The organism is Hydrogenobaculum sp. Y04AAS1 (assembly GCF_000020785.1).
GTDB lineage: Bacteria > Aquificota > Aquificia > Aquificales > Aquificaceae > Hydrogenobaculum.
In genome coordinates this window covers 280,962-337,337 of the sequence record NC_011126.1, presented here as the reverse complement: position 1 = coordinate 337,337, position 56,376 = coordinate 280,962, and the positions used below count along the sequence as shown (strand labels likewise).

Sequence of the window (56,376 nt, the reverse complement as noted above, 5' to 3'; positions counted from 1 at the left end):
TATTTATAATAGGTTCCGATAACTTTGTAAGGCCTCTTCTTATGAAAAAAGCCATACACATACCTTATATACTGCTATCTTTGTCTGTCTTAGGCGGGTTGTTTAGTATGGGATTCTTGGGTATGTTTTTAGGTCCTATTGTATTTACAACCCTTATTACAGCCTTTAACATATATAAAGAAAAATTTTCCTAAAACGGTATATAAACCGTTATGATGGTACCTTTGTTTTCCTTAGATTCAATATGCAATTTACCTTTTAATATACCAATTGACTTTGATACTATAAAAAGCCCAAGACCAAAACCGGGTTTATCTATGTTGGCTCTTTCAAACTCTTTAGTAATTGTAGAGAGTTTTTCTTTTGGTATGCCAACACCGGTGTCTTCTACCTTAATAATTATATTTTTATTATCAGACACGACCGCTATTTTTATATAACCTTCATTTGTATATTTTACAGCATTTTCCAATAAATTAGATACAATAGCTTCATAAAGCTCCCAAGAAGATGTAATCTCTATAGGCTCTATGTTAAGCTCTATCTTCAAGCCTTTTTCCTCTATAATAGGCTCAAGTTCTTTTAGCGCTTTCATTACAACATCTTCCAACATAAATGTTTGTTTATTTAACATAGAATACTCGTCTGCTTTTGCTATGAAAACTACTTTATTTAACAGATTATTTAGCTGTTTTAGAGCTCTTGAGATTCTTTCTATATAAGCTTTATCAGGATTAATTTCTAACAAAGAAAGGTTTGTAGATATTATAGCTAGGGGTGTTTTTACTTCATGGGAAAAGTTAAGCGCCATAGTATATATTCTTTCCATGAAACTTATGAAGCTATTTGTTATAGCTTTTGCTATAAAAAATCCTGTAAAAGCTATTATTACAGAAAGTATTACCAATGCCAATATAAAACTGCTCAACAGTTTTTTCTTAATAGATTCAAATTTTGTCATGTTTCTTGCTACTATCACAGTAAAATGATTAGGTAGCAAAGCCCTTATATACATAATCCTTTTACCGTTTATATAACCAAGATGAAAACCAGATTTAAATTTTGAAAACCTAAAACTAGGAAAATTCTTTGATACGCTTATTATATTACCGCTTTTATCTAACACTGCTATTGATTCATCGCTGAAAGTAAGCCATCTCGTGTTCTCAGTAATATTCTGAGCGCTTATATATCGCAATTCTTGTCTCAAATCCGAAGCTACAAAGTTATCTACCAATATACTAAAAGCTAAATACGACGATATAGAAAATATAAAAACTATAGCAAAAATAACCAGACTATATACTACGGTGAGATAGGCAAGGGTATTTTCTTTTTTCTCTTCTAATCCCAATCTGTTTCTTCTATTTTACCGGAGCTATCTTTGGGTTCTATAGAATATCCTATGCCATAGACTGTCCTTATCTGACATCCGGAGCCATCTATAAGCCTTCTGATTGTTCTAATATGAGACCTCAAAGAAAAAGAAGATGGCTCTTCGTCTATTCCCCACGCATAACTAAGAAGCTGTTCTACTGTTACAACTCTTCCAACGTTAGAAATAAGCTTTTCTAATATCAAAAATTGTTTTTTAGTAGCTGGTATCACCTTACCATCTATTTGAATTGTAAAATTAGAAGTATCAAGCACAAGTTTATTGCATATTAACTCAGCGCTACCGGTTTGTCTGGTTCTTCTTACAATGGCTTCTATCCTTGCAAGAAGCTCTTTCATATCAAAAGGCTTTGTAAGATAATCATCGGCTCCTATGTTGAAAGCGGTTAATTTATCGTTTATACCGTCTTTTGCGGTAAGTATCAAAAACGGTGTTTTTAAATTTTCTTCTCTAGCATTTTTTAAAAGCTCAATACCATTTTTAGGACCAAGCATCAAATCCAGTATTACTATATCATAAGACTTGTCTTTTGTAGCATATTTGGCATCTTCAAAGTTTGATACAAAATCCGCAAGCCATCCTTTGCTTCTTATAATATCTTTTATAGAAAGTGCTAAGTCTATATTGTCTTCTACTATAAGAACCTTCATGCCTTTACGTTTAATTTTTCTCCTGTGTTTGGCGGATTGTTGTTTGTATTTGAAACTTCGCCCAATAGCTGTTGCACTACGTTGGATTGATTGTCCAGCATGGATTTTAAGCCCCATATTTGTTGCTTGTTTACATCTTTAGCTTGCTGCATATCAGTTGCTATGTTTGCTATATCCATGTAACTCATATATAAATCCTCCTATAAAGTAATATAAAATGTATCGGTTAAAAAATCAAGTATTTTAGCCTTTACTTTTTAAAAGTTTTTTTATATAAGACGTCATATACGTTGGGTTTTGGTCTTTGTCAAAGAATATTGTTTTTAGGCTTTTATTATAAATTACATATATGTTGTCAGTATGATCTATCAGATAACCCTGTGTTTTTGAAGGCACTATTTTGTAAACCACACCATAGCTATCGGCTACTTTTTTTATATAACCTGGATCTCCGGATAAACCGCTAAAATTTTTGTTAAAGAACTTAGCATATTCATCAGCAATGTTTGGAGTATCTCTTTTGGGGTCTAAAGTTATAAAAACAACTTTTACATATTTTTTATCATCACCAAGCATATTGTACATAGAAGATAGCCTGTGCAACACCGTAGGGCACACATCAGGACAATGGGTATAGCCAAAGTAAATTAAAATTACCTTATAACGATTTTCATAATCTTTCAACGATATTTCTTTATTACCAGAAAAAAGCTTAAAATCAAAAGGTTTCGCGTTTATGCTTGGGTTTACTGGCTTTTCACAAGAAAATAGCAAAATACTAGATATAACAACAAAAATTAACGTTAATTTTCTCACAAAAAATATTATAGCATATAAAGTTAGTTTATTTCTCTATTTATACCTTTTATATATATTTGTTCCAATATCCTTTTTACAATAGGAGCAGCCGTGAGATTTCCTTCAATACCATGCTCTACTATAACACCCACCACATACTTAGGATCTCTATACGGTGCAAAACCCACAAACCAGGCATCCGGTTGATATTTCCATGGGCTGTTTGGTCCTACGTGTTTTCCAAAGACCACCTGAGCTGTACCAGTTTTACCTGCTATATCTACAATAGTAGAAAATGCATTTGTACCAGTACCCTTTACAACCACTTCCCTTAAACCTTTTTTAACTACCGAATAGTCTTCTAAAGGAGCTCTTACGTATTTGTAAACCTTACGGTGATTCTCAAATACAATCTTTCCATCTGGAGTTTTGATATCTTTTAGCAAGGTGGGTTGATATATCACGCCGTTGTTTGCTATACCCTCCATCATAGTAACTTGCTGAAGAAGAGTCACCAATACATAACCTTGACCTATACTCATGTTAACCGTATCGCCTTCATACCAAGGCTGATGAAATTTCTTTAGTTTCCAGCTTTTAGTAGGTAAAAACCCAGGAGAGTTGTAAAGTTCAAAAGGTATACTAGAGCCATATCCAAAGTCTTTTTCTATTTGGTATATCTTCCTTTGACCGAGCTTCATACCAAGTTGATAAAAGAACGTATCACAAGAGTTTTGTATAGCTTGAACTATTGTCTGATACCCTGTATCGTATCTAAGCCAATTGTAAAAAATGTGATTACCTACTTTAATGTACCCAGAGCAATCAAGGGTGGAAGATGGAGTTATAACACCGTATTTTAAGGCGGCTATTGCAATAGGCACCTTAAAAACAGAACCGGGTGGATATATGGCCTCAGTGGCTCTATTTAAAAAGGGCCTCAGAGAATTGTTTATAATCTTATTCCAGTCTTTATATACATCGTTTGGATTGTATTCAGGAAAACTATCCAATGCTAATATTTCACCGCTATGAGCATTCATAACTATAACTGCACCCACTTTCTGACCAGAGTTTAAAAACACATTATGCACTATATCTTGAATCTGAGAGTTTATAGTAAGTACCACTGTATCACCCTGTACGGGTAATTCTTTATCAATAGTGTATAGCTCTTTTCCTAAAGCATTCACCATTATTTTTTTATAACCGAGCTCACCTATAAGATATTTGTTGAATCGTTTTTCAATACCAGCTTTCCCTACAAGGCTTTGAGGACCTATCTGATATTCTTTTAGATCTTTCTGAGATGGCAAACCTACATAACCTAATATATGAGCGTATTCATCTCCATAAGGGTATATCCTTTTTGGTACTATGCCAACAAAAATACCTGGAAATTTATAAGAATTTGCATAAAATGTTTCCAGCTGTTGAGTGCTTAGGTTATCCATAATTTTTATAGGTGTTATAGAATTTTTATTTACTTTGATAATATTAGTTATATCTATACCAAACATGTTTTTAAATCTTTCTATCTCTTTCGATAAATCTTTATTTTCAGATATTTCTTGAGGATCTATATAAAAATCGTAGGTGGGAACGTCATAGGCAAGCTTTGTGCCATCTGAACTTTCTATAGCACCTCTTGGAGGATAAAGTATTTGAAGCCTGGTATAATTTCGTTTAGACTCTTTGTAATACTTATCTCCTTTTATTATCTGTAAATAAAATAATCTAGCACCTATTGCAATATAAGCTAATAATATTAAAAGCGCAAAAACAATGTAATTTTTCTTCATACATTTTTATAAAACCTATCTAACACAAAAAATATTATACAATCTATAAAAATTGACATGAAAAAACTTAAAAATCCAAAATCAATATAATGGTACTTCATATAAACAATACCAACGTTTGTTAGCTTTACAAGTAGATCAAAAATAAAAAACATGGGTAATTTTAAAAAACCGGTTTCTAAAGTATAGCTAAGCAAAAGTCTTATTATTACACTATAAAACGTATAACTAAAGGTAAAAACTCCCAACGTATTTACGCTAAGATCCATTAAAATACCCATTAAAAATGACCAAAGCGGAATATACCCATTTTCTAAATTTAAGAATATCAAAGATAAAAATGCTTCTGGAAATGGATACAAGCCATTTCCTTCTAAAAAGAAGAATTCCAATATAAAAAGCACAAAAAACCAAACAATAAAACGCTTACCAATCATCTATTAATTACCACCACAAAATCGTATATGTTAGGATTGGCCATAGGTTTTAATTTGACGTTTAAAAAAAATAAATTTTTTGATCTACTAACCTCTAAAACTTTGCCCACCAATAAATACGGTATGTCTTGGTTTTTCAAGCTTCTAAAATAAATTAAATCTCCTATCTTTATATCGTCGTTAGAAGTAGCGTTTATTATGCTACCATCAGGGTAACCGCCCTTATAAATATAAGTATCGCCAGTCCTATAATTGTACACTATTGTATTAAACATTTTGTTATAAACCGTCATAACATAAGCCACATCTTTATAAACTTTATAAACTACGCCAACAAAATATCCATTGGATGATACTAAGCTTCCTTCTTTTATTTTACCGTTGTTTTGTATTTCTAAGAAACTTTTCTTTCCAGACATATCATAACCAACAACTCTTGAAATATATACATTTGGGTTTGATTGTTTGTTTATGAAAACCAAACTATTTGATATGTAATATAACTGCCTAGCTTCATTTTGGCATTTCTGAAGCTCGTAGCTAAAGGTTTTATAATAATTTAGCTCTTTCGTTAGGATAGCATTTTCTTTTTTAACATCAACTAAATCAACATATAATTTCAACATATTGCTAATAAAAGCGTAAGATGAGAGTCTATAGTTGGTTATATAGTTAAAAGGATCATACTTGACCAAATAAGCCGTATTTGGAATAAAAATAAAAATGAAAGATAAAAAAAGCAAAAATATATATAAAAAGCCAAGCCTCATATAAAGGATACTTTCTTTAAAAGGTCTATATCGTCCACAACTTTACCAACACCTCTTGCCACAGCTCTCAAAGGATCTTCACAGTAGTATGTTTTTATACCAAGGTCTTGAGTTAATTTATGATGCAAATTTTTAAGCAAAGATCCTCCGCCCGCTAGCACAATGCCTCTTTCTACTATATCGGCAGCCAATTCCGGCGGAGTTTTTTCTAAAGTGGTTTTAATAGCACTCACTATGGCATTTAACGTATCTTCCAAAGCTTCGTAGATTTGTGCAGAATCAACAACTATAGACCTTGGAAGCCCAGTGGCATCTCTTCCTCTTACCTCCATCTCTCTTTTTTCTGTCGGCATTGTAGCAGAGCCAAGATCTAATTTTATTTTCTCAGCGGTTTGCTCGCCTATAAGCATACTAAACTTTCTTTTTATATATTCAATGATAGCTTCATTCATCTCGTCGCCAGCTATTTTAAGAGAATGGGATATAACGATACCTGACAAAGATATAACAGCCACATCCGTGGTTCCTCCACCTATATCCACTACCATATTACCTATAGGCTCAGAAATTGGCAAATCTGCCCCTATAGCAGCCGCCATCGGCTCTGCTATGAGATATACTTCCCTCGCCCCAGCGGACTTTGCAGCATCTATTACAGCTCGCTCTTCTACTGGTGTAACACCAGAAGGTACACCTACTACAACTCGAGGCTTGGGTTTTAATATACCCTTACCCAAAGTTTTCTTGATAAAATGAGATATCATAACCTGGGTGATTTCAAAATCTGTAATAACGCCATCTTTTAAAGGTCTCACAGCTTTTATATAATCAGGAGTTTTTCCAAGCATTTCCTTGGCTTCCGCCCCCACTGCCAAGACCTTATGCTTTCTTGAATCTATAGCTACTATAGAAGGCTCTTCCAATACAATGCCTCGTCCTGGAACAAATACCAAACTGTTAGCCGTACCCAAATCAATACCTATTGCACTATTCATGAATCCAAACATACTAATATTTTAACCTATTTTGCATGAATTTTTTTACTAAGCTCATAAAGGTTATCTGCTAAATGTATATATTGTTGATGGTTTTCTAAATTTTGTATCAAATCCTCTGGTAAAAACTCATATCCGTGGTAAGCACCCAACAAAGCTCCTGTAATAAAACCTATAGCGTCTGTATCACCGCCAAACTCCCAATAGGAGTTTATAGCACTAACAAAAGCATCAAACGGATAGTCAATGCCTTCCGTTAGAAAGTAATACAAAGACAACCCTAAGCTTTCCAATACAAAATTACCATTACCTATGTTTACAATGGCTTTTTCTTTAGAATATCCTTCTTCTAAAGCATCTATCAAAATATCTAACATTTTTTTTGTATAAAAGCTTTTAACACAAGATTTTAACTCTTTTAAAAGCTCTATTCTATTTTCTAAAGTCTCCAAAGATTCATCGTTTTTTATGGATTTTACCAAAAAGCGATTAAACAAAATAGCACCATCTAAAGCCTCATCGCTTCTATGAGTAAGCATTGTAACCAACTTAGCCGCTTCATCGGATAGGGCTTCATTTTCAAAGTGAAGCATAGAAGTGGCTATAACCCTAAGTATTCCTTCTACAGAAGAAAATCGCAAGCCTTCTATTATGTTATTTGACAAATTGTATATGGCTTTTAGTATAAATGGATCTGGATATCTGTGCGTTGTCTCATCAAAAGCCCAAGCTTTAAGCTTATCAAAATAGTTATAAATATCAAGCTTGTTAGATTCCAATATAGATTCTATCAAAAGCCTTGACACATTAGTTTCATCTGAAGGTTCATTTGGCTTTTGGAAAAACGCCGGAGAGCTAGGATGTGGTTCTACGAAGTTTGTTATAGGTAAATCCTTATAAAACTCTTCTACCTGATAAATATCTAAATCCTCAAAAGATTTTCCTATAGCGTCTCCTATCGCAGACCCAAGAACAATACCCCTAAACTTTTCTTTCATAAAAGCCCTTTTGTAGAAAGGATGCCTTTATCTTGTTTTGCTACAGCTTGTCTTACACTAAAAGCTAAAGACTTTATACTACACTCTGCTATATGGTGAAGTATGTGCCCATCAAGAATTTTTATATGCACAGTAGCTTTTGACTCCAATGCAAACCCTTTTATAAACTCCCATATTAGCTCAAAGTCAAACTCTGTAATCTTACCTCTTAAATCTTTTCTATCGTAGAAAAAGAGTCCTCTACCTGAAAAATCAAGAGAACATAGCACCAAAGCTTCGTCCATAGGTAAAATTGCAAATCCATATCTATTTATACCAGATTTATCTCCTAAGGCTTTAGATATAGCTTGTCCTAGTACTATACCTACATCTTCCACAAGATGATGGTAAGATACATCGATATCGCCTTCGGCTTTTAACTTTATGTCTATAAAGCTATGCTTCGAAAAACTCTCCATCATATGATTTAAAAAACCTACAGGTGTCTCTATTTGATAAACACCAGAACCATCTAGGTCAATCTCCATATCTATAGCCGTTTCTTTTGTCTGTCTAAAAATATGTGCCTTTCTCATATACACTCTCCCTTTATGTAATCTTTTAAAACCTTTGGTATTCTAATTTTGTGATCTTTCGTTTGATAATTTTCCATAATAGCCACCAACGTCCTACCTACCGCCAAAGAAGAACCGTTTAGAGTGTGAACAAACCTATTTTTGCCAGTTTTATCTTTAAACCTCATGTTTGCCCTCCTTGCTTGAAAATCTTCACAGTTAGAACAAGAAGATATTTCTCTATACTTATTTTGAGAAGGTATCCATACCTCTATATCGTAAGTTTTAGAAGCTGAAAAACCTATATCACCAGAACAAAGAGCCACTACTCTGTAGGGAAGTTCTAAAAGTTGTAAAATCTCCTCTGCATTTGACAAAAGCCTTTCTAGCTCGTCGTAAGAACTATCTGGATGAACTATTTTTACAAGCTCTACTTTATCAAACTGGTGTTGTCTAATAAGCCCTTTCACATCTTTTCCATGAGAACCCGCCTCTCTCCTATAACAAGGAGTATAAGCTGTAAGGTTAATGGGCAAATCATCTTCTTTTAATATGGTGTCTTTAAATACGTTTACAAGAGGTACTTCAGCAGTAGGTATAAGATAAAGATCATCATCTTTTACATAGTAAAGCTCTTCTTGAAATTTTGGAAGCTGCCCAGTGCCCACTAACGTTTGAGGTTTTACAAGATGAGGCACTATCATTTCCTGATAGCCATTCTTCGCATTTATCTCAAGCATAAAGTTTATAAGAGCCCTTTCTAGCTTTGCCAAAGGACCTTTCAATATGCTAAACCTACTACCAGATATAGCGGTAGCTTGGTCAAAATCTATAAAACCTCTCAAAACACCAAGATCAGCATGGTCTTTTATTCCAAAATCAAACTTTGGTATTTCACCCCATCTTTTAATCTCTACGTTATCGTTTTCATCCTTACCGTAAGGAACACTTTCGTGTAATAAATTTGGTACTCTAAGAAGAAGGTCTTCTGTATATTTTTCTATGCGGGCTAACTCTTCCTCTAACTTTGATATTTCTTCTTTAATTAACCTTATCTCTTCTTCAAGGGATTCCGTGTTTAGTCCTTGTTTTTTTAAACTACCTATCTCCTTGCTTTTAGCGTTTCTGAGAGCCCTCAAATCCTCAATTCTTTTTATCTTATGCCTTCTTTCTTCGTCTAGTTTTAGTATGTCATCTATCCTGTCTTTCAAAAACATATCTCTTTTGGCTAAGTTTTCTTTTACATACTCTGGATTTTTTCTTATAAGCTCTATACTAATCATAATGATACCACCTTATATATCTTGTCGTCTTTTAAATCGATAACTTTTTCCTCAGGCACGCCTATACCAGCAGGTACTTTTATACGCTGTATTAGGCTTTTAATATCAAATTTTATATGAGAGCCGTTAAAAGTGGATATCAACACATCAAAATTATCGTCATCGTTGTAAAATATCAAATCGCAAGCGTTTAAAAACTTTTGCTTTAATACGTTTATACCTTGAGATGTTCTAGATTTTTTTGGAATATCCTCTAGCTTTATCTTTTTAGCGTATCCTTCTTCTGTTATCAAAAGCCCAAAAATCTTGTCATCTAAAGCTCTCACCGAGATAGCCTCATCATTTTCATTAAGCTTTATACATTGAATGGCTTTTGAGCTAGATGTGGTTGCTCCTACATCCTGGGTTTGAATTCTATTTATATAACCTTTCTTGGTTAAAATAAGTATTTCGCTCTCATCTTGAGAACCGCTTATATAAACCACCTCTTCACCTTCTGAGAGCTTCAATATTTGAAAGCCTTGGGTTTTGTATTCAAACTCCACAAGAGGTATCTTCTTTATAGAGCCTTTATTTGTCAAGATAAGAAGTCTTGAGTTGTATTGCTCTCTCACAAAGGCACCTACAACGTGCTCGTCGGTATCCTTCATATGAATGGAGCTTCCAGACAAAGCTTCTGACCCAGCAGTCCAATAAACTCTTCCTTTATTTGATACTATGAAAAGGCCTTCTGTAAACTTCAAACTTGCCACATTAACAATAGGAGATTTTTCCTCTTCTAAAAGCTCTATAGGTTTTACAAATCCATTTCTCGTGACAAAAACATCCACATAGGTATCTTCTTTTATCATACCTTCGATGAAAGTTCTTCTTGGGTCTTTGAAACGATCTGCAAGTTCTTTTGTCTCTTTTATAAAGATGTTTATCCTTTCTTGTTTGTTTTCCAATATATTTTTATAAGTCTTGATATTTTCTATAAGCTCATCGTGTTCTTTTTGAAGCTTAGAAGTTTCTAAGGATGTAAGTCTTTGTAATCTTAAATCAAGTATTGCTTGAGCTTGCTTTTCAGTTAGATTCCAGCCACTCATGAGCTTTTCTTTAGCCTCTTGGGTGTCTTGTGAAGCTCTAATGGTTTCTATAATTTTGTCTATATCTTTTATACAAATCAAAAGTCCTTCTACTATATGAAGTCTTTCTTCGGCTTTTCTTAAGAAAAACTCAGTCCTTCTATAGATCACATTTAGCCTATGTTTGAAAAATTCCAGCAAAATATCTTTTAGATTTAAAAGCTTTGGTTCAAGTCCCACCAAAGCCACCATATTTATAGGAAAGTTTTTTCTAAGGGATGTATTTTTGTAAAGTTTTTTTAATACAGCCTCTCCTTTAGCATCTCTCTTTAGTTCTATTACTATTCTTATACCTTCTTTGTCAGATTCGTCTCTTAAGTCAGAAATCTCTTTTAGCTTACCAGACCTTGCTAGTTCTGCTATCTTTTTTATAAGCTCTGCTTTGTTGACCATGTAAGGGATTTCTGTTATTATTATTTGTTCTCTTCCAGAGCTTGTTTTTTCTACTCTTGCCTTTGCTTGAACAGTAACTTGTCCTCTTCCGGTTTTGTAAACCTCTGGCGATACTTCCCCCACTATTATACCGCCTGTGGGAAAATCTGGTCCTTTTATATATTGCATAAGCTCTTCTACAGTTATATCTTGGTTTTGAGCCAAAGCCACCAACGCATCGCAAACTTCTTTTAGATTGTGAGGGGGGATAGAAGTAGCAAGCCCTACCGCTATGCCTGTAGTACCGTTGCAAAGAAGGTTTGGCATCTTTGCCGGAAGAACCTGAGGCTCCATGACACTCTCATCAAAATTTGGTACAAAATCTACAGTATCGTTTTCTATATCTTCCAATAAGCTAAGGGTTATCTTAGATAGCTTTGCCTCTGTATATCTCATTGCAGCAGGAGGGTCTCCATCTATAGAACCAAAATTTCCCTGTCCTATTACAAGAGGATATCTAAGGTTGAAATCCTGAGCCATTCTTACAAGAGCATCGTATATAGCTTGATCTCCATGGGGATGATATCTTCCCATAGTATCCCCTACGATACGGGCACATTTTTTAAAGGGTTTATCTGGGGTTAGGTCCATTTCATACATTGCATACAGTATTCTTCTTTGAACCGGCTTAAGGCCATCTCTAACGTCTGGTATAGCCCTACCAACTATAACAGACATCGCATAGTCAAGATAAGATTGTCTTGCCTCTTCTTCTATAGGGATTTCCAATATTTCCATAATTAAAATTTTATCATACTAAAAGCATAAAACCAATTAAACTTTAATAAAGCTTTATGCTATAATGTAATGGCTATGGAATTTGAGCCAGTTATAGGGTTGGAAGTGCATGTGCATATGGACACAAAAACAAAGATGTTTTGCTCTTGCAAGATTGAATACGACGCTCCTCCCAATACAAACGTATGCCCAGTGTGCATGGCATTACCAGGAAGCCTTCCGGTTATAAACAAAAAAGCAGTAGAATATGGTATCAGGACATCCTTAGCGTTAAACTGCAATATAAACCTAACATCCATAATGGCAAGAAAACACTATTTTTATCCAGACTTACCAAAAGGATACCAGATATCTCAATACGAAAAACCTTTAGCCGAACATGGTTTTGTGCTTTTAGAAAACAAAAAAGTAAGGATAAGAAGACTACACTTAGAAGAAGATGCCGGCAAAAATAACCACTTTGAGAATAGCTCTTTGGTGGACTTAAACAGAGCTGGTACACCTCTTATGGAAATAGTCACAGAACCAGATATAAACTCCGCAGAAGAAGCAAAAGAGTTTTTAGAAAAACTAAGAGCTATAGTAAGATATGCTGGTGTTTCAAAAGCAGATATGGAAAAAGGCCAGTTAAGATGCGATGTAAACGTATCTCTAAGACCAAAAGGCTCTCAAGAGCTTGGCACGAGGGTAGAGGTAAAAAACGTAAACTCTTTTAAATTTGTACAAAAAGCTATAGAGTATGAGATAGAGCGCCAAAAAGCTATATTGCTTGAAGGAAAAGCTGTAGAACAAGAAACAAGGGGCTTTGATCCTCAAAGCGGTAAGACCTTTGTAATGAGAACCAAAGAAGAAGCAGAAGATTACAGATATTTTAAAGATCCAGACTTGCTTCCTCTTGTCATAACTAAAGAGCTTTTGAAGAGCATAAAAGACAATATGCCAGAGCTACCAGATGAGCGCATAGAAAGGTTGATGGAAAATTACGGTCTTAGTAGATATGAAGCGTCTGTGCTTACAAACCTAAAAGAGTTAGGAGATTTTTTCCAAGAAGCCACAAAGTATACTAAAGAGTATAAGGCTCTTAGCAATTGGCTTTTGAACGATGTACTTGGATTCATGAACGAAAATCAGATAGAAGAAATACCCATAACACCACAACATTTGGCAAAACTATTGGAACTTATCAAACAAGACGTCATATCCACAAAAATAGCAAAAGAAGTTATAAAAGAGATGCTAACAAGTAAAAAAGACCCAGATGTTATTATAGAAGAAAAGGGCTTAAAGCAAATATCAAACGAAGATGAGATAAAAGCGGTGGTAATAAGCGTATTAGAAAAATTCCCACAAGAAAGAGAAAGGTTAAAAAACGGCGAAGAAAAACTAATTGGATTTTTAGTAGGGGAGGTTATGAAGATTACCAAGGGTAAGGCTAACCCGAAACTTGTAAACAAGCTTATAAGAGAGTGTTTATGAGAATAGCCATAGGCTCAGATCATGCTGGGTTTGACTTAAAAGAAGCCTTAAAAGAACACATAATATCAAAAGGCCATGAGCTAATAGATTGCGGTACACATTCCAAAGAATCCACAGATTATCCTCTTTATGCCAAAGAAGTGGCTCTTCATATTAAAAACCAAAAAGCCGACAGAGGCATACTAATATGTGGAAGTGGGCTTGGTATGTCTATCAGTGCCAACAAGATAAAGGGCATAAGAGCTGCTCTTTGCCTAAACGAATATATGGCAAGGATGAGCGTAAAAGATAACAACGCAAACGTCCTATGTTTAGGCGGTAGAGTAATAGGGGTTGAGTTGGCAAAATCTATAGTGGATGCTTGGTTTGATGCCCACTTTGAAGGCGGAAGACACGAAAGAAGATTAAGGATTATATCATCTTTTGAAGAAGAAGGTATATAAGTGAAAAAAATAACCATCACCGGAGGGGCTGGTTATATAGGCTCTCATATGCTAAAAGAAGCTCTAAAAAGAGGGTACGATGTTCTTGTGATAGACAACCTATCTACGGGTCATAGGGAATTTGTAAAAGGTGGAAAGTTTTTACAAGCCGATATGCAAAGCAAAGAGACATTAGAAGCACTTTTAGAGTTTAAACCAGATGCGATAATACATTTTGCAGCCTATATAGCTGTGGAAGAGTCTGTGCAAGAACCTATAAAATATTATGAAAACAATTTTTGCAAAAGTTTAAAGCTTTTAGAATACACTTTAAAAGCAGGTATAAAAAACTTTATATTCTCATCAACTGCAGCAGTTTATGGTATAAAATCAGATAAACCTGTAAAAGAAACAGATTCAATAGAACCAATAACCCCCTATGGTCAAGCCAAGGCGAATTTTGAAAAAGTCTTGGAAGATGTATCAAGAGTGAGCGATCTAAAGTATGTGGCTATTAGGTATTTTAACGTAGCTGGGGCAGATCCAGAAGGAGAGCTTGGGCAAATCTCCAAAAAACCAACACATCTTATATTAAGGGCTTTAAAAGCTGCAAAAGGTGAGATAAAAGATTTTGGTATATACGGCACAGATTACAACACAAAAGACGGTACTTGCATAAGAGATTATATCCATGTATCAGATCTTGTGGATGCTCATTTTGAGGCTATGAGATATCTCGAAGAAGGTGGCAAATCCGATGTATTTAACTGTGGCTACGGAAGAGGTTTGAGTGTAAAAGAGGTAGTGGATATAGTAAAAGAGGTAACAGGTGTTGATTTTCCAGTATACAATTACGATAGAAGACCGGGAGATCCACCTGTTCTTATTGCAAACGTTGATAAGATAAAAAATACCTTTGGTTGGAAACCAAAATACGACGATCCTTACTTTATAGTAAAAACCGCTTGGGAATGGGAGAAAAAACAACGTTAATTTTAAGCTTTTCTTATATGATCTAAGGTATTTATTAAAAGTCCCAACAAAATAAAAGAAGACCCAACTATTTCGTAAAAATCCATACGCTCTTTTAGAATAATCATAGAACTAATCATACCTATTACAGGTGTCGTAAGCATAGTAAGCCCCATAAAACCAGAAGGGAGCCTTTTTATCGCATAACTCCATATAACCCAAGCTAAAGCGTTTGCTAAAACCGCATTATAAAATATAGCAAACAAAAGAAAATAAGAAAACTTCATATAAAATCTCTCAAACATTAAAGCACATATCAAAATACCTATACTTCCTATAAGCATCTGCCATGCGTTTAACGAAACTATATCGGCATTTAAGTTGTGATGTCTTTTTTGCCAAATTACCGCAAAAGCCCAAGAGATACCGCTTAAAACAGCAAGAGCATCACCTAAAAACCCCTTGTTGCCTAACATGTTCCAAGGTTCTAACACCAAAAAAAGCCCTAAAAAAGCTACAATATTGCTAATTATTTCCTTTCTATCCGGTGTTTCTTTTAAAATCTTCCAAGAAAACAACACTAACCAAAAAGGCATAGAGTAAACCAAAATAGCGGTTTTACCAGCTTTAGCAAATTTAAGAGCCAAGATGGTAAAGCCTACAAAACCTGTAGTTTGCAAAAGCCCTAGTATGCTCACATATTTAAAATGCGTTATTTTTAGGCTTTTCTTATTAAAAGCCAAGATACCAAAAAGCAAAAAAGCACCAAATATAGTTCTAAAAAAGGCAAAGTAAAGCTCTGGCATATAACTTATGGCCTGCTTCATCAAAACCCAGTTGTAACCCCATATAAAAGATAACACTATCAACAAAAAGAAAGCTTTTTTATCTATAGATCTATGCATAAGATTTTTATTTTAGCATATAATATTAGTTATAAATGAGAAGCATAGAAGAAATTAAAAAGCACTATAGCTGGGATGAAGAAGATGAAAAACACCTTAAAGAAATGAAAGACATAGCGATTAAACATAAGTATGACTTCGTAAATAAGCTTTATGAATATTTTAATATATTTGAAGATAAAGATAGGTACTTAAAAGATGAAAAAATAAAAGAAAGACACAAAGCCCACTTACAAGCTTGGTTTTTGGAGCTTTTTGAGGGAAACGTTGATCATCTTTATATTTCAAAAGTTCAGCGTATAGGCATGAGACATGTTCAAATAGGTTTACCACCCCATTATCTAAACTCTTCAATGAATTTTGTTAGAGAGTTTATAGAAACACTAGTCATAGAAAAGACCGCCGATGCAAACGAAAAGATAAAGATTTTAAAGTCTATAGATAAAATCCTCGATATAAACCTCGATATTATCACAGAAGCTTATAGAGAAGAGGAGTTTAAAACTTATTTAGGCACTTCTAAAATCCAAAAAATATTTATAGAAGCCATTCAAGGAGTTTCAAGATCAATCGATCTTTTTATCGTTACTATAATGAGCTTTTTGGCTATAGTGGGTGGTGGATGGATACTGTACGAATTGGTAAACTTGGTACTTGGTAGAGTGTCCCCAGAGTCTACAGCCCTTGAGATACTTGGTTCTACGCTTATTTTGTACGCGATATCAGAGCTTTTAAACGAAGAATTAAAGCATTTAAAAGGAGCTCCGCTGTCTCTTAAAGTGTTTGCAGGTATAGCTTTAGCTGCAATTATAAGAAAAATACTTATAATATCTTTGTATCCAAAGAAAAGTATTGAGCTTCTAATACTTGGTATACTGATGCTTTTCATAGGTATAGTTTATTTTATAATAAACAAGGTGGAGAAAAAGTAAACATGGTAGAATTTATAAACGCTTTAGGAGAGGCTTTTTATATTTTCCTAACGGCGCTTTTGCACATTTTTAAAGATAGGCCAAAAATAAGGCACTTTGTAGATAGAGTAATTTACATAGGAGCAGATACTGTGCCGGTAGTGGTTACCACATCGCTATTTACAGGAGGAGTGTTGGCACTACAAACTTATTCTACACTTCATAAGTTTAACTCCGAATACCTCATTGGGGCACTCGTAGCTCTTTCTATGGGTAGAGAGCTTGGACCTGTATTAACCTCTCTTATGGTAGTGGCAAGAGTAGGCTCAGCCATCACAGCTTCTATAGGCACTATGAAAGTTACCGAACAAATAGACGCTCTTGAAACACTGGCTATAAACCCTTACGCTTATATTACAAGCCCAATACTTTTTGCTTGCATGGTTGATTTACCACTTCTCACAATCTTATCAGACATCTCTGGCATAATTGGTGGGTACCTCGTAAGTACCATAATATTCCATGTAAACGGGCATATGTACTGGGATAAAACAAAGGAAATTGTAGATTTTTACGATATATACGGGGGATTGTATAAAGCTTTCGTATATGGTATAGTAATTGCCACAGTTAGCAACTATTTTGGTTTCAAGACAAGCGGTGGGAACCAAGGTGTTGGTAGAGCTACTACATCCTCAGTTGTAATCTCTTCTATGTTAATTCTTATACTTGATTACTTTTTAACTGCTATCATATATACATGAGGTATTTTAGGATATTTTTAACGTTTTTGATTTTCAGTACTGTGGTATTGGCCGATGACACCACAAGCAATGTATCAAACGCTAACCTTACCGTATGGCACGGACTATATATTTATTATTACAGTCAAGCCCAAGAGCTATCAAAAAAAGAGCACAAACCAGTGTTGCTATACTTTTATGGAAACGATTGTACGTATTGTGATCTTTTTGATCAGTATGTGTTGCAAAAGCCCGACGTAGTGGATGTTATAAATAAGCATTTTATATTTTCTTCGGTAAATGTAGACGACTCCGGTGGAAATAAGTTTATTAGAAAGTTTAGATTGTTCGGAACCCCAGCTTTTGCTGTCATATACTCAAACGGGCGCTTTAGAGTTTATCAAGGGTATAAAACAAAAGAACAATTTTTATACATACTAAGTAAGCTTTACAAGTAAGAATGATAATAGCTGTTGGTATGAGTGGTGGCGTTGATTCAAGCGTAGCCGCATATTTGCTAAAAGAACAAGGCCATGATGTGATAGGAGTTACATTAAGGTTTTATAAAGAAGAATGCAAAGAAAACGCCAGAGTATGTTGCTCTCCAAAAGATGTGCAAGATGCGAGAATAGTATGCGATATGCTTGGTATACCACATATTACGCTTGATTGGGAAAATCTATTCAAGGAAAGAGTAATAGATTATTTTATAAAAAGCTATAAAACTGGGCTCACACCAAATCCTTGCGCCATATGCAATAAAGATGTAAAAACTGCGTTTTTGGGCTTTTATTTAAAACAAACTGCTGATATAGATTTTTTAGCTACAGGGCACTACGTGATAAAAGAAGAAGGTAAAATAAAAAGAGCCAAAGAAAAAGATCAATCTTACTTTATGGCGCTTGTCCCTAAACAAAGTCTTGACTACCTTATGTTTCCAGTGGGTTATATGACAAAGCAAGAAATCAGAGATATTGCAAAGAAGATAAATCTTCCAGTGGCTAACAAAATAGAATCTCAAGATGTATGTTTTTTAAAAGGTATGGATTTAGAAGATTATCTGTCTCAGTTTATAGACATGACGCAAGGCGATATAGTGCATATAGCCACTCAAAAAACGCTTGGAAAACATAAAGGCATACACAGATATACCATAGGTCAAAGGCACGGATTGGGGGTGTCTTATCATAAACCACTTTATGTAGTAGAAAAAGATATTGAAAAAAATATACTTTACGTAGGTGAAAAAGAATATCTTCTCAAAGATGCAATAACATTAAAAGATTACAACAAGTTAGAAGACTTTGAAAAAGATAATATGTATATTCAAATTAGATACAACTCAAAACCCATCCCAATAAAGCATATAGAAGAAAATAAAGATAATGTAATAATTTTTCTAAAAGAACCGGCAACGCAAGTAGCAAAAGGACAAGTAGGAGCTATTTATTTTGGGGATATACTCTTAGGAGGTGGCATCATATCTTGAAAAAGCTTGTTTTTTTGGCTTTTACTATGATACTAAGCTCTTGTTCTTACATAGTTATAGTACATGATCCTCTTAGTGCCAAAGAGCACGTGGAGCTTGGATACACCTACGAAAAACAAAAGGATTTTAAAGACGCTATATATCAATATAAAATGGCGATAAGAAAAGATAAACACTGTGACATTGCATACTTTGACTTAGGTAATGCGCTTTTTAAAGAAAAAAAGTACAAAGACGCCATAAAATACTACGAAAAAGCCATAGAAATAAACCCTAAAAATGAAGATGCCATGAACAACTTGGCCTACACTTACTATAAGCTCGGTGATTTTACTAAAGCAAAGTTTTATGTATTAAAAGCCTTAAAACTTGAACCCACCAACAAAGCCTACCAAGATACCTTAAAAGAAATAGAAAGCAAGCTAACCAGCAATAATTTCTTTTAATAAATAAACATATAGATACTAAGCTATAATACTTTTATGGTAATAGGCGTAGCCATCATAGATTTTTACATTCCGCAGGCAATTTCTTTAAAAGAAAAAAGACATTATGTAAGATCTATAAAAGATAAGCTAATAAGCAACTTTAAAATATCGGTATCTGAGATAGATTTTCACGATTCTTGGCAACGCTCAAGAATAGGAGCAGCTGTGATAGGAAGAGACAAAGAAGGCGTAAATCAAGTTTTGAGCTCAGTGATAAGATTTAGCGAAAAACAGTGGCCAGATATTCTTTTTAAAGTAAGTTTAGAATTTGTAAATATCTAATCTTCATCTTCGTCTTTAGCACCAAAAAGCTCAGTTAGGTCTTTTCTCCAGAATGGTACATTTTCCACCTTCTTTTTAAGCCTGTTGTATGCTTTTTCTTTTTCTTTAAGCTTAAATTCTAAGGATATTTTATCGTACTCTAATTGTTTTATCTTTTCATACAAAGACATTATCTGTTTGTTCAAATCTAAAATAGTATCGTTGGATTCTTTTAACTTGTCTATTGCTTCGTTATATTTTTCTATGGCTATACACTGCAAGCCTTTTATCTCTTTAGAATAGAATTCTTCTATAGCTCTTTCTATTACTTCTGTGGCAGATATATCAAGTTTTTCAACCAAAGCCTCTATCTTCATAATAGCTTTTGAACTAAGCCTATACGTTTTTGAAACTCTCACAACCATATTATACATCTTATTTGGCTTTTAAAACAAAATAAAGTATGTTATATTGGTATCTATGAAATTTTACGTAACAACACCTATATATTATGTAAACGATGTACCGCATATAGGTCATGCTTATACTACAATAGCAGCAGATACCATAGCCAGGTACAAAAGGCAAAAAGGCTTTGATGTATTCTTCCTAACAGGTACAGATGAGCATGGGCTAAAGCTTCAAAAAGCCGCTGAAGAAAAAGGAATGACTCCAAAAGAGCTTTGCGATAAAAACTTTGAAAACTTTAAAAACCTGTGGGATTTTCTAAAAATATCTTACGATCATATAATAAGAACCACCGATGATTACCATAAAGCTTACGTACAAGAGGTTATAACAAAGGTCTATGAAAGAGGTGATATATATAAAGGATACTATGAAGGATACTACTGTGTCGGATGTGAGGAGTTTAAACCTGAATCCGAGATAAAAGATTTTGATTACAGTTGCCCTATACACAAGAAAAAATGCGAACTTATAAAAGAAGAGACGTATTTTTTTAAACTATCAAAATATCAAGATAAACTTTTAGAGCTTTACGAAACAGATTTTATAAAACCAGATTATAGAAAAGAAGAGGTTATAGCTTTTGTAAGACAAGGCTTGAAAGATTTATCTATCACAAGACCAAAAGAAAGAGTGAGCTGGGGCATAGAGCTTCCTTTTGATAAAAACCATGTTATTTATGTATGGTTTGATGCTTTGTTTAACTATATATCCGCTTTAAAGTTTAAAAATAAATTAGAGTTTTGGCCAGCGGATTTTCACATAGTAGGTAAAGATATACTGAGGTTTCACGCTGTTTATTGGCCAGCTTTTTTGATGTCTCTTGATATGGAACTTCCAAAACACGTTTACGCTCACGGATGGTGGACTGTAGAAGGACAAAAAATGTCAAAATCTTTGGGTAACGTTATAAATCCCTACGACGTAGTCAACGAATACGGTTTAGACGAAACAAGGTATTTCTTACTAAGAGAAGTGGCCTTCGGCCAAGACGGGGATTTTTCCAAAGAAGCTGTAAAAAGAAGAATAAACGGAGAGCTTGCAAACGGCATTGGAAATTTGATAAGTAGAACGTTTGCCATGTGTATAAAATACGGTATTATCAAAAAAGATGATATAAAAGAAGATGAGGATTATAAAAAAATAGCTATAGAAGTCTTGGAGGCTTTTGATAAATATATGAACGAGCTTCAATTTCACAAAGCTTTGGAAGAGGTGATGAAGCTTGTAGATTATCTAAACAAATACGTGGATGAAAAAGCCCCTTGGACCTTAGCCAAAAATAACGATCCATCTTTAAAAGATGTGCTTCTTACGCTGATAGATGGTATACTCTTATCTTGCTGGATGTTAAATCCTTTTATGCCAAACAAGATGAAAGAGGTTTTTGACGCTTTGGGAGTAAAGATATACGACATAACATCTCCAAAGCCTTACTCCATAGACTTTGAGGCTATAAAAACCAAAATAAACCTATTTCCCAAGATAGAATAAAAAACCAAATATTAATTTTTAGGTTATATTATTAGTATGTTAACAGGAAGCATAACAGCCATAGTAACACCTTTTAAAAACGGCGAGGTAGATTACGGGGCTTTTGAGAGGCTCATTGAATTTCAAATACAAAACGGCACAGACGGCATATTGGTATGCGGGACTTCTGGCGAATCACCTACTTTAAGCTACGAAGAACACGAAGCTGTTATAGAGTTTGCCGTTAAAAGCGCAAAAAAACGCATACATATAATGGCTGGGACCGGTGCAAACTCCACTGAAGAAGCTTTGAGGTTTACTACGTTTGCAAAAGCAGTAGGAGCAGATAGCGCTCTTTTGGTGGTACCTTATTACAACAAACCAACTCAAGAAGGGCTTTATAGACATTTTAGCAAGATAGCCAAAGAAGTAGATATAGACATATACATATACAACATACCTTCTCGTACAGGCATAGAAATATCTGTAGATACCTTAGAAAGGCTTGCAAAAGACCACAAGAATATAAAAGGCTCAAAAGAATCTACACCAAACATGGATAGAATATCTGAGATTTTAAAAAGAATACCAAACTTCACGGTATTTTCTGGAGATGATTCTTTGACACTTCCTATGATGAGTTTAGGTGCTAAAGGTGTGGTCTCTGTTATAAGCAACGTGATGCCAAAAGAGATAAAGGAGTTTACCTCTTACGCTTTAAAAGGGGATTTTGAAAAAGCAAGAGATATGCATTATTATCTTTTGGAAATATTTAAGATTATGTTCATAGAGACAAACCCAATCCCTGTAAAAACCGCACTTTCTTTGATGGGTATGGTAAAAAAAGAGTTTAGGCTACCTCTTTGTGAAATGCTTCCTCAAAACGAAGAAAAGTTAAAAGAAGTCCTAAAAAAATACAACCTTATATGAGCTTAGAACTAAAAACCTTTTTGGCTTTTAGGATAATAGAAAAAAACTTAGAACCTATAAAAAGACCAGATCTTATAAACCCAGATGATCTTCTTTTCATAGATGACCAAAAAGAAAAACTTATAAAAAATACACATTGCTTTGTAAAAGGGTATATGGCAAACGATGTTTTACTTTGGGGAAGAAGAGGAAGTGGTAAATCTGCCTTGGTAAAATCTATGCTTTTTAGATTTAAAGACGAAGGGCTTAGGATGATACAAGCCTACAAATCAAACCTTGAAGATTTGGCTTTTATATACGAATACATCTACGATAAACCTTATAGGTTTATACTGTTTTTTGATGATCTTGTTTTTAGTGAAAAAGATGAAAGGTTTTCTTTGATGAAAGCCCTTTTAGAAGGAGATATAGAACAAAGACCAGATAACCTTATAGTTTATGCCACTTCAAATAGAAGAGACCTTACCATAGAAAAGCTACAAGACGAAAAGTTTCCAGAAGATAGCCTAAACGACGCCTACGCTTTGGTGGATAGGTTTGGCCTTAGGCTTGGTTTTTGGGGCTTTTCAAAAGAGCAGTATATAAATATTGTAAAACATCATGTTAAAAGCCTAAACCTAACATGGAACGAAGAATTTGAGAAAGAAGCCGATAGATTTGCCTTAAACGCCGGTGGTTATTCTGGTAGAAGTGCAAAACAATTTGTAAAATATCTAACGGTAAATTTATGCTATAATAAAAACCATGGCTGAAAAGATTGATATAAACCGCATTCAAAGGGATATGTTTATTGAGTACAAGGGTGAGCCCTACAGAGTTGTGGATTACGACCACGTAAAACCTGGTAAAGGCCAGGCTTTTGTCAGAGTAAAAGCCAAAAACATGAACACTGGCAACGCTATCGAAATCACCTACAAGTCCTCTGACAGTATAGAACTTGCAGATTTTGAGCAAGTGTTTGCAGAGTTTTCTTATAAGGATGCAGACGAATATCACTTCCTTACCCAAAACACTCACGAAATGATAAGCATAAATGCGGAAGATATAAAGGAAGAGGCAAAATTTTTAAAAGAAGGTATGACTGTAGTAGTTTTTATCTACAAGAATAAACCGATAGGTATAGAGCTTCCAAAGGCAGTGGAGCTTGAAGTAATAGAAACAGACCCGGGCTTCAAAGGAGATACCGCAGCTGGTGGCTCAAAGCCTGCAAAACTTGAAACCGGAGCCGTTATTCAAGTACCATTTTTTATAAACGAAGGTGATATAGTAAAAGTGGATACGAGAACAGGCCAATATTTGGAAAGGCTTGATAGAGCACAGAAAAAGTAATATGGATTTAGAACCTATACTAGCCCTTATAAAAGCCTTAGATAGCTCAAGTTTACAGAGGTTGAAGCTTACCTCTGGAGATTTTACGTTAGAACTTGAAAAAGGTCAAACTTATATAGTAGAAGAAGTGCCAAAGGATACAAGGCCATTGGAAGTTTCACGGCAGAAAGAAGAAGTGCAAGCACCTAAAGAAGAGCAAAAATCTAACTATCACGTTATCACAAGCCCATTGGTGGGTACTTTTTACAGAGCGCCTTCTCCAGATGCACCACCTTTCGTAGAAGTAGGAGACATAGTATCACCAGGCCAAACCTTGTGTATAATAGAAGCTTTAAAAGTTATGAACGAAATAGAATCCGATGTAAGAGGTAGGATAGAAAATATTTTGGTAGAAAACGGTGAAATAGTAGAATACGGTCAGCCTCTCTTTGAAATATCCCCAATTTGATGATATTGGAAAACGATTTAGTTACAATAAGATACAGCGATAGAGTCTATATAAAAAGAGTAAAAAAGGGCGAAAGCCTAAACGTAAAATCTCACATACTAAAATACGATGACATCATAGGCAAAGAAGAAGGCATTTTCTTAAACGGATTTTTTGTAGCAAAACCCACCCTCGAAGAAATTGTAAAATATGGATTCAAAAGAGAAACTCAAATAGTATATCCAAAAGATGCTTTTTATACGGCTATAAAATTAGATATACCATCTTGTAAAAGAATACTTGAGTTTGGTATGGGAAGCGCTGTAATGAGTGTCATTATATTAAAAACCATGAAAGAAGATGCCATTTTATACACCCACGAAGAAAACCAAAAAGCTTACGACAACGCTATTAAAAACTTAAAAACCTTTGGATTTTTAGACGATAGGTTAAAAGCCACACTAGCAAACTACAACGATGCAAAATACGACGAAGGATTTTTTGACTGTGCTTTTATAGACACAAAAGAACCTTGGGAGTACATAGATAAGTTGCACAAAGAGCTTAAACCCGGTGCAAACGTATGTTTTTTGGTACCCACCTACAACCAAGTTTCAAAGCTTTTAGAATCATTAAAAGATAAATTCTTTGTTTATGAAATATCTGAGATATTGCTTAGAAAGTTAAAACCAAATCCAGATAGACTAAGACCAGAAGATTTTATGCCAGCTCATACAGCTATACTGATATTTACCAGAAATATAAATCATAGCTGTTAATGTTTACTTATGTTAATATCTTATCATGCCAAAAAGAACAAGAAACAGGATATTGCACGAGGCTCTTAAAATATTTTCAAATAAAGGCATTAGAGAAACTACCATAAAAGACATAGCAAGAGCGGTGGGCATAACAGAAGGAGCCATATATAGGCATTTTGACAGCAAAGAGCAAATAGTAAAATCTCTTTTTCTAAATAGCTCGCAGGAGTTTTATAACCACTTAAGTAGCGCCTTATCAAAAGCCCAAAACTTTGAAGAAGCTTTAAAAAATCTATCCGAAGCGTTTTTAAATTATGCTTTTACAAACCCAGAGGCTTTTAAGTTTATAAATCTATTTCATTATTTTAAAATAGACTATGAGCTAAAGCTAAAAGATGGTAAAATGCCAAAAGATGTTATATACGAATTTTTTAAAAGCCATGAAGAGATAGGCATACAACCAGAATATGCCACAGCGCTTTTCATAGGCACGTTGGAGCGTATATTCTTATTCTATGAGATGGGTTTTATAGACGACATAGAAGAAGATATACAAGAAAAAGCTTATAGGCTCCTCCTTAGCATATTTAGAAAAACATCAAAAGAGGATTTAAGTTAAAAAAGACTGGGCTTTGAATCCGCCCAGTCTAAGACAAAGCTATGCAAAAATGTATAAAGACAACATCCCGCCAAAGGCGGGAAAAATAAATTAAAATACGGTTCTTAAAGCAAGTGTCCAGTCTGTGAAGGATTTGAGTTGATTGCCATTATTTGCGGTGGCGTTTTTCAAATCAGAGTTTGGAGATACTATTTGAGCACCTAAAGATATGTTTGCATTTTCACCATCTATATAGTAGTTAAAGAATATATCTGTCATAGATACTTTACCAGTTACAAAATTGCCATTGTAGGTATAGTAATTTTTGTTTTCATCTTCTTCATATCTTAGCACGAGTGCTGGTTTTCCTAAACCTACAACTTGATCGTATAAAAGCTGTGTTTGTAGGTAATACCCTTCGGCTTCTGGTTGAGCTACTGGTCCTGATGTTCCAGCTTGTGCATACCCTAAATCCTTTTGGTCAAGCCATGCAGCTTGGAAGTTTGGCACAAAATCCCCAAACTTTTGTTCCCACAATACGTCAAATGTATATGCTTTTGCTGTGGTGGAAGAGGTCTGGTTATTACATATACTGCTTGACGATATACCTGAGCAATCTATCTTTTGTTGTTGATAGGCAAAAGCAAATGTCAATGTGTTTTGTTTGCCAAGGAACGTATCTTCATCTACAAAACTTGGCGTACCTTTGTATCCAAGCATTGTAGGTGTAAATTCTATCCTAAAACCATATTTTAGATTGCTATTACCGTTTTGACCTGCTTCATAATCGTATTTACCATTACCAGCCATGAGATAGTACTTTATCATGGCATCCTTACCTATATCACCCCACAAGGTTATACCGGCATCCCGGTAAGCGTTACCCACATCAGAACCAAGCGTAAATGGGATTGTTGGATTCATGAAGCCTACGGATTTTCCCAATAACTTTGAACCATCAACGTCTATCTCGCCTATGCCGGGGTTGTAGTTTTCAAGGGGTACTATGAAAGAATACAAATCGCCAAGCGATACCCTTGACCATGGGTCTACAAACAAGCCCGCCATAAGCTGGGCTTGCGGCATAAATTTAAAGTTTATAAAAGCGTCTCTTATACCAGAAAAAGCCCCCGTTTTTGGACCTATACCACCAGTATGAGCTCTTGCAGAACCATCTGGAGCTAAAGCGTTATTATCTGCAAAATCAAGGTTTGCGCCAAATTGAACTATAGGGTTTATCTGGCCTGCAAAGTAGATTCTTGCGTTTTCTATGCTGAAGTTTGTACTGTTGTGGTCGTTGGTAGTAATGGCACCGTTGTTTTGAGCCCAAATAGCAAGCTTCAGACCTACGTTTGCAAACTCGTTGTCATTTGCTTTTAGCAAGATGGCATCAGCACTATAAAATGGCAACATAGCCATACCAAAAACCGAGAGTGCTAACAACAGCTTCTTTCTCATAAAAACCTCCTTCATTAAGTTGATGACAATATTTTGATACAATTTGGTATTAATAATCATTGATATAGATCAAGAAAAATAAAAAAGGAGGCCAGATGGCCTTCCAAAGCAAAGAGGTTTTAAACTAAGCTGCTTTTTCTATCTTTTTTATAGGCATGAATAGTTTGTACAGGATGTCAACCATCAGCAAAAAGGCTCCGCCTAACACCATGGAATCTGGAAGTATCCTTATCCACATCCAGAAATGAACGGGCTCCAATACGCTTCTGGTACGTGCATACCAGTATCCTACGTCAAAGGACTCTTTGAATTGATGAAATCCTACTACCATTGTTGGTATAGTGTATAGGCATATACCTATGGTAATAAGCCAAAATGCCAATTTTGAGAGTTTCATATCCCATACGAATCCTTCGGCAGCTGCTCTATATTCAAGGATAAAATATATAAATGCTATAGCTATATAGCCAAATGCTCCAAGAAGGGCAACGTGAGAGTGTGCCATTACAAAATATGTACCGTGTGTAAAGTAATTAACTGCAGGCTCGTTAATAAACATACCATAAAAACCTGCACCAAACCAGTTTAAAAAGGCAGACATACCAAGCCAGTAAAATGTCATGTTAAAATGAAACTTGTCTTTGTTTTGTATGTGATGATACTCTCTGTAAGCTTCCACCATTAACATCACCAAAGGCACTGGTTCAAGTGAAGATAGTATACTTCCCCACATAATCCAGAAGTTATCTTCTCCCATCCAATAGTAATGATGTCCAGTGCCTATAGTACCGGCACCTATTATTAGAAACATTTCAAAGAACATAACTGCATTGGCAAATCTTTGATTTACAAGGCCGAGCTCTACAGTTATAAAAGCCAATGTCCCAGCGGCAAACAACTCAAATGTGTTTTCCACCCAAAGATGCACTACCCACCATCTAAAATAGTCATCTATCGTATAGTTATGTATAGTGTGGGTAAATGGTAGTAAAGCTGCTATATAGAGTCCAGCGATGGCAAAAGCAGACCACATCATCACATTCAAAGATGGGGTGATTTTTTTGGCTTGTCTTATGGTAAAAAGTACTATGACAAACCATATCACGAGACCTATCAATACGCCAGTAGCCCATATCCTACCGAGTTCCAAATATTCACGGCCTTGAGAGCCAAGCCAGAACCATAGCTTATCGTTCTGTAAATATCCTTCTGTGCCAAGATATATGCCTATTAGACCTCCCACTCCTACAACAACGAGAGCTAACCATAAAATATCTACGAGAATTGGGAGTTTAAAGTCTTTTCTACCGGAAGCCAACGGAGCTATAAACAATCCTCCGGTAAGCCATCCTATTGCTATCCACAGCACAGCTAAGTTTATGTGAAACTGTCTTGCTACGTTGAAAGGAAGTAAGCTTTGCGGTATCAACCAGCTGTGTGTAGGATCGGCGTATAAGTGTGCAAGATAACCGCCAAACACACATTGTAAAAAGAAAAAAACAGGTACTATAGGCACATACTTTAAAACTTTTTTTTGCATATTTGTAAGTGGGGCTATGTCTAAAGCTGCTACTGGTTTGGCAGCGTTTTCAAGCTTTTCAAAATATTCGTAGAAAAGAAATATTACAACGATAGACGCAACCCATGTTCCCATGAATGCTATCAAAGAAGTCCATATATCGTCAAATGTCAAACCTAATCCTATTTTTGGTTCTGGTGGCCAGTTGTTTGTATAAGTGATATTGCTGTCTGGTCTATCGGTAGTGGCAGACAACGTTGTCCAATTCACAAAATCTACTATTTTTTCAGCCTTATCCTTGGGGACGACGTGACCCAACCATGCATAACGCGGATTGCCATTTACAATAAAGTTTACTATGGTATCTTTAGCTTGTTCAAAAGCTTTAGCGTATTCTGGTGTTACGGTGGTAACCGGAGATTTTAGTGTAGACATTTCTCTTAGATCGCGTTTTACTAAATAATCCACATCAACCTTTTGCTCTTTTAGAAGAGCCGCGTAAGGAGCATGATACTTCTCATTAGCGTATATATTCTCTAAAGACTGCACAAGAAGATGAAGCATCCATGCCGTATAATCTGGCCCCGTGTAGGCACCATTCCCAAGTATCGTACCATTGTCCATGAGAACAAATTCTTGAAAATAGTCCTTACCCTTTATTAGATCATCCTTTGTGTAAAGGGTGTTGTTTGTGCCTTGAACTTGAACTTGTTGCGGTATTGGGGGAACTGATTTTATCTGGTAGACGGTAAAAGCCAGAAAAATAAGAACCACCGTTATAGCAGTTCCCCATACAAGGAGCCACCATCTTTTACGCTCCTTTAATTCTACATCTTCCAAGCTTGTAGCCATAGCATTGACCTCCTTAATAAATTTAGCCTACCAAAAAGGCTCTTGTTACATATACCAACAGGTAAATCACAAACACCAATGCAAAAAGATTCCTATATATTTTTGTATCACCTCCTTTATAAAGAAAAGCAAAACTTATAACAAATATTGCAAGCAGATATCCAATAAGCATAAAAAATACACTTATACCTATAGAATTCTGAAAAAGGTCACCCATACCGTTGTGGCTGAGTATAGAAAGCAAAACTATACCACTTATGCCCGACAATCCTAACGCTATCCCTACAAATTTTTTAGAGCGATCTATGAATTTCAGGGAACAATCTTTCAATCCAAGCATATAAGATAACGACAATCCAAACACACTTCCGTTAGCCAAAAGATGCATTGCCAAAAAACTTTTCCAAATAAGTCCCATCATCATGATTAAACTATAGATAAGTTATTCATTATTTGCATTGACTGATATCAATGCATTCAACATTGAAAAAAAAGATAAAGAACATATGGAAAAGTTGTGAAGCATATTATAATATAGTGTATGAATGTTGATATAGATTTGCTAAGAAATGTTTACTTATTTAGTAAAGTAAGCGACGAAAATCTTAAAAAACTAAAAAGCATATCAAATATAAGAAATTTCAAGAAGGGCGAGATCGTATTTCACGAGGGAGACAAGCCTGAAAACATATATATATTGCTAGATGGCTTAGTGAAAGTGTATAAGCTTACAAACAAAGGCACAGAAGTCGTAATAACGCAGTTTAAACCAGTAAGCATCATTGGTGAAATGGCAAACTTTGAAAATATATCATATCCAGCTACTGCTGAATTCATAACAGAAGGTCAGGTATTGCAAATAGATTTTGAAGCCTTTAAAAGAGAATTTATGACATCTCCTGAAATATTGTTATCTATAATAAAATCCTTGTTGATGAAGATAAGAACTTTAGATTTATTCATAACTACAAATATGGTAATGAGCGCAGAGGAAAGAGTGGCAAAGATAATAATGGAATCTCCGGAGATTTTTACATCGCTAAAACATTCACAAATAGCTTCTTTACTAAATATAGCTCCAGAAACGTTATCCAGAATCATCTCAAAGTTTAAACAAAATGGAGCAATACATGTAGATGAAAAACATCGCATTGTGGTAAAGGATATTGCTAAGCTTAAAGATGTTATTTATAACTTTTAATTGCGTTATATTCCAAGAGCTTTCTTGATATCCTCGCTGGCCATCTCTATACTCCAAGGTGGATTAAAAGTAAGCTCTATATCTACATCTTGCACACCATTTACATTCATCACCGATTCCTTTACCCACCCTAATATGACATCAGATATGGGGCACTGAGGCGAAGAAAGTGTCATAACAATATGGACTTTACCATTCTCTACTTTAATATTTCTAATTAGTCCAAGGCTAACAACATCAAATCCCACTTCTGGATCTATAACCTGCCTTAATGCTTCATAGATCTCTTTCTCCATAAGAGCCTCCTATTTTAAAGTCAATACATACAAGATGTTAGTCAAAAAAGAAGCTGCTCCTGCAAGTAGAAAACCACAAGCTACTATATACAAAGCTCCGATGTTAAAGATTAAAGAAATAGTAATCAAAATCACTCCAGTTGAGGAAAAAGTATAATTTAACATGGACAATGGTTTCTTAAGCATATCCGATAGCATAGGAACTTTCTTTTTACCCACGAGACGAGAAAACCTATGAAACCATACTAAAAACGGCACTATTTTGTATAGGTTTGATAATATAAACATTTGCAAAAATCCTATAAACATTAGTATTCCAAAGAATAGAGGAGAATATAGCAACATCGGTACCCCTAGTATAATGAATATATGTGAATAAAACATACCGTTTATGTAAATATCAGCCCTCTTTTTTGGCTTATGTCTATATATTTCTAAAACTTGAATTAGGTAAATGCCTATTCCAGTCAACACAATACCAAAAAATACCTCTTTTATCCATAGTAATTTTACAGACATTGCAAAACTAATGATACCAAATAACATAGTATAGAAAGCAGCCTTTAAGGGTCTATCGCTGTATTTGTGAGCCAGTGAAAACATGGGCAATAGAACTTTGCTTAATCCCATTATGCTCATAAAAATAAATCCAAAAATCATAAATGTTATATGCATAAAAGCGTAATCTACATAATCTATAGATAAAAAATTAAACCTCATGTTAAGCGTCATTACTAAGCCAATGGCAGCGCCAGCACCAAGTAGTGTATGAGAAACTGTTAAAAATTTCACTTCTATTTTGTTAAGAGAAGAACCTATAATACTCGCAAAAAAGTTAAACAAGTAAATTGCTATGCTAATGAACGTAAATAAGGCTCCCAGCGCCAGAATATCCAAATTAACGTTATAAAACCCGTATAGCATAAGTATTATACCGGACTCATATATGTAAAATTGTAATTTGGCCAGAAGCACAGAAAATATAGGACTTTCTAAAGCTACAGGTAAAAGCTGAAACATTGCCCCAAAAATGGTATTTAGCACAAATCCAAGAAAAAATATATGAGCCAAAAAGGCTATTTGAAAAGACAAGAAATATCCTTTCAAAGACTCGAAAAACTGAAATATAAGAACGAAAAATGTAGCATAGAATAAAAAAGCACTCAAGAAATATCTTAATACTATGCTAAAAGGGGTAGATAGGTTTTTAGCTAAAAAAGCACTTTGGTTCATGCTTTTAATGTAAAAACTATTTTATATTTTCCGTCGGGTAGCTCTTCCATGCTAACGTTGTATTTATCTTCTAACCTATCAAACAATCCCATAGGTTTTCTGTGATTTATCATAACAACTTTTACATTTGATGAGTTCAAAAGCTCTAAAACTGAGAGCGCATTCACCATTGGTTCTGGTGGACCCTTCATGGATGTATCAAATTCATACACCGTATATTCACTCTCTTCGTATTTGTAAACCGGCACTGTGGTATTTGGTACTTCTACTCTTTCTTTCATAATAACCTCCTTAAATTTAAGGTAAGGATTAAGATCTAATTTTTGCTCTAAAAAGCATTGATTGTAATCAACGCAAAGATTAAATAATTTAAAATATTAAATAGTATGTTCTTTCCATTGTTTGTAAATCTAAAGGATAAAGATGTTTTGGTAGTAGGTGCAGGTATTGTAGCTTTTAGAAAAATAGAAAAGCTAATAGAGTTTAAACCTAATATAACCGTAGTAGCACCAAAGGCTATACCAGAGATATTAACGTTGCATAAAGAGGGTATTATAGATTTTAGAAAGAGAAAATTTAAGAAATCTGATTTAAGGGGGAAATTTATGGTGATAGTAGCAGCCGATGATATTTTTCTACAGAAACGTATACATAGTTATTGTGTGAAATACAATATACATTGCAATAGTGTGGATGAAAAGAATTTTTGCACGTTTCTATTTCCATCAATTATAAAACGTAGTCATCTTGTTATAGCCATCAGTACGTCAGGAGAAGCTCCTTCTATATCAAAATATATGAGAACAAAGATAGAAAAAATAATACCAGAAAACATTGAGAAAGTTTTAAGCACTGTATCAAAGCTTAGAAGACAAAAGAACCTTTCTTCTTCCGGTATAAACGATATAACAAAGAAACTTCTTGAAGAGGGTTAGATATATCTATCTTCCCACCTATAATAATCATCCTCAAAATATCTTAACCTTGTTTTCTTAAACTCTTTGGAAGAGAATAATACTTTAAACGGTATTTTATCTCCCAAAGTTTGCTGTATAGCGTATACCGTATCGTAAACCTCTTTCTCGTCCTTACCATGTATCATACAAAATAGGTTGTAACGCCAAAATTCGTTGGTGGTTCTTTCATAGCAGTGGGTAACCCCTTTAAAAGAAGCCATTATTTTTCCGTATTCCTCTATCTTGTCTTCTGGCACTATCCATACGGACATACCATTTGCGTTAAATCCCGCTTTCCTATGATTTATAAGCCCGGAAAACCTCCTCATAATCCCTTGTTCCTTATATTTAAAGAGTTTTTCAATCAGGATATCTACTCCTAAATCAAGCCTATTTGCTATATCGTGAAAGGGCTTATCTACAATAGGTAAGTCATACTGTGTCTCTCTTATTATATATTTATCTATCTCATCCAATCTGCCACTAAATATTTTCGGGTCTACAAAGTCTTCTCTTTTCATCATTTCCTTAGCATCTTGCATAAATCTTGTATTTATTTTAAACACTCTTTTGGTGTTCAATATTACATATTTGATATTTGTACCAATCTCTTTAATTAGTATTCTAATTGTTTCCTCTAATCCTATGCGTGAGTCTGGAGGTATAGCTATCGTAAACCATATGTTAAATGTATCGTTTCTAAGATAATTGTGACTTACTCCGGGATGTTCGTTGAGAATATATACCGCCTTTTCTATATCGTTGTCTTCTACAGCAACAGCCGCAAGTCCACTCTGATATCCAAGGGATTTTGTGTCGTATATGGGAGCTATCTGCCTTAGAATACCTTCTTGTTTTAATGCTTTTAAAAGCTCAAAAACATTGTCTAAATCCGTATTAAGCTGTTCGGCTATCCACTGAAAAGGGTTTTCTTGTATGGGTATATCTTGCTGGATTACATCAATTAATTTTTGTTTTAACACTTGCATAAAGCCACCTCCATGGATCTTAATTTATCTCTCATGTTTACCACCTGACCTACTATCATCACAGCAGGGGTATTTACTTCTATATTGTTGTGTAGTAAGTCTTTTAAATTGGTTATTATTATTTTTTCGTTTTGACTAAAACCATTTTCTACAAACGCAACTGGCTCATTCGGATCTCTTCCTGCATCTATAAGGTGCTTTGCTATCTCCTGTCTTGAAGAGACAGCCATTAAAAAAACAAGCGTATCTACGCCAACTATCTTATCCCAATTTATATGCTTTAGACTACCATTTTCTTTATGTCCCGTTATAACAGCGAAGGAAGATGATATCCCTCTGTAGGTAATAGGGATATACGCATGAGTAGGTAAACCAACGGCAGATGTGACTCCAGGTATCACCTCAAACTCTACACCATGATTTTTAAGAAACAAAGCCTCCTCTCCACCTCTTCCAAATACAAAAGGATCGCCGCTTTTAAGCCTTGTTACATCGTATCCTAAATGTGCGTATTCCAAGATAAGATCGTTTATATTATCTTGTTCTATAGAATGAAATCCTCTTTCTTTTCCAACGCATATTTTTATTGCCTCTTTTTTCGCATAAGATAGTATATCTTTGTTTACAAGCTTGTCATACAACACAACATCAGATCGCTCAAGGGCTTTTATTGCTTTTAGAGTAAGTAGCTCAGGATCACCGGGACCAGCACCCACTAAATATACTTTACCCATGACACTCCTCCAGTCTTTCTGGTAATCTGAAGATACCTGAGGGTTGAGGTACGGTTATCTCTTTTATTATTTTAAAATCTGAAGTATCAAGGATTTTTACCCTGTTGTCGAAATAGTCAGATATATACAAAAACCTACCATCTTTTGAGAACCTCATATGCATTATCCTTCTAGCAACCTTCATATTTTTGATGAGTTTCATCTTGAAAGGATCAATAAAGCTCATGTAATCATCGTTATCTCCGCTGTAATTTACAGCTATAAGATTATCTTTCGGCGAGACTATTACAAAAACAGGATATCCAAGCAATGGGATCTTATGCTCAAGAGTCCCTTTATCTATATTTACAACGCCAATGGCCCTTTCTCCCACAAGGGGCATAAATACAAGCCCATGCCACATGGAAAATAGTCCGTAATGAGGTATTTTTAATATCGGTTTTGAAACTGTTCCGTAGTGTATAATCCTGTATTTCATATTTTCGGTATCCAATATACCAATATCATCGTTCACAAAAAAAGACACAATGTATCTATCGCCGTCTAAAATAGCATCAAACGGCATAACCCCTACATTTTTTATGACTTTCTTTTTTGAGAAGTTTTTATCATCTAAGACAAGAATGGCATTTTTATCCATCAAAAGCACGAAAATAAGATGTTTGTATACTTTGATACCCACATTTCTAGAGCCTGTTTTTATGGATTTTATCAACTTTAAATTGTGATTGAAGATAGCTACTGTATCTGGATCGTAATTTGCCACCACTATTAGATGCTTTGTTATGTAAAAATCAATAGAGCTATTGCCCGCTTTGGTTTGAGCCACAATATGATTATTTCTTGGATCTATCTTTGATAGTACTCCGTCTCTACTAATCACGTAAGCATAGCATTTTCCATATTTTACTATGGCATGGTTCATATCACCAAGATGCTTTATCTCTCCAACATATTCTCTGTTTTCTATAACACCAAGAGATCCTCTTGATCTTTCTACTACGTAATATTGGCTACCAAAAGAACTGACAAAGCCAATCAGCAATGAAACGAAAAATATCAGATAAAACATGACGGATCCTCCATGGAATAATCGTTGTAAACATTGAAAGCTCTTGCCCTAGACCCACCGTTGCATATGTTTATAAATTGACATTGTTGACATTTGCCTGTTATCTTCCTTGGATAAGCATTGAGAAACTTATAAACGGGATTTTCTTTTAGTTTATTTTCCAAATCGTTATCAGATATATGTGCAAGTTTATAATCAAAAAACGGATCTGGCTTTATATAACCTTTGTAATCTAAATTAAGAAGTCTAACCCCAGATTGATTGCCTCCCCAATTTTTAAGATTTTCCATAAGATAATCAATATGGTTGGGGAAATGTTTTTTGAATATCTCGGTAAGGATTATAGCATCTTGTTCATTGTTTCCAGTTACTATTTCAAGGTCTGTTTCCATAGCTTTTAAGATAATAGCTTCACTTATCTTCTTATGTTCTTTTTTATCTACATAAAGGTCGTTGTTTGCTCTACCGCTATTAACCAAATGGGATATGTATAGCTTCCTAACGCCTAAAGACGATGCCAGTTCAAATATATGTAAAAGCTCTGAAAAGTTTCTGTTTGTTAATGTAAATCTGATACCCACTTTTACGTTGTTTTCTAAAAGGAGCTTTATGCTACCTATTGATTTTTTATAAGCGCCATTTAAGCCTCTAAGCGTATCGTGTGTTTTTTCTTTGCCGTCTATGCTTATACCAACATAATCAAAGTGTGTTTTTATAAGTTCTATATTGTCATTATCTATCAAAAGACCATTTGTAGACAAAGATACGTTTATACCATGTTCTCTTAAAAGCTCTGAAACATAGTATATATCATCGTATAACAGCGGTTCGCCACCAGATAGCACTACAAATTTTGTATTTAAATCAGATAGTTTTTTTACGATATCTTTTATATTGTTTTTATCAAAATAAGATGGTTGTTTTGCCTTCTTGGCAGAGGAATAACAAAATATACAAGACAGGTTGCACGAGTTTATGATATTCCATATTACTATCCTGCCGCTGAAAGGTTTTTTCACCTTCTTCTCTAAGGATGTCTTTATGTATTCACTAATCCGCAACATCAGTGGCTATCCCAAAAGTTTCTATTTTTAGAATATTCAATAAACATCAGCAAGGCGTCTATCTCGTATTTTGACAGGTGGAACTTTGGCATAACATTTTGCTTAAATCCCAACAGCTTATATGTTTGATCTGGGCTTAGTATCTGAGCTTTTATTAAAGATATGGGTATATGCTTTGCTATATATTTAAAAGAAGGGGCAAAGGCGGTTCTAGTGGGGTGATGACATCCCCAGCAATATTGTAAATACACCTCTTCACCTAAAAGGGCTGCTTCTCTTCTGTTTGAGTACGTAACGTAGTTGTATTTTCCAATGGGATAGGATGCTGGAAAAGATTTTATAAGTTTAAGAGTCGTTGAATCAAGTATAAAAACGTTACCATTTTTTGCATAATCGCTTACATAGGCATATTTACCATCTCCCGAAAACTGGGTGTGGATTATCCAACCTTTCTTAACTAGTTTTACATGGATGGGTTTAAAATCGGTCTTCTTTATTAGAAGTAACGTGTTTGCATGTTCATCAGCCCATAGATAAGGTGTGTTTGGATTGGTTTTAACAAAAAATCCAACACCTTTTGAAGGAATCTCTTTTATCTTTTTCCATTTGTAGGCTCTCCATATGGTGATTACTGGTTTCTTTAAATCTGGGGTGGCAAAGTAAAAATTTTTATCTTTATACCAAAAGGCTGCAGAAGCAAGATGAGGCATCCCTCCAAAGGAGGTTTGATATACAATTTTTTTGGATTTTATATCAAATACTGATAGTACGTTGTGATTAAATGAAGTTCCCACTACGAAATGCTCCAACGGATCTATGAAAAAGTCTTCAAAAGCAGTAGGAACATCGTAGTATTTTAGGTTTAAAGAGCTTGTGTTGAGAAAACCCAATACACTTTTATGCATTAAACCAAACACGGCGTAAGGAGAATTGTATAACCCATAGATAGCACTAATTTTGCCATCTATTGGAATTACGGCTTTTGGTTCTAATTTTTTGTTAAGGATTACTATTTGAGAAGGTAACCAACATGCTGATATTACCCCGTTGGAAAATAAGCTTACATTTCTTTGGTATAAGCATGCCCTTACTTTATAATCCAAGTATCCTTTTCTTATGTTGTATCTACCTATATATCCTGTCCTTGAAGGAATGTAGATAAACTTCCCATCGTTAGAAAACTTTAGCCCCCCATGGATGTCTCCAAAATTTATTTTGTTTATTACATGGGCTTTATTTAGAAACCACACCCTGTTCTTACCAGCTTCCACCAAAGCCATAAAATTTACTATTGTTCTATGCCATGGCTTTGGGTTTTGAGCACTTAACTTATACCATGTCTTCCTTATATCAGATAAACTCCAGGTGTTCACAGTAACGGGCGTCTTAACAAAAGCAATGAGACTTTCTATTTGTTTGTCTGTTAAATCTTTAAAGGACGGCATAAGCGTAGGAGGTATACCGTTTTTTATAATCTTAAAAAGTGTGTTGTCAGATTTTGATTTTAGGAATTCAGGAATTAATGGTGGCCCGGATAATCCCATTCTATTAATACCGTGACACTTAGCGCACTTGTCTTTGTATAAATCTCCCCCCAGACTTGCTGGAGAGGAGAAGGAGGATAGCAATGGACAGCAAAGAAGCAAGCTAAGAAAAATTAACCTAATTCTCATATTAGTAGATGTCGTGTACGGTGTTATAAACGTTGAACTTACCTGTGGGGGATATTACCCATTTGCCTTTTATCACATCTTCTAATTTGAATGTGTTTGGATTGTATATCAGTATAGCCCCTTCTTTATCCCAGTCAGAAACCCACAATTCGGTGCCTTGTTTGTTAAAATCAAAATCCACAAATCTTCCTTTGAGATCCTTAGGCATGTTGAACGTATGGACGACCTTAAGGGTTCTTGTATCTATAGCGTAAAATTGTCTTTGAAGTTTTTGATCTGGATTTAGAGTTCTATCCACAAACATATAATGCACGTGTGGGTTCGTCTTGATAAACAAAGAACCACCACCTTCTCCAGGTAGTTTTATTATCTTTACTACTTTCCATGCATACTGAGGGTGATGCTTTGGATCGGTGCCTATACATGCTACTACGCCTTGTCCGATAAAAGAAGAACAATAAAGAGGACCGTACTTAGGATTGTATATGTTGGCACCTCTACCAGGATGAGGAAGTTTTGGAGTATCTATCAATTTAGCTAATTTATCTTTTTTAGCATCAAGCACAGCTATTTTATTGCTGGCGTTGGCGGCGGCTAAGAAGTATCGTTTTGTTGAGTTCCATCCCCCATCGTGTAAGAACGGTGCGGCATCAACCATAGTAATCTTGAGATTTTTGAGATCTTTATAATTCACTATCCATATCTGGCCAGTTTCTTTTACGTTTACTATCCATTCAGGATGAAAGTAAGAAGCTACTATAGCTGCAACCCTTGGATCCCTTATAAACTTTCCTGTACCTACTTGATAGCCTACGGTAGATACAACCTTGAGCGGTTTCAAAGTAGATCCATCAAGGATGACAAATTGAGGTGGCCAATAGCATCCTACTATAGCATATTTATCCCTATAATCACCCTCTTTACCATGGTAAAGACTAACCTCTACAGATCTGGCATCGTAGCAGGCTTTTATCTGAGCTACTATCTTTGGGTGTTTATAGTAAAGGTCTATTAGACTGACCTTGCCATCTCTTCCTATAGAGTAAAAGTATTCTCCAGAAGCATCAGCCCTTAGTATGTGTAAAGCATGTCCGGTTTTTAATATGGCTACTGGTTTTTTGGTGGCATCATCAATTATAGCGGCTTCATTCGCCGAACGGAGCACGACACCCATATAATTTGATATATCTTTATTGGTTAACGGAGTTTTTGGTCTTTGGTTTACTGGCACTATGAGTTGCCATGTTTTTTCTATATCTGGAAGATCAAATTCTGGGGGACTTGGTGGAGGAAGCTGTAAAAACCTCGCCATTACACTTATTTGTTCCGGTGTAAGAACACCAGATTTTCCCCAGTCTGGCATGCCTTTTGGAGACCCATACGTAATAAATGTTTCTATGTTTTGAATACCAAGCTGTTTCATTTTGTCTGGTGTAAGAGCGGGTCCTATTGCACCAGTTCTAAGTTCACCGTGGCAACCGGCACACCTATTGAAATAGATTTGTTTTGCCATCTCGTACTCTTGCTTCGTAAGAGGCTGTGTATCCTGCTTTGCGGAATTTGGAACCGAATCTTGTGATACAGCCTCCTTACCAACGAACATGAAAGCCCCGAAAACGGTACCTAAGAGGAGAAACTTCTTTACCATAAAATTAACCTCCGATTTTTATAACAATATGATAGGAGCTAATTTTATATATATCATTGATACAAATCAATAGAAATAAGTGAATAAATGTATATATGATTTATCTTATACATTTTCCATCAATGTTTTCGGCTTTTAATATCAATTGATTTAAATCAATGAATATCGCTAATAAATCTCTGATAATAGACATATCATTAGATTGAAGGAGGTTTTTATGATATCAAGGCGCGATTTCCTCAAGAATGGAAGCGTGTTTTTGGCAGCGCTTTCTACGCCGGGATTTGGGAAGAAGCTTTTTGAACCTCTGGTGATAGTGGGTAATCCATTGGCATCATATCCAAATAGAGGATGGGAAAAGATATATAGAGATATATACAAACCGGATGAAACCACAGTGATTCTTTGTAATCCCAACGATACGCACGGATGTTATCTAAACGCTTATGTGAAAAACGGTATAATAACGAGATTAGAACCAACTTATAAATATGGGGATGCAACAGATATATATGGTATAAAAGCTTCTCATAGATGGGAGCCAAGATGTTGCAACAAAGGTCTTGCCTTGGTAAGAAGATTTTATGGGGACAGAAGGATTAGAGGGCCCTTTGTAAGAAAAGGATATTATGAATGGTATAAAGCCGATTTTCCAAGGGACGAAAATGGAAAACCCCCTTCCAAATACTTTATCAACCGTGGTAAAGATGAATGGCTAAAAGTATCCTGGGAAGAAGTATCAGATATCATTGCTAAAAGCTTAATAAACATAGCCAAGACCTATTCTGGCGAAAAAGGAAAAGCTTATCTAAAGGCCCAAGGTTATCCAGAAGAGATGATAGATACGATGGCTGGTGCTGGCACGAGGACACTTAAATTTAGAGGCTCTATGCCTTGGCTTGCAGTGTTGAGATATGTTGGACAGTACAGAATGTCAAATATGATGGCATTGTTAGACTCAAATATAAGAAAAGTTGAGCCAGATAAAGCCTTGGGAGGCGTTGGATGGGATAATTACTCAGAGCATACAGATCTCCCTCCTGCTCATACGTTGGTGACAGGACAACAAACGGTGGATTTTGATTTGGTTACATGGGAACATGCAAAACTTATAGTGCTATGGGGTATGAATCCTTATGGAACAAAAATGCCTGATTCCCATTGGTTAACAGAGGCCCAGATAAAGGGTATAAAAGTAATTGTAATATCAAACGATTTTATGGCTACCGCGAGAACGGCTGACAAAGTGGTGATTACAAGAACAGCTACCGATGGGGCGTTAGCCCTTTCAATGGCTTATGTGATAATGAAAGAAAAATTATACGATGAAAACTTTGTCAAAAGTTTTACAGATCTACCTCTCTTGGTAAGAATGGACAACGCTAAACTCTTACGAGCCTCCGATATTATACCAAACTATATACCAAAAGCCTTAAACCAAGCGGTGGTTTATAACCCTTCTAAACAAATGCCACCTCCACCGATGAAGCAGGAAAAACAATATATCCCAATCCAATTAAGAGATCAAGATATAAACGATTTTGTGGTATGGGATGTAAAAACCAACTCTCCGAAGGTAGTTACACGGGATGAAGTAGGAAAATATTTTGATATGAGTAGTTTAGATCCAGCTCTGACTGGTGAATACGAAGTTGAGCTTGTAAATGGTGAGAAGGTGAAAGTAAAACCTAATTTCCAAGCTTATATTGAGCTTTTAGAAGAAAATTATACGCCAGAAACAGTAGAAGAGATCACAGGTGTTCCAGCGAATGTGATAAGAGAATTGGCATTAGAGATTGCGAATCACAAAGGCACTACAAAAATAACCACAGGCATGGGCGTAAACCAATATTTTCACGGAGATCTTATAGTAAGGGCTATATTCTTAGTGGCAGCCCTTACTGGTAATGTAGGTAGAGAAAGTGGTAATATAGGATCTTACGCTGGTAATTATAGATTAGCGGTATTTAATGGAGTTGGCCAATGGAATGCCGAGGATCCATTCAATATAGAGCTTGACCCATCAAAGCTTGCAAAGGTTAAATTTTACTGGAAAGGGGAATCTCAGCACTATTTTGCAGACGGTGATAGACCTCTAAAAGTTGGAGATAAAATGCTGACTGGTAAAACCCACATGCCAGTACCGACAAAGTTTATGTGGATGGCAGACAACAACTCAGGCCTCGGTAATCAAAAATGGGCATACAATGTAATGTTTAACGTCTTACCTAACGTAGAATGCGTAGTTACAAATGATTGGTGGTGGTCATTATCCTGTGAATATTCAGATATAATCCTTGGTGTAGACGCATGGGACGAAAATAGATTTTGGGATATATCTGGATCCTGCACAAATCCATTTTTCCTCGTGTGGCCTCGCACAAAACAAAAACGTCTGTTTGATACCAAGAACGATATAGAAACGTATGCTCTTGTTGCCAAAAGGCTCAGTGAGCTTACCGGCGATAAGAGATTTAAGGAATACTGGCATTTTGTATTTGAAGAAAAACCAGAGGTATATATCCAGCGCATTATAAATGCTTCCTCTAACCTAAAAGGTTATAAGATAGAAGAAGTGGCTGCTAAAGCAGAACAAGGTATACCGTCTCTTGTGATGACAAGGTTTTATCCAAAATTTATAGGCTACGATCAGACTGTGGATGGTAAGCCTTGGTATACAAAAACCGGAAGACTGGAATTTTATAGAGAAGAAGATACATTTATCAACGTAGGGGAAAATCTTATAGTTCATAGAGAAGCTATAGATTCAACACCCTATGAACCCAATACAATAGTAATAGCCAAAAAACACCCTCTTTTAAGACCGTTAGATCCTAAGAGCTACGGATTGTCCTCTGAAGAGATGCTAAAGGATACAGAGCTAAGACAAGCAAGAGCTGTATTTATAAGTCCAGCTAAGCTAAAGGATACAAAACATCCTTTAAGGGTAAGTTTTGGAGCTACTCACATCGTTCATACGCCTAAATTTAGGCATACTACACATTCCGCTACCGGAGACGTGGATATAGTTGCTTTACTGTTTGGCCCATACGGTGATATGTATAGACACGATAAAAGAACTCCTTATGTAGTAGATGCGTTTATAGAAATAAACACACACGATTTGCAAAAACTTGGTATAAATGATGGAGATTACGTATGGGTGGATGCCGATCCTCAAGATAGACCGTTTATAGGATGGCAAAATAAACCAGAAGAATATGAGGTGGCAAGACTATTGCTAAGAGTTAGAGGAAGCTTTAGCACACCGCCGGGCTTGGCAAAAATCTGGTTTAACATGTATGGATCTTCTCATGGTAGTGTAAAAGGAACCAAGGTAAATAAAAACGGCTTAGCCGAAAATCCGGTTACCGGATATCAATCTTTTTACAGAAGAGGGTCTCAGCAAAGCGTTACAAGAGGATGGTTAAACCCTACACTGATGGGAGATACGTTGGTGAGAAAAGATCTGTTTGGGCAGACCTTAAATAAAGGGTTTATGCTTGATGTTTATTGTCCAACAGGGGCTCCAAGGGAGGGGTTTGCAAAGATAACAAAAGCTGAAAACGGCGGAATAGGTAATGTAGGTTTGTGGAGACCTTTATCCATAGGCTTTAGACCGCAAAATCCAAACAAATATTTCAAGAAGTATCTTGAAGCAGGTTATGTAATCTTTGTATGAGTCTAAAGGAGGTTTGAGCTATGCCTAAAGTTTACAATTGGCAACTTAATAGAGAAGTAGAGTATCTGTATGATGAAGCAAAACCAAAAAGGCAGTTTGCCATGATAATGAATATCAACAAATGTATTGGATGCCAGACATGTACTATGGCTTGTAAAACTACTTGGAGTGTGGGGAGGGGCCAAGAATATATGCTGTGGAACAATGTAGAAACAAAACCGCACGGTTTTTATCCACTGGGATGGGATGTTCATCTTATGGAGGAGCTTGATAAGGCCGGTGTTAAACAAGAATGGGAAAATGGGACATATAAAGGGAAAACGATAATAGAGGCTGCTCCTTCCGGAGAAAGAACGCTTGGATGGTTGCCTGAAGATCTTGATTGGGCAAACCCAAACATCGGTGAAGATGAAACTACGGAGCCTGTAGACATAGGTACAATTGTAGAAAAATTCCCAAGCCCTATATGGATGTTTTATTTACCTAGGATATGCAATCATTGTTCTTATCCCGCTTGTTTAGCAGCATGTCCAAGAAAAGCTATATACAAAAGACAAGAAGATGGGATAGTCCTCATAGACCCAGAAAGATGCGAAGGGTATCAAGAATGCGTGAGAGCCTGCCCTTACAAAAAATCTATGTTCAATCAGGTAGTCGGAATCTCACAAAAATGCATAGGGTGTTTCCCAAAAGTAGAGCAAGGACTGATGACTCAATGTGTCACCACATGCATAGGACACGTAAGGATAATGGGTTTTATAAATGAACCAGATCATATAGTAGAGGATAATCCAATAGATTTTTTAGTGCACGTTAAAAAGGTAGCGCTACCACTCTATCCACAAACGGGTATGCAACCAAATGTATATTATATCCCGCCTATTACGGTACCGCTTAAATACCTTAGACAAATGTTTGGTCCAGGTGCTGACCACGCTGTGGAAACTTATAAGAGAATGCGAGAAGGCAAAGAACCAGAACTACAGGCTTTACTACTGCTGTTTGGTGCCACAGAATATATACCCCATAAGTTTAAAGTAGAAGATGGATTTGTATCGGCATTTGATGAAAACGGTAAGGAACTTGTAAGAGTACCTCTTACAGAACCAATAATAGAAAGACCTGCTTACGATCCAAAGCTTGGTGTTACAAGGCAAGATATATCATGAGGAGGTGTAATATGAATCGCTATCTTTTGTTTAGTTTATTGATTTTTACTTCAATGAGCTTATCTTTTGGCCAAGAGCTAATTTCAAAATCCGTTGAAGGTGAAATACCTTTAAATCCCATGGCAGATATATGGAACAAAGCACCATCTACAACAATTCAGCTATCTGGCCAGGCCATTGTGGCTCCAATGGATCTAAACCCAGCTACTAAATCTATTACAGTTAAAAGCATACATAACAGTAAATATATAGCATTCTTACTATCCTGGAGCGATCCTCACCCCAGTACGTTTAGGGTAAATGATAAGTTTTCCGATGCTGTAGCTTTAGAAGTTCCATTAAAACCTGATAACACTACACCTATTACGATGGGAGGCAACGGCAAAGAAGTTGTGATACTTCAATGGGCAGCCTATAGACAATACAATATCACCAAAGGCTTTGCCGATATTCCTAAAATAGAACCCTACTATTACACTGGATACATCTACCCACAGGCTAAACCACCTTATGCCTATCCAAAAGATTGGAACAACAAGTATGCACAGGATTATGTTGGTGGTAAAGTACCTTATTGGAAGAATACGAGAGATACAAGCGTAATAGAATTTATAGCGGACGGTTATACCACAACTACTTGGAGAAAGCACCAAGAGGCTAAAGGTGTAGGTGTATATAAAAATGGCAAATGGTATGTAGAAATAATAAGACCTTTTAACATAAAGGGTGCTTTGAATCCAGAGTGGGGACCGAACTCTAAAACGTTTATAGATTTTGCAGTTTGGCAAGGCTATGCAAAAGAAAGAGATTCCAGGAAGGCTATAAGTTATGCGTGGATTCCACTTATAATAGAGGGTAAGTGATATGGAGAACGATGTTATATTAGAAATGAGCAAAGCTTTCGTTTTGAGCTATATCTCAAGGGCTTTTACTTATCCTACAGAAGATCTTATAAATACGCTAATAGAGGCTGTAGATGATCTTAAAGCGTGTTTAAAAGTGATAAATGTAGATTTTGATGTTATCGAGATTGAGCGTGTCGTGAAAAGTTCAAATGTAAGCGATTTGCAATATGACTATGAGAATATGTTTTTGTTGGCTTTAAAAGCCCCAATATCAGAAACGGCTTATGAGCTTGATAAAACTTCTCGAAGAGCTTATGAAATGGCTGATATTTGTGGATTTTATAAAGCTTTTGGGACAGAAGCTCAAACTGGAATAGAACCAGATAGCTTACCCACAGAATTGGAGTTTTTATCTATTTTGTTGCAAAAGAAGATTTTAACAGATGATATGGAAAATAAGCAAATATGTGATAAGGCTTATAAGGATTTCCTAAAAGATCATGTCGGAAGATGGTATGAGCTGTTTTGTATGTTGGTAAACCAAAATGGAACTATAGCTTTCTATAAAATCATGGCAAACCTAACAAAAAAGATATTGGATAAAGAAACATCTGGTCTTAAAATACAAAAGCTATACGATTACAAAGAGGAAACACTCATTGGAAGTACTTGGAACTGTATAAAGTAACTAAAGTCCCTATAGAAGCTTCCTGGAAAACCTATCAAAAACTTACAAATATTTTTTTGAATATACTATAATTAAAAGATGATGTTTCTTTGGCTTTTAAGCATAAATAGAAAACGGAATATTTAAAGATAAGGAGCCTAATATGAGTATAGAAAAAATAGAGTTTTTGTTTTTCCAAGGATGCCCAAACTCTGAACCCACATATAAAAATCTAATGGAGGCTTTGAAAGAGCTAAACATAAATATACCCGTAAAGAGTATAGATGTGAAAGATTTAGAAATCGCTCAAAAAGTTAGGTTTATGGGATCACCGTCTATATATGTAAACGGCATAGATATATATACAGACAAAACACCAGACCAGATATCATACTCTTGTAGGACTTTCAATATAAATGGTAATATAAGCGGTATTATACCAAAAGAGTTTATAAAAGAAAAACTGAAAGTTTTTTAATAACTCACACATATTTTATTTTAAATAATAGATTATAATTAAAAGGAGGTTTTTTATGAGCTTTTTAGAAAATTTAATGACTCAAGTTAAAGGAGCTTTGAACGATGCTTTGGATAAAGCTTCAGAACCAGGAAGAACTGCAAGACAAGTCATAAGGGATTTGGAAGAGCAGATAGAAAAAGCCAACGCCAGTATGGTAAACGTTATGGCTGAGTACGAGCTCTTAAAACAGAAAAAAGCTCAATATGACGAAGAGGCAAACGACTGGCACGAAAAAGCCAAAAAAGCACTTCAAGCAAACAGAGAAGATTTGGCAAAAAAAGCTTTAGAGCAAGAGCAAGAGGCCAAAAAGCAATCTGAAGTTTATCAAAAACAAATTGATGCTTTGGAACCATCTATAAACGAGCTAAAAGCCAAAATACAAGAACTAAAAAACAAAAAACAAGAATTAGAGTCAAAAGCAGATATGCTAAGCACAAGGTACGAAGTGGCAAAAGCCCAAGAAAAGGCTTCCGAGATCACCACTGGCATAGGTGATTCTCACGCTAAAGAAAAGCTTGACTCTGTTGAAGAAAAAGTCCTAAAAGAAGAGGCAAAGGCAAAAGCTGTGAAAAACATAGAAGATGAACAAACTGGAACGGATATAGAAAAAGAATTTGAAAACCTTGACAAAAAAACCACAGTAGACGATAGCTTAGAAGCTCTTAAAAAAGAAATGGGACTAAAATGATAGGACAAATCGTTATACTTGTTATCGTATTGGCAATAGGTATCATTGTATGGAAGTTAATGAACCTTCTCATGTTTGGGGCATTTTTGTTTGCGGTGTTTTTGGCTTTTAGTATAGGAAGAAAAAGGCTTCATACATGAAAAAATATATACTTTTATTGCTGGTGATATTTAGTTTAGGTTTTTCGCAGGTATTGCCAAAACCCTCTGATATAGCCAAAGAAGTTCAAGCTGGGCACTATCAAAAAGCAGAAGATCTTTTAAAAGAAGTCTTGCAAAAAGACCCAAACTCCGCAAAAGCCCATTATATGCTCTCTCAAGTTTACTACATTGAAGGAAAATACAACAAAGCTCTAAATGAGTTAAGCATAGCAAAAAAACTTGACCCTTCAGAGTCATTTGCCCATAAAGGTTATTTAAAAAATTACGAAAGGGATTTAGAAAAATCTGTCAAAGTCAAAAAGGGTACTTTTGGAGGTGCTATGATATTTTTCTTAATAGGTGGTTTACTGATAGTGGGGGCTGTATTTTTGTACATGTCAAACAAACTTACAAACAAAAGCAATCAAGATATAAAGACAAAGCTTATGCAAGAGCTTACGTTGTATCTTGAGAATGTTGAAAAGGTGAAAACAAAACTATCTATAGATTTGGTGTCTTTAAAAGACGATGATCCAGCCAAAAAAGATTTATCAGACAGATTAAACGAACTAAGCGAAATAAAACAAAATATGATAGATTTACTTCAAAAGCTTAAAAACAACGAAATTCAAGACATAGAAGGCTCCTATATATATTTTGAAAATCTAAAAGACAAGCTAAAAGAAGTGGCTACAGGTGTTAAAAACACCTATGAAAACCATGATGATCTGAAAAACCTTCAAAATACAAATACCCAGCAAAACTATCAAAACCAGCAACCTATAGGACCTGGCATGATGGGTGGTGGGATGTCTTTTATGGACTTGCTTGGCATGATGGCGATGGGCTCTTTGATGGGCTCTATATTTAGCGGTGGTTTTGGAGGAGGCTTTGGCATGGGTTCCAACTATTACAACGAACCGCCCATAGATAACACACAAGACATAACAAACCAAGATACAGACAACAACGTAGATTTTAATGGCGGAAACGATTGGGGTTCTGATGGAGATATAGATACAAATCAAGATGATTCTTGGAGTTAAATATGGAAAACTTTACATACCATGATCCAAAATCTGATTTTGATATAGTAGCTATAAACATCTTTTTAAAAGATGGTGCTATGGATGAGCCTATAAAAGGCCTTACAAACATCACCACATCACTAATGGGTAAAAAAACCACTTCTAAAACATCACAAGAGATAAACGAGATTTTTGAATCTGTAGGCGGGTTTTTGAGATTTAAAACCTACGGAGATTTTATAAATATATCGATAGCCACAAAAAAACATGTGCTAAAAGAAGCTACAAAAACCCTTAAAGAAGTACTAACAGATAGCATATTTGAAGAAGATGCGTTAGAAATAGAAAAACAACACGCACTATCTACTATAAAATCAAGAAGAGAAAGACCTTTTGATTTTGCTTTTGATAATTTAAGAAAAATACTTTACAAAAATACACCCTATGAGATATCAAGCTTAGGCACTGAAGATAGTGTAAAAAGTATATCCCTTGAAGATGTTAAAAAAAGATACGCCGATATATTAACCCAAGAACCTATAATAAGCGTAGTAGGAGATAACTTAGAAAATGAAGATATTGAAACTATAAAACGCATATCTGATGTTTTTTCTAAAAGCCAAGAAACAAAGCCTATAAATGTATGTCCTAAAGTAGATAACTCCGATGTACTTGATATAGAAAGAGGCGGAACCCAAGCTAGCGTTATGTGTGGATACGATGCTCCTTTGCCAATAGATAAAAATGAGTATTTTGCTTTTAAAGTACTAAATGCAATCCTTGGAAACGGTATGAGCTCTGTACTTTTTAAGATTTTAAGAGAAGAAAAAGGTTATGCGTATGCGGTAAATAGCTCTATTTCTACAAATATTTATTGCTCTAAGATGATAGCTTATATAGGAACATCTGTAGAAAAATCTCAAAGCGCTTTAGAAGACCTTAACGACATCATCAAAAACCTTGAAATCGATGAAGAGGATATAACACTTGCCAAACAAAAGCTAATAGGTAATTTTTCTTTGGAGCATCAAACGAGGTTTAGCAAATCTTACACTATGGGATATTATGAGCTTATAGGGCTTGGTAAAGATGCAGTTTTTGATTACGAAAATCTTGTAAACAAAGTCTCCAAAGAAGACATAGAGCATGTTTATAAAACATATATAAATCATCACAAATGCGTAGTGGTTAAATAGTGAAAAAAGACTCAAGGATATACAAATATATAAAAACACTTATTACCAACAAAAAATATCTTACCACAGAAGATATTATGCTTATGCTTGAAAAATATTATCATCTTCCTATAAAGATTCCAGGCGTTTTTTACAAATACAAAAAATTGATAAAAGACATAAGACAAGAGGTTTACAAAGAACGAAGAAAGAATAAAATTAAAGATACCAAAAAGGATAGGAGTAAGGAAGATGAAAGAATATGACATAGTTATATTTGGAGCCGGGTCTGGTGGTTATGAAGCTATGCTCCATGCCAAAAGATACGGCATGCACGTTGCTATGATAGATATATCAGAAAAAACCATAGGTGGCAATTGCCTAAATAGAGGCTGTATACCATCCAAATATATGAGATTTGGTGCTAAACTAAGAGAGCATCTTTCAAGGGGTATAAAATACGGTATCAAGATAAACAGCCAAGATATAGACTGGCTTGCTTTTAAAGAGCATAGGGACAACGCCGTCAGCGACATAAGGGAAAGTTTCAAAGCTTATGCTAAAAGCTTAAAAATAGATATATACTATGGAAAAGGTAGATTTAAAGACAACAACACTATAGAAACCACAAAAGAAGATGTAATAAAAGGCAAATATATACTTCTTTCTACTGGTTCTTCTGTGGTTAGCATACTTCACTACGACAAAACAAAGTTTAAAATATACAACACGGATACCATCTGGGGTATCACAGAAAAACCAAAATCAGTTCTCATAGTAGGGGCTGGTGTAGTGGGTGTGGAATTTGCATATATATTTAGAATGTATGATATAGATGTATATTTGGTAGATATTTCAAAAAGAATAATACCTTCAGAATCAGAAGATAGCGCTTCTTATCTTAGTAAAAAGCTTAAAAGCTTAGGTGTAAAGATATTTACTTCAAATACCATAGAAAATCTTATAGAAGAAGATGGTAAAAGAAAAGCTATTTTAAAAGACGGCACTATCATAGAATACGATATTATATTGGAAGCTGTTGGAAGGGCCCCAAACACAAAAGACATAGGTATAGAAAATACAGACATAGCTCTTACAGAAAAAGGATATGTAAAAATAGATGAATACGCCAAAACATCTGTAAACCATATATACGCCTGCGGTGATGTGACATCGCCTTTGATGCTTGCTCATAAATCTATGTACGAAGGAAGAACCGCTGTAGCCCATATAAACAACGATGCAGAAAAATTAGATTATAAGCTTGTGCCAAAGATTATATACTCAGCTTATGAAATTGCATCTTTTGGTATAAATATAGATCAAGCAGAAGATATGGAACTAGATTATGAAGTTGGTACTGCCACCTTTGCTAAAAACCCAAAAGCTATTATAGACGATGAAGCCGAAGGATACGCAAAGGTAATATACGATGCCAACACAAAAGAGATTTTAGGAGCAGAAATACTGGGACCTCAGGCTGGAGAGCTAATTCATCAAGTGGTACACATAGTAAAAGCTGGAAAAGACGTAGAGTTTTTGTCAAGATGCATGTATACTCATCCTTCTTTATCTGAAACTGTTGTTACGTCTTCTCAGAAAAAACTTTTATGAGGCTTTTAAGATGGAACAGCTTTTAGAAAAAGCCCTTATACTTCAAGAGGCACTACCTTTTATAAGAGATTTTTACGGCAAAGTTTTTGTAGTAAAATACGGCGGGGCTGCCATGGAAGAGGAGGAACTAAAACATTCTTTTGCAAAGGATATAGCCCTTCTTAGGTACGTAGGTATAAAGGTAGTGCTTGTGCATGGGGGTGGTAAAGACATTACAAACATGTTAAACAAGCTAAACATACAAACAGAATTTATAAACGGCATAAGAAAAACCGATAAAGAGTCTCTTGACGTGGCAAGGATGGTACTCATAGGAAAACTAAACAAAGATATAGTATCAATGCTAAATAAAGAAATGTCAAACATGCACGGGGCTATAGGACTCTCTGGTATAGATGCAAATCTTTTGATATGTACAAAATACTATCAAGACGGCGAAGATATAGGATATGTGGGAAAAGTAAAAACTGTAAATACAAAACTTATAAGGGAGCTTATACAGATGGACTATACCCCTGTTATAGCACCAATAGGCATAGACCCAGAATCAAATCAAATGTACAATGTAAATGCCGATATGGCAGCTACAGAAATCGCCTGTGAGCTTGGAGCTGAAAAACTTATATTTTTAACAGATACAGATGGTATTTTAGATAAAAGCGGTAAAACTATATCTTCTATACATAAAAACCAATACAAAGAGCTTATAGAAGATGGTACTATTACAAAAGGTATGATACCCAAGATAAACTCTGCCATAGATGCTATTTTAAGAGGCGTTAGAAAAGTGCATATAATAAACGGTAAAATAAAACACTCCATACTCATAGAAGTATTTACAAAAGAAGGTATAGGCACTGAAATATCCCTATGAAAGTCCTATCTTTTGTAGGATATCACAACAGCGGAAAAACCACCTTGATAGAGTATATTATCAAAAGCTTCCAAGACAAATACAAAATAGCCTACATAAAACACGACCCCAAAGGCCATGCTGTTTTTGATAAAGAAAACTCCGATACTTCAAGAATATTTAATATAAACCATCAAAGTGCTATTTTATCAAAAGACACGTTTGTTTTATACCAAAAGCCAAAAACCATAGAAGAAGCTATAAATTTTTTTAAAGATTACGATTTGATAATATTAGAAGGTTTTAAGTATATGGCTTTTCCTAAAGTAAAAGTAGGTGATATAAAAGAACCTTTAGAAAATATAGTTTATGAATATAACGGCGATAAAGAAGCGCTTAAAAAGTTTGTAGAAACTTATGTCAGTGGATTTTAAACTTCCAGAAGACCATCCGTTTAGCCTTTTGATACCGCTTGTAGAAGAGGGTAAAATTGACCCCTGGAGCATAGATATAGCAAATTTAGCACAACTTTACATAGAACAAATAAGAAACATGGAACTTCTTGATATGCGCATACCAGCAAATGCCCTTTCTGCTGCCACATTTTTATTTAAAAAAAAGCTTGAGATACTATTTCCAAAACCAAAAATACACCGTCAAAGACTCACGTTAAAAGAGCTTGTACAAATGTATGATGAATCTCAAACAGAACCCATAGATGAACCTAAAGAACAACAAAACACACCAAAAATACCAAAAGAAAGAAAAAAGTATACTCTCACAAAAGAAAGACATCGCTCTATTATGAAAAAACGCAAAATTCCTCTTCATAGATCCATATTAAAAGATGTGATAGAGCATCTAAAAGCTACCATAAATCAAAAACCAACGCTATACTTTTCTGAGATAGTAGAGAAAGACAAAGCCTCAGTCCAATTTACAGCCCTTATGTTTATCCAATACGACAAACATGCAGATATATATCAAAAAGAACACTACGGAGACATTATAATAGAAAAGCTTTAAATCTCTATAAGCTTCAAAACCTGGTTTAAATCTGGAGGTACTTCTATAGGGCTTTGGGCGGATTTCATAGCGGTATCTGGGTCTTTTAAGCCAGAACCCGTCAATGTGCAGACTACCACATCGCCTTCTTTAAAAATACCTTCTTTGGCGCTTTTAATAAAGCCTGCCACAGATGCAGCGGAAGCTGGTTCACAAAAAACCCCTTCACAAGAAGCCACAAGGTTGTAAGCGTAAAGTATCTCATCATCGGTAACCGCATCAATTTTACCGTTTGATTCTTTGGCGGCTTGGATGGCATTTCTCCAGCTGTAAGGATTGCCTATTTTTATAGCGGTGGCTATGGTTTGAGGGTTTTTTATAGGATAACCTTTTACTATAGGAGCCGATCCTTCTGCCTGATAACCCATCATAATGGGAAGTTTTTTTGATTTTCCTATAGCATGATACTCTTTATAACCTTTCCAATAGGCTGTTATGTTACCAGCGTTTCCAACAGGTATAAAATGATAAGTGGGAGCATCCCCTAAAGCATCTACTATTTCAAAGGCAGCGGTTTTTTGACCTTCTATACGATAAGGGTTTACAGAATTTACCACTTCTACTGGTAATATCTCACCTATTTTTCTTACTATAAACAAAGCATCATCAAAATTTCCAAGAAGCGCTATTACCTTGGCACCGTATATGATAGCTTGGGATAGTTTACCAAGAGCTACAGCACCTTTTGGAAGTACCACAAAAGCTTTCATACCAGCTCTTGCAGCGTAAGCAGCAGCCGAAGCTGAGGTATTGCCAGTGGATGCACATATAACGGCTCTTTTACCAGATTCGGCGGCTTTTGATATAGCCATTGTCATGCCTCTATCCTTAAAAGAACCTGTGGGGTTTAGGCCTTCAAACTTAAAATAAAGCTCCACCCCTACTTTTAGCATGTCTGGTATTCTTTGAGCTTTTATAAGAGGCGTGTTGCCTTCGTAAAGGGTTATAATAGGTGTCTTTTCAGAAACCGGCAAATATTCTCTATATGCGTGTATTAGTCCTTTCCAATATCCCATATCCAAATATTTTACCACACCGTTTATGTTTTATATACATAAAAGAGACTTACACCTTTTCTACAAAAACTGTTATCCTATCTTTTGTCTTATCTCTTCTATAGCTTGGAATTTCTTTGTTGCATATACTACATGTCTCATATATCAAAAGCTTAATATCTTTGTTAAGAGCTTTTAATTGATTTATAGCTTCTTTTTGTGTATCAAAAAATAGTTTGTTATCAACAACTTTTAAGCTTTTAAAATAGTCTTTAAATTCTGGTCCTACCTCATAACAGCATTCTTTAGCAGATGGACCTATAAAAGCAAAATAAGGTTTTTCTGAAAAGCTTTCAAACAGTAAAAAAGCATTTTTTAGTATGCCGTTGTAAAGTCCTCTCCAGCCAGCATGTATAGCTCCTACAAAGTTTTTGGATTTTAAAATTATAGGTACGCAATCGGCCGTTTTTATACCTACCTTAAAGTTTATCTTATCTGTTATAACACCATCGGCTTCTACGTTTTCAGTAAAACCCTTTATATAAACTACAACGTTTGAATGGATTTGTTTTGGTAAAAATACCTCTTGTGGGTTTTTTGTTATACCTATCTTAAAATCTTCAAACTCACCATAAAAAAGCATTAAGCTAAAGCTTCTTCAAAAACAACGCTTTGTTGATCCATGTTAGAAGCACAACATCCACCGCAAGAAGCACACTTTTTAACAGCTACTTCATAGCCTTCTGGCACAATATCCAAAATATTTACATTTATCTTTTCCTCTTGAGAGCTTAATGTTATAAGGTTTGTAAGTGGATCTATGTAAGAGATGGTGTATTCTTTACCGTCAAAACAAATATTTGTGCCTTCTGGGGGAAGTATATACTTTATTACATAGTTTATCTTCTCAAAAGACATGCAGCAAACAAGTTTACCACATGGACCTGTAAACTTTGAAGGAGACATGGGTAGGTTTTGCATTTGTATATCTTTTAAGTTTACAGATTCAAACACATCTATAAAGTTTGAACAACACGTCTTACATCCGCACATTCCAACGGCACCAAGCATCTGGACCGCATCTCTGGTGCCTATTTGTCTCATCTCAATTCTTTTTTTAATGGCTTTAGCCAAATCTTTTACAAATTGCCTAAAATCAATTCTTGTTTCAGCGGTATAAAAGAAGTAAGATTTTAAGCCGTCTATCGGAGTGTAAGCTTTTATAAATTTGAGAGATAGATTATGCTGTTTGGAAAGTTCTTTAGCTATTTTTATATAGCTTTGAGAAACTCTATCAAAGTGATGCATTTTAGATATATCTTGTTTTGTGGCTTTTCTTATAAAAAAAGAAGGTTTTACGTCGTAAAGCTTGTTAGATGCTCCCACCACCTTGGCAATATCCGTAGAGTCATCTTTGTTTATGATTACGTAAGAGTCTTTTGGTAAAACTTCATTTGCACCTTCCAAAAGGCCTATCTTGTTTGTGTCCATATATCTTATATATGTATACATAAACCATCTCCTATCCTAAAACATATTCTATCATAGCCATACGGACAAACACGCCGTTTTCTATCTGATTTGCTATCAAAGATTTATCTTTATAC

63 protein-coding genes (2 of these 63 running past the window's edge) are annotated in these 56,376 nt (G+C 35.2%); 33 read left to right on the top strand and 30 right to left on the bottom strand.

The features are described 5' to 3' along the window. On the top strand, window positions 1-194 hold the 3' end of the coding sequence (locus tag HY04AAS1_RS01940; protein ID WP_012513429.1) for an AI-2E family transporter. It extends 868 nt beyond the left edge of the window; only the last 194 of its 1,062 coding nucleotides appear in the window; its start codon lies off the left edge, out of view; the stop codon is at window positions 192-194. Here the strand turns inward: HY04AAS1_RS01940 and HY04AAS1_RS01935 are convergent. The 12 genes from HY04AAS1_RS01935 to HY04AAS1_RS01880 are packed head-to-tail and all read right to left on the bottom strand — an operon-like array spanning window position 191 to window position 11,980. After that, on the bottom strand, window positions 191-1,354 hold the full coding sequence (locus tag HY04AAS1_RS01935; protein ID WP_012513428.1) for a HAMP domain-containing sensor histidine kinase: 1,164 nt from the start codon (window positions 1,352-1,354) through the stop codon (window positions 191-193). The two genes, HY04AAS1_RS01940 and HY04AAS1_RS01935, sit on opposite strands and share 4 nt — an antisense overlap. Then, window positions 1,345-2,046, bottom strand: coding sequence for a response regulator transcription factor (locus HY04AAS1_RS01930; protein WP_012513427.1), 702 nt, complete (start codon window positions 2,044-2,046; stop codon window positions 1,345-1,347). The genes HY04AAS1_RS01935 and HY04AAS1_RS01930 overlap by 10 nt, the downstream gene beginning before the upstream one ends. Next, window positions 2,043-2,234: a YjfB family protein gene (locus HY04AAS1_RS01925; protein WP_012513426.1), complete on the bottom strand. Its 192-nt coding sequence runs from the start codon at window positions 2,232-2,234 to the stop codon at window positions 2,043-2,045. Before HY04AAS1_RS01925 ends, HY04AAS1_RS01930 begins: the two co-directional genes overlap by 4 nt. Before the next feature lie 55 nt (window positions 2,235-2,289). Then, window positions 2,290-2,862 (bottom strand): SCO family protein, encoded by a 573-nt coding sequence (locus tag HY04AAS1_RS01920; protein ID WP_012513425.1) that lies wholly within the window; start codon window positions 2,860-2,862, stop codon window positions 2,290-2,292. 23 nt (window positions 2,863-2,885) lie between these two features. Further along, window positions 2,886-4,646, bottom strand: coding sequence for a penicillin-binding protein 2 (gene mrdA, locus HY04AAS1_RS01915; RefSeq protein WP_012513424.1), 1,761 nt, complete (start codon window positions 4,644-4,646; stop codon window positions 2,886-2,888). Continuing rightward, a complete protein-coding gene (locus tag HY04AAS1_RS01910; RefSeq protein WP_012513423.1) occupies window positions 4,643-5,083 on the bottom strand; it encodes a hypothetical protein in 441 nt (146 codons plus the stop codon). Before HY04AAS1_RS01910 ends, mrdA begins: the two co-directional genes overlap by 4 nt. Next, entirely contained in the window at window positions 5,080-5,853 is a 774-nt protein-coding gene (gene mreC / locus HY04AAS1_RS01905) for a rod shape-determining protein MreC (RefSeq protein ID WP_012513422.1), read from the bottom strand. The genes HY04AAS1_RS01910 and mreC overlap by 4 nt, the downstream gene beginning before the upstream one ends. Continuing rightward, on the bottom strand, window positions 5,850-6,860 hold the full coding sequence (locus HY04AAS1_RS01900; RefSeq protein WP_012513421.1) for a rod shape-determining protein: 1,011 nt from the start codon (window positions 6,858-6,860) through the stop codon (window positions 5,850-5,852). Before HY04AAS1_RS01900 ends, mreC begins: the two co-directional genes overlap by 4 nt. A gap of 14 nt (window positions 6,861-6,874) precedes the next feature. Further along, the gene (locus HY04AAS1_RS01895; RefSeq protein WP_012513420.1) at window positions 6,875-7,846 is read right to left on the bottom strand and encodes an ADP-ribosylglycohydrolase family protein; all 972 of its coding nucleotides are present in this window, start codon (window positions 7,844-7,846) and stop codon (window positions 6,875-6,877) included. After that, window positions 7,843-8,421 (bottom strand): imidazoleglycerol-phosphate dehydratase HisB, encoded by a 579-nt coding sequence (gene hisB, locus HY04AAS1_RS01890; RefSeq protein ID WP_012513419.1) that lies wholly within the window; start codon window positions 8,419-8,421, stop codon window positions 7,843-7,845. The genes HY04AAS1_RS01895 and hisB overlap by 4 nt, the downstream gene beginning before the upstream one ends. After that, on the bottom strand, window positions 8,418-9,683 hold the full coding sequence (gene serS / locus HY04AAS1_RS01885; RefSeq protein WP_012513418.1) for a serine--tRNA ligase: 1,266 nt from the start codon (window positions 9,681-9,683) through the stop codon (window positions 8,418-8,420). Before serS ends, hisB begins: the two co-directional genes overlap by 4 nt. Then, entirely contained in the window at window positions 9,680-11,980 is a 2,301-nt protein-coding gene (locus HY04AAS1_RS01880) for a DNA topoisomerase (ATP-hydrolyzing) (protein WP_012513417.1), read from the bottom strand. The genes serS and HY04AAS1_RS01880 overlap by 4 nt, the downstream gene beginning before the upstream one ends. A gap of 69 nt (window positions 11,981-12,049) precedes the next feature. Here HY04AAS1_RS01880 and gatB point away from each other — a divergent pair, with 69 nt between their 5' ends. The 3 genes from gatB to galE are packed head-to-tail and all read left to right on the top strand — an operon-like array spanning window position 12,050 to window position 14,871. After that, complete coding sequence (gene gatB, locus HY04AAS1_RS01875; RefSeq protein WP_012513416.1) at window positions 12,050-13,456, top strand: Asp-tRNA(Asn)/Glu-tRNA(Gln) amidotransferase subunit GatB; 1,407 nt, start codon at window positions 12,050-12,052, stop codon at window positions 13,454-13,456. Then, a complete protein-coding gene (rpiB, locus tag HY04AAS1_RS01870; RefSeq protein WP_012513415.1) occupies window positions 13,453-13,899 on the top strand; it encodes a ribose 5-phosphate isomerase B in 447 nt (148 codons plus the stop codon). The genes gatB and rpiB overlap by 4 nt, the downstream gene beginning before the upstream one ends. Continuing rightward, window positions 13,900-14,871, top strand: coding sequence for a UDP-glucose 4-epimerase GalE (galE, locus tag HY04AAS1_RS01865; RefSeq protein WP_012513414.1), 972 nt, complete (start codon window positions 13,900-13,902; stop codon window positions 14,869-14,871). It abuts the gene before it with no gap. 2 nt (window positions 14,872-14,873) lie between these two features. Here galE and HY04AAS1_RS01860 read toward each other — a convergent pair whose 3' ends face one another. Further along, window positions 14,874-15,755, bottom strand: coding sequence for a DMT family transporter (locus tag HY04AAS1_RS01860; RefSeq protein ID WP_012513413.1), 882 nt, complete (start codon window positions 15,753-15,755; stop codon window positions 14,874-14,876). Window positions 15,756-15,790: 35 nt separating this feature from the next. On the opposite strand from HY04AAS1_RS01860, the gene HY04AAS1_RS01855 reads away from it, so the two are divergent. The 6 genes from HY04AAS1_RS01855 to HY04AAS1_RS01830 are packed head-to-tail and all read left to right on the top strand — an operon-like array spanning window position 15,791 to window position 19,668. After that, on the top strand, window positions 15,791-16,687 hold the full coding sequence (locus HY04AAS1_RS01855; protein ID WP_012513412.1) for a protoglobin domain-containing protein: 897 nt from the start codon (window positions 15,791-15,793) through the stop codon (window positions 16,685-16,687). 2 nt (window positions 16,688-16,689) lie between these two features. Next, window positions 16,690-17,430: an ABC transporter permease gene (locus HY04AAS1_RS01850; protein WP_012513411.1), complete on the top strand. Its 741-nt coding sequence runs from the start codon at window positions 16,690-16,692 to the stop codon at window positions 17,428-17,430. Then, window positions 17,427-17,867 (top strand): thioredoxin family protein, encoded by a 441-nt coding sequence (locus tag HY04AAS1_RS01845; RefSeq protein WP_012513410.1) that lies wholly within the window; start codon window positions 17,427-17,429, stop codon window positions 17,865-17,867. The genes HY04AAS1_RS01850 and HY04AAS1_RS01845 overlap by 4 nt, the downstream gene beginning before the upstream one ends. Window positions 17,868-17,869: 2 nt before the next feature. Continuing rightward, entirely contained in the window at window positions 17,870-18,898 is a 1,029-nt protein-coding gene (gene mnmA, locus HY04AAS1_RS01840; RefSeq protein WP_012513409.1) for a tRNA 2-thiouridine(34) synthase MnmA, read from the top strand. Then, complete coding sequence (locus tag HY04AAS1_RS01835; protein WP_012513408.1) at window positions 18,895-19,344, top strand: tetratricopeptide repeat protein; 450 nt, start codon at window positions 18,895-18,897, stop codon at window positions 19,342-19,344. Before mnmA ends, HY04AAS1_RS01835 begins: the two co-directional genes overlap by 4 nt. Window positions 19,345-19,380: 36 nt before the next feature. Beyond that, a complete protein-coding gene (locus tag HY04AAS1_RS01830) occupies window positions 19,381-19,668 on the top strand; it encodes a DUF503 domain-containing protein (RefSeq protein WP_012513407.1) in 288 nt (95 codons plus the stop codon). Here the strand turns inward: HY04AAS1_RS01830 and HY04AAS1_RS08520 are convergent. Next, on the bottom strand, window positions 19,665-20,066 hold the full coding sequence (locus tag HY04AAS1_RS08520) for a hypothetical protein (RefSeq protein WP_337954081.1): 402 nt from the start codon (window positions 20,064-20,066) through the stop codon (window positions 19,665-19,667). The genes HY04AAS1_RS01830 and HY04AAS1_RS08520 overlap by 4 nt on opposite strands. Window positions 20,067-20,127: 61 nt before the next feature. Here HY04AAS1_RS08520 and metG point away from each other — a divergent pair, with 61 nt between their 5' ends. Genes metG through HY04AAS1_RS01790 form a run of 7 tightly spaced genes read left to right on the top strand, consistent with a single transcriptional unit; the run spans window position 20,128 to window position 25,654 of the window. Beyond that, the gene (gene metG, locus HY04AAS1_RS01820) at window positions 20,128-21,609 is read left to right on the top strand and encodes a methionine--tRNA ligase (RefSeq protein ID WP_012513405.1); all 1,482 of its coding nucleotides are present in this window, start codon (window positions 20,128-20,130) and stop codon (window positions 21,607-21,609) included. A gap of 36 nt (window positions 21,610-21,645) precedes the next feature. After that, complete coding sequence (dapA, locus tag HY04AAS1_RS01815; RefSeq protein WP_012513404.1) at window positions 21,646-22,518, top strand: 4-hydroxy-tetrahydrodipicolinate synthase; 873 nt, start codon at window positions 21,646-21,648, stop codon at window positions 22,516-22,518. Further along, window positions 22,515-23,270, top strand: a complete 756-nt coding sequence (locus HY04AAS1_RS01810; protein WP_012513403.1) for a DUF815 domain-containing protein — start codon at window positions 22,515-22,517, stop codon at window positions 23,268-23,270. The genes dapA and HY04AAS1_RS01810 overlap by 4 nt, the downstream gene beginning before the upstream one ends. Next, window positions 23,263-23,847 carry an elongation factor P gene (efp, locus tag HY04AAS1_RS01805; RefSeq protein WP_012513402.1) on the top strand — a complete coding sequence of 195 codons (585 nt, stop codon included), beginning with the start codon at window positions 23,263-23,265 and terminating at the stop codon, window positions 23,845-23,847. The genes HY04AAS1_RS01810 and efp overlap by 8 nt, the downstream gene beginning before the upstream one ends. A 1-nt stretch (window position 23,848) precedes the next feature. After that, window positions 23,849-24,295 (top strand): acetyl-CoA carboxylase biotin carboxyl carrier protein, encoded by a 447-nt coding sequence (gene accB / locus HY04AAS1_RS01800; RefSeq protein ID WP_012513401.1) that lies wholly within the window; start codon window positions 23,849-23,851, stop codon window positions 24,293-24,295. Continuing rightward, window positions 24,295-25,053, top strand: a complete 759-nt coding sequence (locus HY04AAS1_RS01795; RefSeq protein WP_012513400.1) for a tRNA methyltransferase complex GCD14 subunit — start codon at window positions 24,295-24,297, stop codon at window positions 25,051-25,053. The genes accB and HY04AAS1_RS01795 overlap by 1 nt, the downstream gene beginning before the upstream one ends. Window positions 25,054-25,078: 25 nt before the next feature. Beyond that, window positions 25,079-25,654: a TetR/AcrR family transcriptional regulator gene (locus HY04AAS1_RS01790; protein ID WP_012513399.1), complete on the top strand. Its 576-nt coding sequence runs from the start codon at window positions 25,079-25,081 to the stop codon at window positions 25,652-25,654. A gap of 90 nt (window positions 25,655-25,744) precedes the next feature. Here the strand turns inward: HY04AAS1_RS01790 and HY04AAS1_RS01785 are convergent, their stop codons facing one another. From HY04AAS1_RS01785 to HY04AAS1_RS01775, 3 genes are all read right to left on the bottom strand, one after another. Then, on the bottom strand, window positions 25,745-27,091 hold the full coding sequence (locus tag HY04AAS1_RS01785; RefSeq protein ID WP_012513398.1) for a hypothetical protein: 1,347 nt from the start codon (window positions 27,089-27,091) through the stop codon (window positions 25,745-25,747). Window positions 27,092-27,215: 124 nt separating this feature from the next. Further along, a complete protein-coding gene (locus HY04AAS1_RS01780) occupies window positions 27,216-29,462 on the bottom strand; it encodes a cbb3-type cytochrome c oxidase subunit I (RefSeq protein ID WP_012513397.1) in 2,247 nt (748 codons plus the stop codon). 22 nt (window positions 29,463-29,484) lie between these two features. After that, window positions 29,485-29,886, bottom strand: coding sequence for a hypothetical protein (locus HY04AAS1_RS01775; RefSeq protein ID WP_012513396.1), 402 nt, complete (start codon window positions 29,884-29,886; stop codon window positions 29,485-29,487). Between the two features lie 117 nt (window positions 29,887-30,003). Between HY04AAS1_RS01775 and HY04AAS1_RS01770 the strand changes: the two genes are divergently transcribed. Further along, complete coding sequence (locus tag HY04AAS1_RS01770; RefSeq protein ID WP_012513395.1) at window positions 30,004-30,663, top strand: Crp/Fnr family transcriptional regulator; 660 nt, start codon at window positions 30,004-30,006, stop codon at window positions 30,661-30,663. A gap of 5 nt (window positions 30,664-30,668) precedes the next feature. Here HY04AAS1_RS01770 and HY04AAS1_RS01765 read toward each other — a convergent pair whose 3' ends face one another. From HY04AAS1_RS01765 to HY04AAS1_RS01755, 3 genes are read right to left on the bottom strand one after another with little or no spacing between them, the layout of a single operon-like run. Next, entirely contained in the window at window positions 30,669-30,959 is a 291-nt protein-coding gene (locus HY04AAS1_RS01765) for a metal-sulfur cluster assembly factor (RefSeq protein WP_012513394.1), read from the bottom strand. Between the two features lie 9 nt (window positions 30,960-30,968). After that, entirely contained in the window at window positions 30,969-32,192 is a 1,224-nt protein-coding gene (locus tag HY04AAS1_RS01760) for a hypothetical protein (RefSeq protein ID WP_012513393.1), read from the bottom strand. Beyond that, a complete protein-coding gene (locus HY04AAS1_RS01755) occupies window positions 32,189-32,473 on the bottom strand; it encodes a hypothetical protein (protein ID WP_012513392.1) in 285 nt (94 codons plus the stop codon). Before HY04AAS1_RS01755 ends, HY04AAS1_RS01760 begins: the two co-directional genes overlap by 4 nt. A gap of 105 nt (window positions 32,474-32,578) precedes the next feature. Here HY04AAS1_RS01755 and HY04AAS1_RS01750 point away from each other — a divergent pair, with 105 nt between their 5' ends. Further along, window positions 32,579-33,127 carry a bifunctional precorrin-2 dehydrogenase/sirohydrochlorin ferrochelatase gene (locus HY04AAS1_RS01750; protein WP_012513391.1) on the top strand — a complete coding sequence of 183 codons (549 nt, stop codon included), beginning with the start codon at window positions 32,579-32,581 and terminating at the stop codon, window positions 33,125-33,127. On the opposite strand, the gene HY04AAS1_RS01745 is transcribed toward HY04AAS1_RS01750, so the two are convergent. Genes HY04AAS1_RS01745 through HY04AAS1_RS01720 form a run of 6 tightly spaced genes read right to left on the bottom strand, consistent with a single transcriptional unit; the run spans window position 33,124 to window position 40,328 of the window. Continuing rightward, window positions 33,124-34,137 (bottom strand): Lrp/AsnC family transcriptional regulator, encoded by a 1,014-nt coding sequence (locus HY04AAS1_RS01745; protein WP_012513390.1) that lies wholly within the window; start codon window positions 34,135-34,137, stop codon window positions 33,124-33,126. The genes HY04AAS1_RS01750 and HY04AAS1_RS01745 overlap by 4 nt on opposite strands. Beyond that, window positions 34,125-34,871, bottom strand: coding sequence for a uroporphyrinogen-III C-methyltransferase (gene cobA, locus HY04AAS1_RS01740; protein ID WP_012513389.1), 747 nt, complete (start codon window positions 34,869-34,871; stop codon window positions 34,125-34,127). The genes HY04AAS1_RS01745 and cobA overlap by 13 nt, the downstream gene beginning before the upstream one ends. Beyond that, window positions 34,864-35,943 (bottom strand): cytochrome D1 domain-containing protein, encoded by a 1,080-nt coding sequence (locus tag HY04AAS1_RS01735; RefSeq protein WP_012513388.1) that lies wholly within the window; start codon window positions 35,941-35,943, stop codon window positions 34,864-34,866. The genes cobA and HY04AAS1_RS01735 overlap by 8 nt, the downstream gene beginning before the upstream one ends. Then, a complete protein-coding gene (locus tag HY04AAS1_RS01730) occupies window positions 35,931-37,007 on the bottom strand; it encodes a radical SAM protein (protein WP_012513387.1) in 1,077 nt (358 codons plus the stop codon). The genes HY04AAS1_RS01735 and HY04AAS1_RS01730 overlap by 13 nt, the downstream gene beginning before the upstream one ends. After that, window positions 37,007-38,680 carry a nitrite reductase gene (locus tag HY04AAS1_RS01725; protein WP_012513386.1) on the bottom strand — a complete coding sequence of 558 codons (1,674 nt, stop codon included), beginning with the start codon at window positions 38,678-38,680 and terminating at the stop codon, window positions 37,007-37,009. The genes HY04AAS1_RS01730 and HY04AAS1_RS01725 overlap by 1 nt, the downstream gene beginning before the upstream one ends. A 1-nt stretch (window position 38,681) precedes the next feature. Next, on the bottom strand, window positions 38,682-40,328 hold the full coding sequence (locus HY04AAS1_RS01720; RefSeq protein ID WP_012513385.1) for a nitrite reductase: 1,647 nt from the start codon (window positions 40,326-40,328) through the stop codon (window positions 38,682-38,684). A gap of 217 nt (window positions 40,329-40,545) precedes the next feature. Between HY04AAS1_RS01720 and HY04AAS1_RS01715 the strand changes: the two genes are divergently transcribed. The 14 genes from HY04AAS1_RS01715 to HY04AAS1_RS01655 all read left to right on the top strand — a co-directional run bounded on the left by HY04AAS1_RS01715 (window position 40,546) and on the right by HY04AAS1_RS01655 (window position 53,735). Further along, a complete protein-coding gene (locus HY04AAS1_RS01715; RefSeq protein ID WP_012513384.1) occupies window positions 40,546-44,010 on the top strand; it encodes a molybdopterin-dependent oxidoreductase in 3,465 nt (1,154 codons plus the stop codon). 20 nt (window positions 44,011-44,030) lie between these two features. Then, window positions 44,031-45,179, top strand: a complete 1,149-nt coding sequence (locus HY04AAS1_RS01710) for a 4Fe-4S dicluster domain-containing protein (RefSeq protein ID WP_012513383.1) — start codon at window positions 44,031-44,033, stop codon at window positions 45,177-45,179. 11 nt (window positions 45,180-45,190) lie between these two features. Further along, on the top strand, window positions 45,191-46,042 hold the full coding sequence (locus HY04AAS1_RS01705) for an ethylbenzene dehydrogenase-related protein (RefSeq protein ID WP_012513382.1): 852 nt from the start codon (window positions 45,191-45,193) through the stop codon (window positions 46,040-46,042). 1 nt (window position 46,043) lies between these two features. Next, window positions 46,044-46,712: a molecular chaperone TorD family protein gene (locus HY04AAS1_RS01700; RefSeq protein WP_012513381.1), complete on the top strand. Its 669-nt coding sequence runs from the start codon at window positions 46,044-46,046 to the stop codon at window positions 46,710-46,712. Window positions 46,713-46,854: 142 nt separating this feature from the next. Then, on the top strand, window positions 46,855-47,169 hold the full coding sequence (locus tag HY04AAS1_RS01695; RefSeq protein WP_012513380.1) for a DUF2703 domain-containing protein: 315 nt from the start codon (window positions 46,855-46,857) through the stop codon (window positions 47,167-47,169). A 55-nt stretch (window positions 47,170-47,224) separates the two neighbouring features. Further along, on the top strand, window positions 47,225-47,899 hold the full coding sequence (locus HY04AAS1_RS01690; protein ID WP_012513379.1) for a PspA/IM30 family protein: 675 nt from the start codon (window positions 47,225-47,227) through the stop codon (window positions 47,897-47,899). Next, complete coding sequence (locus HY04AAS1_RS08475; RefSeq protein WP_012513378.1) at window positions 47,896-48,039, top strand: hypothetical protein; 144 nt, start codon at window positions 47,896-47,898, stop codon at window positions 48,037-48,039. The genes HY04AAS1_RS01690 and HY04AAS1_RS08475 overlap by 4 nt, the downstream gene beginning before the upstream one ends. After that, window positions 48,036-49,085 (top strand): tetratricopeptide repeat protein, encoded by a 1,050-nt coding sequence (locus HY04AAS1_RS01685; RefSeq protein WP_012513377.1) that lies wholly within the window; start codon window positions 48,036-48,038, stop codon window positions 49,083-49,085. The genes HY04AAS1_RS08475 and HY04AAS1_RS01685 overlap by 4 nt, the downstream gene beginning before the upstream one ends. 2 nt (window positions 49,086-49,087) lie before the next feature. Next, window positions 49,088-50,263: a pitrilysin family protein gene (locus HY04AAS1_RS01680; protein WP_012513376.1), complete on the top strand. Its 1,176-nt coding sequence runs from the start codon at window positions 49,088-49,090 to the stop codon at window positions 50,261-50,263. Next, window positions 50,263-50,508 (top strand): hypothetical protein, encoded by a 246-nt coding sequence (locus HY04AAS1_RS01675; RefSeq protein ID WP_012513375.1) that lies wholly within the window; start codon window positions 50,263-50,265, stop codon window positions 50,506-50,508. The genes HY04AAS1_RS01680 and HY04AAS1_RS01675 overlap by 1 nt, the downstream gene beginning before the upstream one ends. Beyond that, on the top strand, window positions 50,495-51,856 hold the full coding sequence (locus tag HY04AAS1_RS01670; protein ID WP_012513374.1) for an NAD(P)/FAD-dependent oxidoreductase: 1,362 nt from the start codon (window positions 50,495-50,497) through the stop codon (window positions 51,854-51,856). The genes HY04AAS1_RS01675 and HY04AAS1_RS01670 overlap by 14 nt, the downstream gene beginning before the upstream one ends. 10 nt (window positions 51,857-51,866) lie before the next feature. Next, window positions 51,867-52,730, top strand: a complete 864-nt coding sequence (gene argB, locus HY04AAS1_RS01665) for an acetylglutamate kinase (RefSeq protein WP_012513373.1) — start codon at window positions 51,867-51,869, stop codon at window positions 52,728-52,730. After that, window positions 52,727-53,143: a molybdopterin-guanine dinucleotide biosynthesis protein B gene (locus HY04AAS1_RS01660; RefSeq protein ID WP_012513372.1), complete on the top strand. Its 417-nt coding sequence runs from the start codon at window positions 52,727-52,729 to the stop codon at window positions 53,141-53,143. Before argB ends, HY04AAS1_RS01660 begins: the two co-directional genes overlap by 4 nt. After that, window positions 53,127-53,735, top strand: coding sequence for a chromosome segregation and condensation protein ScpA (locus tag HY04AAS1_RS01655; RefSeq protein WP_012513371.1), 609 nt, complete (start codon window positions 53,127-53,129; stop codon window positions 53,733-53,735). The genes HY04AAS1_RS01660 and HY04AAS1_RS01655 overlap by 17 nt, the downstream gene beginning before the upstream one ends. Here the strand turns inward: HY04AAS1_RS01655 and thrC are convergent. The 4 genes in view from thrC to HY04AAS1_RS01635 are tightly spaced (at most 49 nt apart) and all read right to left on the bottom strand, a layout consistent with a single transcriptional unit that may run on beyond the window. Continuing rightward, the gene (thrC, locus tag HY04AAS1_RS01650; protein ID WP_012513370.1) at window positions 53,732-54,790 is read right to left on the bottom strand and encodes a threonine synthase; all 1,059 of its coding nucleotides are present in this window, start codon (window positions 54,788-54,790) and stop codon (window positions 53,732-53,734) included. The genes HY04AAS1_RS01655 and thrC overlap by 4 nt on opposite strands. Window positions 54,791-54,839: 49 nt before the next feature. Beyond that, on the bottom strand, window positions 54,840-55,412 hold the full coding sequence (locus HY04AAS1_RS01645; protein ID WP_012513369.1) for a polyphenol oxidase family protein: 573 nt from the start codon (window positions 55,410-55,412) through the stop codon (window positions 54,840-54,842). Further along, window positions 55,412-56,281, bottom strand: coding sequence for a regulatory iron-sulfur-containing complex subunit RicT (ricT, locus tag HY04AAS1_RS01640; RefSeq protein WP_012513368.1), 870 nt, complete (start codon window positions 56,279-56,281; stop codon window positions 55,412-55,414). Before ricT ends, HY04AAS1_RS01645 begins: the two co-directional genes overlap by 1 nt. A gap of 10 nt (window positions 56,282-56,291) precedes the next feature. Further along, on the bottom strand, window positions 56,292-56,376 hold the final stretch of the coding sequence (locus HY04AAS1_RS01635) for an aspartate/ornithine carbamoyltransferase (protein WP_012513367.1). The gene runs 782 nt beyond the window's last position; the window shows 85 of its 867 coding nt (coding positions 783-867); its start codon lies off the right edge, out of view — the gene reads right to left on this strand; it ends in the stop codon at window positions 56,292-56,294.

Excerpts from the sequence above, each read along its gene's own strand:
- HY04AAS1_RS01930 (WP_012513427.1), bottom strand. The coding sequence starts at position 2,046 with ATGAAGGTTCTTATAGTAGAAGACAATATAGACTTAGCACTTTCTATA.
- HY04AAS1_RS01925 (WP_012513426.1), bottom strand. The coding sequence starts at position 2,234 with ATGAGTTACATGGATATAGCAAACATAGCAACTGATATGCAGCAAGCT.
- mrdA (WP_012513424.1), bottom strand. The coding sequence starts at position 4,646 with ATGAAGAAAAATTACATTGTTTTTGCGCTTTTAATATTATTAGCTTAT.
- HY04AAS1_RS01910 (WP_012513423.1), bottom strand. The coding sequence starts at position 5,083 with ATGATTGGTAAGCGTTTTATTGTTTGGTTTTTTGTGCTTTTTATATTG.
- mreC (WP_012513422.1), bottom strand. The coding sequence starts at position 5,853 with ATGAGGCTTGGCTTTTTATATATATTTTTGCTTTTTTTATCTTTCATT.
- HY04AAS1_RS01900 (WP_012513421.1), bottom strand. The coding sequence starts at position 6,860 with ATGTTTGGATTCATGAATAGTGCAATAGGTATTGATTTGGGTACGGCT.
- HY04AAS1_RS01895 (WP_012513420.1), bottom strand. The coding sequence starts at position 7,846 with ATGAAAGAAAAGTTTAGGGGTATTGTTCTTGGGTCTGCGATAGGAGAC.
- hisB (WP_012513419.1), bottom strand. The coding sequence starts at position 8,421 with ATGAGAAAGGCACATATTTTTAGACAGACAAAAGAAACGGCTATAGAT.
- serS (WP_012513418.1), bottom strand. The coding sequence starts at position 9,683 with ATGATTAGTATAGAGCTTATAAGAAAAAATCCAGAGTATGTAAAAGAA.
- HY04AAS1_RS01880 (WP_012513417.1), bottom strand. The coding sequence starts at position 11,980 with ATGGAAATATTGGAAATCCCTATAGAAGAAGAGGCAAGACAATCTTAT.
- gatB (WP_012513416.1), top strand. The coding sequence starts at position 12,050 with ATGGCTATGGAATTTGAGCCAGTTATAGGGTTGGAAGTGCATGTGCAT.
- rpiB (WP_012513415.1), top strand. The coding sequence starts at position 13,453 with ATGAGAATAGCCATAGGCTCAGATCATGCTGGGTTTGACTTAAAAGAA.
- HY04AAS1_RS01860 (WP_012513413.1), bottom strand. The coding sequence starts at position 15,755 with ATGCATAGATCTATAGATAAAAAAGCTTTCTTTTTGTTGATAGTGTTA.
- HY04AAS1_RS01855 (WP_012513412.1), top strand. The coding sequence starts at position 15,791 with ATGAGAAGCATAGAAGAAATTAAAAAGCACTATAGCTGGGATGAAGAA.
- HY04AAS1_RS01850 (WP_012513411.1), top strand. The coding sequence starts at position 16,690 with ATGGTAGAATTTATAAACGCTTTAGGAGAGGCTTTTTATATTTTCCTA.
- HY04AAS1_RS01845 (WP_012513410.1), top strand. The coding sequence starts at position 17,427 with ATGAGGTATTTTAGGATATTTTTAACGTTTTTGATTTTCAGTACTGTG.
- mnmA (WP_012513409.1), top strand. The coding sequence starts at position 17,870 with ATGATAATAGCTGTTGGTATGAGTGGTGGCGTTGATTCAAGCGTAGCC.
- HY04AAS1_RS01830 (WP_012513407.1), top strand. The coding sequence starts at position 19,381 with ATGGTAATAGGCGTAGCCATCATAGATTTTTACATTCCGCAGGCAATT.
- metG (WP_012513405.1), top strand. The coding sequence starts at position 20,128 with ATGAAATTTTACGTAACAACACCTATATATTATGTAAACGATGTACCG.
- dapA (WP_012513404.1), top strand. The coding sequence starts at position 21,646 with ATGTTAACAGGAAGCATAACAGCCATAGTAACACCTTTTAAAAACGGC.
- HY04AAS1_RS01810 (WP_012513403.1), top strand. The coding sequence starts at position 22,515 with ATGAGCTTAGAACTAAAAACCTTTTTGGCTTTTAGGATAATAGAAAAA.
- efp (WP_012513402.1), top strand. The coding sequence starts at position 23,263 with ATGGCTGAAAAGATTGATATAAACCGCATTCAAAGGGATATGTTTATT.
- accB (WP_012513401.1), top strand. The coding sequence starts at position 23,849 with ATGGATTTAGAACCTATACTAGCCCTTATAAAAGCCTTAGATAGCTCA.
- HY04AAS1_RS01795 (WP_012513400.1), top strand. The coding sequence starts at position 24,295 with ATGATATTGGAAAACGATTTAGTTACAATAAGATACAGCGATAGAGTC.
- HY04AAS1_RS01790 (WP_012513399.1), top strand. The coding sequence starts at position 25,079 with ATGCCAAAAAGAACAAGAAACAGGATATTGCACGAGGCTCTTAAAATA.
- HY04AAS1_RS01785 (WP_012513398.1), bottom strand. The coding sequence starts at position 27,091 with ATGAGAAAGAAGCTGTTGTTAGCACTCTCGGTTTTTGGTATGGCTATG.
- HY04AAS1_RS01780 (WP_012513397.1), bottom strand. The coding sequence starts at position 29,462 with ATGGCTACAAGCTTGGAAGATGTAGAATTAAAGGAGCGTAAAAGATGG.
- HY04AAS1_RS01775 (WP_012513396.1), bottom strand. The coding sequence starts at position 29,886 with ATGATGATGGGACTTATTTGGAAAAGTTTTTTGGCAATGCATCTTTTG.
- HY04AAS1_RS01770 (WP_012513395.1), top strand. The coding sequence starts at position 30,004 with ATGAATGTTGATATAGATTTGCTAAGAAATGTTTACTTATTTAGTAAA.
- HY04AAS1_RS01765 (WP_012513394.1), bottom strand. The coding sequence starts at position 30,959 with ATGGAGAAAGAGATCTATGAAGCATTAAGGCAGGTTATAGATCCAGAA.
- HY04AAS1_RS01760 (WP_012513393.1), bottom strand. The coding sequence starts at position 32,192 with ATGAACCAAAGTGCTTTTTTAGCTAAAAACCTATCTACCCCTTTTAGC.
- HY04AAS1_RS01755 (WP_012513392.1), bottom strand. The coding sequence starts at position 32,473 with ATGAAAGAAAGAGTAGAAGTACCAAATACCACAGTGCCGGTTTACAAA.
- HY04AAS1_RS01750 (WP_012513391.1), top strand. The coding sequence starts at position 32,579 with ATGTTCTTTCCATTGTTTGTAAATCTAAAGGATAAAGATGTTTTGGTA.
- HY04AAS1_RS01745 (WP_012513390.1), bottom strand. The coding sequence starts at position 34,137 with ATGCAAGTGTTAAAACAAAAATTAATTGATGTAATCCAGCAAGATATA.
- cobA (WP_012513389.1), bottom strand. The coding sequence starts at position 34,871 with ATGGGTAAAGTATATTTAGTGGGTGCTGGTCCCGGTGATCCTGAGCTA.
- HY04AAS1_RS01735 (WP_012513388.1), bottom strand. The coding sequence starts at position 35,943 with ATGTTTTATCTGATATTTTTCGTTTCATTGCTGATTGGCTTTGTCAGT.
- HY04AAS1_RS01730 (WP_012513387.1), bottom strand. The coding sequence starts at position 37,007 with ATGTTGCGGATTAGTGAATACATAAAGACATCCTTAGAGAAGAAGGTG.
- HY04AAS1_RS01725 (WP_012513386.1), bottom strand. The coding sequence starts at position 38,680 with ATGAGAATTAGGTTAATTTTTCTTAGCTTGCTTCTTTGCTGTCCATTG.
- HY04AAS1_RS01720 (WP_012513385.1), bottom strand. The coding sequence starts at position 40,328 with ATGGTAAAGAAGTTTCTCCTCTTAGGTACCGTTTTCGGGGCTTTCATG.
- HY04AAS1_RS01715 (WP_012513384.1), top strand. The coding sequence starts at position 40,546 with ATGATATCAAGGCGCGATTTCCTCAAGAATGGAAGCGTGTTTTTGGCA.
- HY04AAS1_RS01710 (WP_012513383.1), top strand. The coding sequence starts at position 44,031 with ATGCCTAAAGTTTACAATTGGCAACTTAATAGAGAAGTAGAGTATCTG.
- HY04AAS1_RS01705 (WP_012513382.1), top strand. The coding sequence starts at position 45,191 with ATGAATCGCTATCTTTTGTTTAGTTTATTGATTTTTACTTCAATGAGC.
- HY04AAS1_RS01700 (WP_012513381.1), top strand. The coding sequence starts at position 46,044 with ATGGAGAACGATGTTATATTAGAAATGAGCAAAGCTTTCGTTTTGAGC.
- HY04AAS1_RS01695 (WP_012513380.1), top strand. The coding sequence starts at position 46,855 with ATGAGTATAGAAAAAATAGAGTTTTTGTTTTTCCAAGGATGCCCAAAC.
- HY04AAS1_RS01690 (WP_012513379.1), top strand. The coding sequence starts at position 47,225 with ATGAGCTTTTTAGAAAATTTAATGACTCAAGTTAAAGGAGCTTTGAAC.
- HY04AAS1_RS08475 (WP_012513378.1), top strand. The coding sequence starts at position 47,896 with ATGATAGGACAAATCGTTATACTTGTTATCGTATTGGCAATAGGTATC.
- HY04AAS1_RS01685 (WP_012513377.1), top strand. The coding sequence starts at position 48,036 with ATGAAAAAATATATACTTTTATTGCTGGTGATATTTAGTTTAGGTTTT.
- HY04AAS1_RS01680 (WP_012513376.1), top strand. The coding sequence starts at position 49,088 with ATGGAAAACTTTACATACCATGATCCAAAATCTGATTTTGATATAGTA.
- HY04AAS1_RS01670 (WP_012513374.1), top strand. The coding sequence starts at position 50,495 with ATGAAAGAATATGACATAGTTATATTTGGAGCCGGGTCTGGTGGTTAT.
- argB (WP_012513373.1), top strand. The coding sequence starts at position 51,867 with ATGGAACAGCTTTTAGAAAAAGCCCTTATACTTCAAGAGGCACTACCT.
- HY04AAS1_RS01660 (WP_012513372.1), top strand. The coding sequence starts at position 52,727 with ATGAAAGTCCTATCTTTTGTAGGATATCACAACAGCGGAAAAACCACC.
- HY04AAS1_RS01655 (WP_012513371.1), top strand. The coding sequence starts at position 53,127 with ATGTCAGTGGATTTTAAACTTCCAGAAGACCATCCGTTTAGCCTTTTG.
- thrC (WP_012513370.1), bottom strand. The coding sequence starts at position 54,790 with ATGGGATATTGGAAAGGACTAATACACGCATATAGAGAATATTTGCCG.
- HY04AAS1_RS01645 (WP_012513369.1), bottom strand. The coding sequence starts at position 55,412 with ATGCTTTTTTATGGTGAGTTTGAAGATTTTAAGATAGGTATAACAAAA.
- ricT (WP_012513368.1), bottom strand. The coding sequence starts at position 56,281 with ATGTATACATATATAAGATATATGGACACAAACAAGATAGGCCTTTTG.